At 45.4% G+C, this 55,726-nt stretch carries 57 protein-coding genes and 1 pseudogene (1 of these 58 cut by a window edge); 13 read left to right on the top strand and 45 right to left on the bottom strand.

What is annotated here, in order from left to right:
• Positions 1-413: 413 nt before the first annotated feature.
• The 15 genes and pseudogenes from AC5ELV_RS20525 to uptA form a co-directional block, all read right to left on the bottom strand.
• Positions 414-1,292 (bottom strand): nucleotidyltransferase-like protein, encoded by an 879-nt coding sequence (locus AC5ELV_RS20525; RefSeq protein ID WP_493431639.1) that lies wholly within the window; start codon positions 1,290-1,292, stop codon positions 414-416.
• A gap of 113 nt (positions 1,293-1,405) precedes the next feature.
• Positions 1,406-3,124 carry a glycosyl hydrolase family 18 protein gene (locus tag AC5ELV_RS20520; RefSeq protein WP_493431638.1) on the bottom strand — a complete coding sequence of 573 codons (1,719 nt, stop codon included), beginning with the start codon at positions 3,122-3,124 and terminating at the stop codon, positions 1,406-1,408.
• Positions 3,125-3,312: 188 nt separating this feature from the next.
• Positions 3,313-3,744, bottom strand: a complete 432-nt coding sequence (locus tag AC5ELV_RS20515) for a Fur family transcriptional regulator (protein WP_013311903.1) — start codon at positions 3,742-3,744, stop codon at positions 3,313-3,315.
• A gap of 108 nt (positions 3,745-3,852) precedes the next feature.
• Positions 3,853-5,256 (bottom strand): DUF4097 family beta strand repeat-containing protein, encoded by a 1,404-nt coding sequence (locus AC5ELV_RS20510; RefSeq protein WP_493431637.1) that lies wholly within the window; start codon positions 5,254-5,256, stop codon positions 3,853-3,855.
• Between the two features lie 7 nt (positions 5,257-5,263).
• Positions 5,264-5,916, bottom strand: a pseudogene (locus AC5ELV_RS20505) (hypothetical protein).
• 83 nt (positions 5,917-5,999) lie between these two features.
• The gene (locus AC5ELV_RS20500) at positions 6,000-6,713 is read right to left on the bottom strand and encodes an MgtC/SapB family protein (protein WP_493431636.1); all 714 of its coding nucleotides are present in this window, start codon (positions 6,711-6,713) and stop codon (positions 6,000-6,002) included.
• 98 nt (positions 6,714-6,811) lie between these two features.
• Complete coding sequence (locus AC5ELV_RS20495; protein WP_493431635.1) at positions 6,812-7,273, bottom strand: GNAT family N-acetyltransferase; 462 nt, start codon at positions 7,271-7,273, stop codon at positions 6,812-6,814.
• Positions 7,274-7,402: 129 nt separating this feature from the next.
• Complete coding sequence (gene gatB / locus AC5ELV_RS20490) at positions 7,403-8,848, bottom strand: Asp-tRNA(Asn)/Glu-tRNA(Gln) amidotransferase subunit GatB (protein ID WP_493431634.1); 1,446 nt, start codon at positions 8,846-8,848, stop codon at positions 7,403-7,405.
• A gap of 26 nt (positions 8,849-8,874) precedes the next feature.
• Positions 8,875-10,332: an Asp-tRNA(Asn)/Glu-tRNA(Gln) amidotransferase subunit GatA gene (gene gatA, locus AC5ELV_RS20485; protein WP_023990257.1), complete on the bottom strand. Its 1,458-nt coding sequence runs from the start codon at positions 10,330-10,332 to the stop codon at positions 8,875-8,877.
• Positions 10,333-10,360: 28 nt separating this feature from the next.
• Positions 10,361-10,648: an Asp-tRNA(Asn)/Glu-tRNA(Gln) amidotransferase subunit GatC gene (gatC, locus tag AC5ELV_RS20480; RefSeq protein ID WP_013311910.1), complete on the bottom strand. Its 288-nt coding sequence runs from the start codon at positions 10,646-10,648 to the stop codon at positions 10,361-10,363.
• A gap of 368 nt (positions 10,649-11,016) precedes the next feature.
• Complete coding sequence (locus AC5ELV_RS20475; protein ID WP_493431633.1) at positions 11,017-11,403, bottom strand: ATPase; 387 nt, start codon at positions 11,401-11,403, stop codon at positions 11,017-11,019.
• Between the two features lie 80 nt (positions 11,404-11,483).
• Positions 11,484-11,693, bottom strand: a complete 210-nt coding sequence (locus AC5ELV_RS20470) for a hypothetical protein (RefSeq protein WP_493431632.1) — start codon at positions 11,691-11,693, stop codon at positions 11,484-11,486.
• Positions 11,694-11,936: 243 nt separating this feature from the next.
• Complete coding sequence (locus AC5ELV_RS20465) at positions 11,937-12,566, bottom strand: MBL fold metallo-hydrolase (protein WP_493431631.1); 630 nt, start codon at positions 12,564-12,566, stop codon at positions 11,937-11,939.
• Positions 12,567-12,569: 3 nt separating this feature from the next.
• The gene (locus AC5ELV_RS20460; RefSeq protein WP_493431630.1) at positions 12,570-13,139 is read right to left on the bottom strand and encodes a thioredoxin family protein; all 570 of its coding nucleotides are present in this window, start codon (positions 13,137-13,139) and stop codon (positions 12,570-12,572) included.
• A 1-nt stretch (position 13,140) separates the two neighbouring features.
• Positions 13,141-13,755: an undecaprenyl phosphate transporter UptA gene (gene uptA, locus AC5ELV_RS20455; RefSeq protein ID WP_493431629.1), complete on the bottom strand. Its 615-nt coding sequence runs from the start codon at positions 13,753-13,755 to the stop codon at positions 13,141-13,143.
• Between the two features lie 143 nt (positions 13,756-13,898).
• Here uptA and AC5ELV_RS20450 point away from each other — a divergent pair, with 143 nt between their 5' ends.
• Positions 13,899-14,222, top strand: coding sequence for a hypothetical protein (locus AC5ELV_RS20450; protein WP_013311916.1), 324 nt, complete (start codon positions 13,899-13,901; stop codon positions 14,220-14,222).
• An 81-nt stretch (positions 14,223-14,303) separates the two neighbouring features.
• Here AC5ELV_RS20450 and AC5ELV_RS20445 read toward each other — a convergent pair whose 3' ends face one another.
• Positions 14,304-15,518 carry a class I SAM-dependent methyltransferase gene (locus tag AC5ELV_RS20445; protein ID WP_493431628.1) on the bottom strand — a complete coding sequence of 405 codons (1,215 nt, stop codon included), beginning with the start codon at positions 15,516-15,518 and terminating at the stop codon, positions 14,304-14,306.
• Entirely contained in the window at positions 15,505-16,161 is a 657-nt protein-coding gene (locus AC5ELV_RS20440; protein WP_493431627.1) for a DUF6483 family protein, read from the bottom strand. Before AC5ELV_RS20440 ends, AC5ELV_RS20445 begins: the two co-directional genes overlap by 14 nt.
• Positions 16,162-16,549: 388 nt before the next feature.
• Between AC5ELV_RS20440 and AC5ELV_RS20435 the strand changes: the two genes are divergently transcribed.
• Positions 16,550-17,116 (top strand): pyridoxamine 5'-phosphate oxidase family protein, encoded by a 567-nt coding sequence (locus AC5ELV_RS20435; protein WP_493431626.1) that lies wholly within the window; start codon positions 16,550-16,552, stop codon positions 17,114-17,116.
• Between the two features lie 94 nt (positions 17,117-17,210).
• On the opposite strand, the gene AC5ELV_RS20430 is transcribed toward AC5ELV_RS20435, so the two are convergent.
• On the bottom strand, positions 17,211-18,005 hold the full coding sequence (locus AC5ELV_RS20430; RefSeq protein WP_493431625.1) for an alpha/beta fold hydrolase: 795 nt from the start codon (positions 18,003-18,005) through the stop codon (positions 17,211-17,213).
• Positions 18,006-18,094: 89 nt separating this feature from the next.
• Positions 18,095-18,685, bottom strand: coding sequence for a spore protease YyaC (gene yyaC / locus AC5ELV_RS20425; RefSeq protein ID WP_493431624.1), 591 nt, complete (start codon positions 18,683-18,685; stop codon positions 18,095-18,097).
• 120 nt (positions 18,686-18,805) lie between these two features.
• Here yyaC and AC5ELV_RS20420 point away from each other — a divergent pair, with 120 nt between their 5' ends.
• Positions 18,806-19,033 (top strand): DUF1128 domain-containing protein, encoded by a 228-nt coding sequence (locus AC5ELV_RS20420; RefSeq protein ID WP_013373034.1) that lies wholly within the window; start codon positions 18,806-18,808, stop codon positions 19,031-19,033.
• A gap of 183 nt (positions 19,034-19,216) precedes the next feature.
• On the opposite strand, the gene AC5ELV_RS20415 is transcribed toward AC5ELV_RS20420, so the two are convergent.
• Positions 19,217-19,936: a pirin family protein gene (locus tag AC5ELV_RS20415; RefSeq protein WP_493431623.1), complete on the bottom strand. Its 720-nt coding sequence runs from the start codon at positions 19,934-19,936 to the stop codon at positions 19,217-19,219.
• A 232-nt stretch (positions 19,937-20,168) separates the two neighbouring features.
• Here AC5ELV_RS20415 and AC5ELV_RS20410 point away from each other — a divergent pair, with 232 nt between their 5' ends.
• From AC5ELV_RS20410 to AC5ELV_RS20395, 4 genes are all read left to right on the top strand, one after another.
• Positions 20,169-20,873, top strand: a complete 705-nt coding sequence (locus AC5ELV_RS20410) for a phosphatase PAP2 family protein (protein ID WP_493431622.1) — start codon at positions 20,169-20,171, stop codon at positions 20,871-20,873.
• A 137-nt stretch (positions 20,874-21,010) separates the two neighbouring features.
• Positions 21,011-21,268: a GlsB/YeaQ/YmgE family stress response membrane protein gene (locus AC5ELV_RS20405; RefSeq protein WP_493431621.1), complete on the top strand. Its 258-nt coding sequence runs from the start codon at positions 21,011-21,013 to the stop codon at positions 21,266-21,268.
• Positions 21,269-21,311: 43 nt separating this feature from the next.
• Complete coding sequence (locus AC5ELV_RS20400) at positions 21,312-21,713, top strand: YtxH domain-containing protein (protein ID WP_029517175.1); 402 nt, start codon at positions 21,312-21,314, stop codon at positions 21,711-21,713.
• A gap of 95 nt (positions 21,714-21,808) precedes the next feature.
• Entirely contained in the window at positions 21,809-22,285 is a 477-nt protein-coding gene (locus AC5ELV_RS20395; protein ID WP_307353656.1) for a DUF5665 domain-containing protein, read from the top strand.
• A 114-nt stretch (positions 22,286-22,399) separates the two neighbouring features.
• Here AC5ELV_RS20395 and AC5ELV_RS20390 read toward each other — a convergent pair whose 3' ends face one another.
• The 11 genes from AC5ELV_RS20390 to AC5ELV_RS20340 form a co-directional block, all read right to left on the bottom strand.
• Positions 22,400-23,359: a magnesium transporter CorA family protein gene (locus AC5ELV_RS20390; RefSeq protein WP_493431620.1), complete on the bottom strand. Its 960-nt coding sequence runs from the start codon at positions 23,357-23,359 to the stop codon at positions 22,400-22,402.
• Between the two features lie 120 nt (positions 23,360-23,479).
• Positions 23,480-24,253: a sigma-70 family RNA polymerase sigma factor gene (locus tag AC5ELV_RS20385; protein ID WP_013311929.1), complete on the bottom strand. Its 774-nt coding sequence runs from the start codon at positions 24,251-24,253 to the stop codon at positions 23,480-23,482.
• Positions 24,250-24,702 (bottom strand): anti-sigma B factor RsbW, encoded by a 453-nt coding sequence (gene rsbW, locus AC5ELV_RS20380; RefSeq protein WP_061831463.1) that lies wholly within the window; start codon positions 24,700-24,702, stop codon positions 24,250-24,252. Before rsbW ends, AC5ELV_RS20385 begins: the two co-directional genes overlap by 4 nt.
• Positions 24,703-24,720: 18 nt before the next feature.
• A complete protein-coding gene (locus tag AC5ELV_RS20375) occupies positions 24,721-25,059 on the bottom strand; it encodes an STAS domain-containing protein (RefSeq protein ID WP_023990272.1) in 339 nt (112 codons plus the stop codon).
• A 99-nt stretch (positions 25,060-25,158) separates the two neighbouring features.
• Entirely contained in the window at positions 25,159-26,829 is a 1,671-nt protein-coding gene (locus AC5ELV_RS20370; RefSeq protein WP_493431619.1) for a response regulator, read from the bottom strand.
• Between the two features lie 19 nt (positions 26,830-26,848).
• A complete protein-coding gene (locus tag AC5ELV_RS20365) occupies positions 26,849-27,718 on the bottom strand; it encodes a CheR family methyltransferase (protein ID WP_254350700.1) in 870 nt (289 codons plus the stop codon).
• Positions 27,719-27,797: 79 nt separating this feature from the next.
• Positions 27,798-31,517, bottom strand: coding sequence for a response regulator (locus tag AC5ELV_RS20360; protein ID WP_493431618.1), 3,720 nt, complete (start codon positions 31,515-31,517; stop codon positions 27,798-27,800).
• On the bottom strand, positions 31,501-32,682 hold the full coding sequence (locus AC5ELV_RS20355; RefSeq protein WP_493431617.1) for a PP2C family protein-serine/threonine phosphatase: 1,182 nt from the start codon (positions 32,680-32,682) through the stop codon (positions 31,501-31,503). Before AC5ELV_RS20355 ends, AC5ELV_RS20360 begins: the two co-directional genes overlap by 17 nt.
• A 235-nt stretch (positions 32,683-32,917) precedes the next feature.
• Positions 32,918-33,259 carry a YflT domain-containing protein gene (locus AC5ELV_RS20350; protein WP_348620592.1) on the bottom strand — a complete coding sequence of 114 codons (342 nt, stop codon included), beginning with the start codon at positions 33,257-33,259 and terminating at the stop codon, positions 32,918-32,920.
• A gap of 96 nt (positions 33,260-33,355) precedes the next feature.
• Positions 33,356-33,874, bottom strand: coding sequence for a hypothetical protein (locus AC5ELV_RS20345; RefSeq protein ID WP_493431616.1), 519 nt, complete (start codon positions 33,872-33,874; stop codon positions 33,356-33,358).
• A 51-nt stretch (positions 33,875-33,925) separates the two neighbouring features.
• A complete protein-coding gene (locus tag AC5ELV_RS20340; RefSeq protein WP_069290384.1) occupies positions 33,926-34,447 on the bottom strand; it encodes a DUF948 domain-containing protein in 522 nt (173 codons plus the stop codon).
• A gap of 260 nt (positions 34,448-34,707) precedes the next feature.
• Between AC5ELV_RS20340 and AC5ELV_RS20335 the strand changes: the two genes are divergently transcribed.
• A complete protein-coding gene (locus AC5ELV_RS20335; RefSeq protein ID WP_028541846.1) occupies positions 34,708-34,875 on the top strand; it encodes a DUF1328 domain-containing protein in 168 nt (55 codons plus the stop codon).
• 125 nt (positions 34,876-35,000) lie between these two features.
• Here AC5ELV_RS20335 and AC5ELV_RS20330 read toward each other — a convergent pair whose 3' ends face one another.
• Positions 35,001-36,167, bottom strand: a complete 1,167-nt coding sequence (locus AC5ELV_RS20330; RefSeq protein ID WP_493431615.1) for a C40 family peptidase — start codon at positions 36,165-36,167, stop codon at positions 35,001-35,003.
• A gap of 191 nt (positions 36,168-36,358) precedes the next feature.
• On the bottom strand, positions 36,359-37,228 hold the full coding sequence (locus AC5ELV_RS20325; protein ID WP_493431614.1) for a cation diffusion facilitator family transporter: 870 nt from the start codon (positions 37,226-37,228) through the stop codon (positions 36,359-36,361).
• Positions 37,229-37,683: 455 nt separating this feature from the next.
• Here AC5ELV_RS20325 and AC5ELV_RS20320 point away from each other — a divergent pair, with 455 nt between their 5' ends.
• Positions 37,684-37,869 carry a hypothetical protein gene (locus tag AC5ELV_RS20320; protein WP_029517162.1) on the top strand — a complete coding sequence of 62 codons (186 nt, stop codon included), beginning with the start codon at positions 37,684-37,686 and terminating at the stop codon, positions 37,867-37,869.
• Positions 37,870-38,050: 181 nt separating this feature from the next.
• On the opposite strand, the gene AC5ELV_RS20315 is transcribed toward AC5ELV_RS20320, so the two are convergent.
• The 8 genes from AC5ELV_RS20315 to isdC form a co-directional block, all read right to left on the bottom strand.
• On the bottom strand, positions 38,051-39,679 hold the full coding sequence (locus AC5ELV_RS20315) for an ABC-F family ATP-binding cassette domain-containing protein (protein WP_328800846.1): 1,629 nt from the start codon (positions 39,677-39,679) through the stop codon (positions 38,051-38,053).
• Positions 39,680-39,962: 283 nt separating this feature from the next.
• Positions 39,963-40,742, bottom strand: a complete 780-nt coding sequence (locus AC5ELV_RS20310; RefSeq protein ID WP_493431613.1) for an ABC transporter ATP-binding protein — start codon at positions 40,740-40,742, stop codon at positions 39,963-39,965.
• Positions 40,732-41,715, bottom strand: a complete 984-nt coding sequence (locus AC5ELV_RS20305; protein ID WP_493431612.1) for a FecCD family ABC transporter permease — start codon at positions 41,713-41,715, stop codon at positions 40,732-40,734. Before AC5ELV_RS20305 ends, AC5ELV_RS20310 begins: the two co-directional genes overlap by 11 nt.
• A 14-nt stretch (positions 41,716-41,729) precedes the next feature.
• A complete protein-coding gene (gene isdE / locus AC5ELV_RS20300) occupies positions 41,730-42,689 on the bottom strand; it encodes a heme ABC transporter substrate-binding protein IsdE (RefSeq protein WP_493431611.1) in 960 nt (319 codons plus the stop codon).
• A 280-nt stretch (positions 42,690-42,969) separates the two neighbouring features.
• Positions 42,970-47,322 carry an NEAT domain-containing protein gene (locus AC5ELV_RS20295; protein WP_493431610.1) on the bottom strand — a complete coding sequence of 1,451 codons (4,353 nt, stop codon included), beginning with the start codon at positions 47,320-47,322 and terminating at the stop codon, positions 42,970-42,972.
• A gap of 98 nt (positions 47,323-47,420) precedes the next feature.
• Positions 47,421-47,918: an NEAT domain-containing protein gene (locus AC5ELV_RS20290; RefSeq protein WP_493431609.1), complete on the bottom strand. Its 498-nt coding sequence runs from the start codon at positions 47,916-47,918 to the stop codon at positions 47,421-47,423.
• Positions 47,919-47,950: 32 nt separating this feature from the next.
• On the bottom strand, positions 47,951-48,418 hold the full coding sequence (locus tag AC5ELV_RS20285) for an NEAT domain-containing protein (protein ID WP_493431608.1): 468 nt from the start codon (positions 48,416-48,418) through the stop codon (positions 47,951-47,953).
• 72 nt (positions 48,419-48,490) lie between these two features.
• Entirely contained in the window at positions 48,491-49,006 is a 516-nt protein-coding gene (gene isdC, locus AC5ELV_RS20280) for a heme uptake protein IsdC (protein ID WP_069012154.1), read from the bottom strand.
• A gap of 399 nt (positions 49,007-49,405) precedes the next feature.
• Here isdC and AC5ELV_RS20275 point away from each other — a divergent pair, with 399 nt between their 5' ends.
• From AC5ELV_RS20275 to isdG, 4 genes are read left to right on the top strand one after another with little or no spacing between them, the layout of a single operon-like run.
• Complete coding sequence (locus AC5ELV_RS20275) at positions 49,406-50,386, top strand: ABC transporter substrate-binding protein (RefSeq protein WP_493431607.1); 981 nt, start codon at positions 49,406-49,408, stop codon at positions 50,384-50,386.
• A 9-nt stretch (positions 50,387-50,395) separates the two neighbouring features.
• Positions 50,396-51,394 (top strand): FecCD family ABC transporter permease, encoded by a 999-nt coding sequence (locus AC5ELV_RS20270; RefSeq protein ID WP_493431606.1) that lies wholly within the window; start codon positions 50,396-50,398, stop codon positions 51,392-51,394.
• The gene (locus AC5ELV_RS20265; protein ID WP_493431605.1) at positions 51,391-52,182 is read left to right on the top strand and encodes an ABC transporter ATP-binding protein; all 792 of its coding nucleotides are present in this window, start codon (positions 51,391-51,393) and stop codon (positions 52,180-52,182) included. Before AC5ELV_RS20270 ends, AC5ELV_RS20265 begins: the two co-directional genes overlap by 4 nt.
• Before the next feature lies 1 nt (position 52,183).
• Complete coding sequence (gene isdG, locus AC5ELV_RS20260) at positions 52,184-52,531, top strand: heme oxygenase (RefSeq protein WP_493431604.1); 348 nt, start codon at positions 52,184-52,186, stop codon at positions 52,529-52,531.
• 221 nt (positions 52,532-52,752) lie between these two features.
• Here isdG and AC5ELV_RS20255 read toward each other — a convergent pair whose 3' ends face one another.
• From AC5ELV_RS20255 to AC5ELV_RS20240, 4 genes are all read right to left on the bottom strand, one after another.
• Positions 52,753-53,763: an MBL fold metallo-hydrolase gene (locus AC5ELV_RS20255; RefSeq protein ID WP_493431603.1), complete on the bottom strand. Its 1,011-nt coding sequence runs from the start codon at positions 53,761-53,763 to the stop codon at positions 52,753-52,755.
• A gap of 211 nt (positions 53,764-53,974) precedes the next feature.
• Positions 53,975-54,085 (bottom strand): cytochrome bd oxidase small subunit CydS family protein, encoded by a 111-nt coding sequence (gene cydS, locus AC5ELV_RS20250; RefSeq protein ID WP_007432143.1) that lies wholly within the window; start codon positions 54,083-54,085, stop codon positions 53,975-53,977.
• A gap of 6 nt (positions 54,086-54,091) precedes the next feature.
• Positions 54,092-55,123 carry a cytochrome d ubiquinol oxidase subunit II gene (locus AC5ELV_RS20245; protein WP_493431602.1) on the bottom strand — a complete coding sequence of 344 codons (1,032 nt, stop codon included), beginning with the start codon at positions 55,121-55,123 and terminating at the stop codon, positions 54,092-54,094.
• Positions 55,120-55,726, bottom strand: partial view of a cytochrome ubiquinol oxidase subunit I gene (locus tag AC5ELV_RS20240; RefSeq protein ID WP_493431601.1) — the end only. It continues 740 nt past the right edge of the window; only the last 607 of its 1,347 coding nucleotides appear in the window; its start codon lies beyond the right edge, outside the window; it ends in the stop codon at positions 55,120-55,122. Before AC5ELV_RS20240 ends, AC5ELV_RS20245 begins: the two co-directional genes overlap by 4 nt.

Below are 55,726 nucleotides of genomic sequence, written 5' to 3'. Positions count from 1 at the left end.
TACAGCCTGATGGCTTGTACCAAAATTTCAGCGTTGGATTTTGTAAACAAAATCCGTACTCACTCGTTGTTCAGTTTTCAAAGATCAAACCTGCATTATGTCTTACTTTGTTTCACCACCGCGTCTCAGCGGCGACTTAAATAATGTAACACATAACCTCATTTTCCGTCAAGCTTTTTTTTGAAAATTTATTTTTTTCGCTTGATGCAACACGTTTATCCTGCTTTAAACAGTTCGAAATTATTCATGCTGCTTAATGGGGCGAGTTATAACTTATCACATATTTTATATACTCGTCAACCTAAATAAATAATTTATATTTTTTAACTATCTATAAATACTAAATCACGCAAAAAATAAGGAAGAAAGGTCGGTTTAACAATCTTTCTTCCTGACAAATCAACCCCTGCACATCAAATAAGAGAGTAACGCAGTTCACGATTTTGTCCGCGATCCCTAAAATCCCCGACAGCTGTTTCTCTAATAAGTGAACGAAATACCAGTTTACGGAGCACGACGGTAAGATCCAATTGGAGATTCTTTAGCTCAGGATGATTAATAAGTTCATTTATAGACCAAGGTTCCCGTCTGCTGCCTAATATACGGAATAGCGGAGATGAGCATTCCTCCATTTTTGACATAACTGAAAATTCACAAGCAAGCAGTACTAGTTCAACCCGTTGTTCCAAGGTTTCCGTACTTAATGTGAGTTCGTTATACAGTTTGTCAATCGTTCGATTCAGAGGCTGTACCTGAACCCATAAGTGAATTTTTGGATAAATCCCCCGTTCAATGAGTTCAATAGATGCCCAATGATCCAATGCTTTCAGAACACTTTGATAAGCGTCAATGATCCGCCCTTCTCGCACCGCTCTTTTACCATGAACGTAATTGACCAGAAAGCGGGAGAACTCATGAAATCGCTTCTGCTCCCGCAGTGGATCGTTAAAATCAACAATTTCCTGTCTTAAAAGACGGACCCTGTTATCCCGCTCCCAGACCATACGACCTTCTAGCACATAATCTATAATGTTGGCTTGTTCACCAGCGATAATCCATTCCTTCAGACAACTGAGCGTTGAGTACAACACTTGGCATCTTAAACCATTCATAAATAAGTGTTGAATAGAACGAACTGGCTTGGTGCCTTCTCCAATAATTAGAATGAGTTCATCAAAGTCATACAACATTGAACCGTGAAAATACTCTCCCGGCTTTCTGTACGAAATAATACCTATTGAATCTTCCTGCAACAATTCATCATACATTAGATTTAATTTGGTTAGCTGCACTTCTCCCTCCATACCTGCAAGGCGGCTATGACCGCAAATTGGATATTTGGATTACATGTGATCATTTCTACATAAATAAGAAACTTCCTTCTTCAATTGTATAAATTTTTATCTTATTCACTTATTTTTTTCAGTGTTACCCAAGCGTTTTCATCTGCAAAGGTTCGATTCCACGCACCAATTCCTCCGAGCTTCAGCGATTTGGCAAGATCTACTCTTGCCTTCAGAGATACCTGATCCTCTAGCCAAATCTTTTTGACCACGCCGTCTTCTGTATACTCTACATAATTCTGGCCTTCGGAAGCTCTAAACTTGGGCTTCAACTTAAATTTGGCTATGATATCGGCTGCTGACTCCATGCCAAGTGATTTGGAAGTGACCTTAATCTTCCCTTCTTTGGGAGTCTCGGACCACACGCGAGTATATAACGGAATACCTAAAACCACTTTTTGAGACGGCACTTCATCTTCCTGAATAATTCGCTTAATTGACGCTTCCGTCCATGGTAGCGAGGCGACAGAACCAGCCTTTGGACTAGCAGCCCAATGCTCATCATACGCCATTACCATGAGGTAATCTGTGATGGTGCCCAATGATTTTCGATCCAAAAAAGCTGACCACATCTCACTTTGAGATTTAGGCGTAACATCAATGGACAGTATTAAATCATGTTCCCGAGCCATCGGTTTAAGTTCCCGCAAAAATTGGGTGACATTGGGGCCATCCTTCGTATGAACATTTTCAAAGTCAATATTAATACCGTCCAGATCATTTTCTAGGGCAAGTGAAATCATCTGATCTACAATCGACTTTCGACGTTCAAAGGTAGACAATGCTTCTGTTGTTAATTCAGGATTAAAGCTGTTGCTCAACAAGCCCCAAACCTCCATCCCCTTGCGATGTGCCCAGCTGACATAGGCAGGATCTGCCTTGCTTTCTACAGTGCCCTCATGATCAACGACACTGAACCATGTAGGGCTCACCACATTTACTCCAGGCATAGGATCAAACTTGGATGGATCGGGCTTACGATTATAGACGGCTTCCCAAGCGAGGTTTACCGATCTACCCTCCCAATGTTTTTCCGAGATGGACAAATCGTCCTTAACCGAAGGGATCACCAGCTCTTCTCCTTCAGCGACATGGTCTGACTTAATGTATCCCGCATAGCCATTGTCTAATTGAACAAAATACCAATCGCCCTCTTTGGACCAAATACGTACCTTCGTCCGCTGAGATATATCTGTCAAAATGAAAGATAGGCTAGAGGCTTCTTTACGTAAAGCAATTCTAGCATCCTGTGGGCCATCCTTCTTTTCTACACTCCCCAGCCTGACCTTCTCTCCAGCTTTCATTAGGATGACAGCACCAGTTACAGGGTCTTCGTGTATAGAAACACCGTATACTTCACGCACAGCCTCTAGAGGGATATACACCTCTCCATTGATTACCTGAGGGGCTGCGTTCAGCGCATATGTTTTACCATTCAGCTCCCCTTGTGCCTTCGAAACCTTCATATGGAGCAGGCTTTGTCTCGTCGCCATAATGACGGTTTGGCTGTCATCCTCATAGCGAACCGTAGGATCAATTTGACTTTGCACCAATTTAAGCGGCACCAGCATGTTCTTGCCGGAGCTTTGAGCTTCATACCCAGTCAACTTGCCCTGCATAAAAATAGGACGGACACTGCCCTGCCAATCGGGTTTCTCGTGAAGGGGATTACCAAACCATACGACAGTAATTGCACATATAATCGCTGCAAATAATAGCAGGCTTGCCGCTCCTTTGAATCGTGAACGTTTACGGCGGCGTCTGGAATGATTTCTGGCCAATATTGAACCTCCATTGTATGAACTTTGAGTTTCCGTATTTTGTAACCTCAACAGATTACTACTTAAAACAAAAATAAAGTGATTTAAACAAAAAAACGCGGTAAATCCCCGCTTATGGGGAATTCCTCACGTTTCCAATCCATTACAATATATACATACCGCACAAAAAACTTCTATTCCTTGTTTCGTTACGTTTGTTTGTTACTGCAAGCTTTGCATACTCCGTGTAACTCCATACGATGTCCATGCACCTCGAAGCCTGTTTCCAACGCGGCATGGCGTTCCACATCAGCCAAGTACGGATAACTGAAATCTTCAATCTTTCCGCATTTTTCGCAAATGATGTGATAGTGCTCCGAAATATTGGCATCATAACGACTGGCGTTATCTCCATAGGTCAACTCATGTACCATACCCGCTTCTATAAACATCTTTAAGTTATTATAAACCGTAGCCACACTCATACTTGGAAACTTGGACTCAAGCGCTCGATATATCTCATCTGCAGTCGGGTGCCCCATGGTTTCCATCAAATAGTTTAATATGGCATGACGCTGGGGTGTTATGCGTACACCTGTCTTCTTCAGAAGTTCCAAAGCATGCTGGACGCGTGCTGCCATATATGTCCACCGCCTTATCCCTTACTTACGATCCTATCAATTACCACGCATCTATTTACAACTTACTTCTAAACCTACTCACATTGTACGGTCTACTCAAGTTTCTTGTCAACGCGCCGTATTGTCGCCGGATATTCCTATAGAGGTATCTGTCTCAGGAGCTCCGGGTTCAGTCGGAGAGCTTTCAGATGTATCGGGCGCAGTCGTACCCCCGGAATCATTCAAGTCGGGTAACGACGGCATCAGTAACTTTTTAATGGTTAAATTACTGTTGCCCTCTACGTTGATCGCATACTTGCCTGTCCCATTTTGGCCTGAAATACTTTTACTGTCTATTTTAAATGGAAAATCGGATTGAAGATTTCCATAACTGCTTGAACCCTCTAACTGAAAATCTCCATTCGACGGAAGATCCAATACGATATCACCAACAGCACTGTATATTTTCCAATCTCCGCCTACCTGCTCGCTATGCACTTTGATAGAGCCATTAAGCGAATTTGCATTCAGCTTGGCTGTAGAATTCAGCACATTCATGTCACCATTCTGAGTATCAACGGTGATATCTCCTTCCGAACGAGCGAGCTGAATGTCACCTACCATGGTGTGTAGTGTCACAGCCCCTTCAATATCGCCTGCCTGCATGTCGCCACGGTTCGTGCGCACATCCACATCTCCAGAAATCCGATGCAATTTAACCTGACCGTTCAGCGTGCCTCCCTTGACATTGCCGATAGCGTCATTAACGGTGAGATTTCCATTACCGCTCTCGAGCCGAATGCTGTCAATAGCATCAACTCCATTCAAGGTAATATTCCCGTTGGAGGTTCTAATCTGCATATTGAACCTCCGGTCCTCCGGCACGGTAATCAACATGTTCACACGGGGCTGACGTTTGCTTGATGCTCCGTACGACTTTGCCTCCGGACGAATCTGGATAGTCTTGCCGTCGGTAGAAGTCAGTGAAGAAGCTTGAGCAATCTTGTCCGCTTCGGCAGCAGGCGCTTGATCTACCCATAGAGTCCCACGTACCTCTATATTGGACACAGGCCGTCTGATCAGTGTTATATCACCATTAACCGAATCAACTACTAAATCGGACGTCTGCATAGTTACAGGTACCAGCATACCACCCATATCATACCGATTCTCTTTAGCCTGGCTAAAATCCATAGAAGCTGACGTCAGATTGAGACTGACCCGGTTCCACAGATACATATAATGATTTTGCTGAGTCACGATAAAAACCGAAGCAGCCACTACCAAAGCGGACAGAATCCCCTTTAGGTCAGGTCGGAACCGTCGTCCGTTGTCAGACTTGCCTTCTTTACGATAATACACGGCAAAAAAAATCAGATACTCCAGTCCCCAAAGCACGAAGATTACGGGCCACCAAACGAGGAGCTGAAGCATATATTCAGTATTTTGAAACACATCTATAATAAGCAAAACGCCTACAGCCATCAACAGAAGCGAAGAGGTGTAGCGCCCGACTCTTATTTTGCGGTGCACGCCAGCTTCACCCTCTTTCTTTCAACTTTTACGCTTAAAGGTCAGAAAGGCTTCCCTTAGAAAAAGGAATAGACCGATCATCATTAATAAAATGGCCAGCGTAAGGAATCCGTAATCCTCAAAGAAATTGCTCAACCAGCGAGGTTTCATGCGAAACAAAATCATAAGCCCACCGCCTGCCACCATTAGCACAGCAAAAGCAAAGCCTCTCTCCCATGCATAAAAAGGACTACTTTGCTGGCCTTTAGCATCCATTCGTGCATAACGATCTGGCTTACGCCGATAACGAACCATGTAATCTGCAGACTGTAAGACATCATATACATTATAAAAATATAAAACGGGTATAAACAATCCAAGCAAAATAAGTAATGGAATGTTGATCCTCAGACCGTCAGAGGAAACATACAGCATCGCAAAAATATCTAGCAGGAGCAATACAATAAAACTAAGCCCCCTAATAAACAGCCCTAAAAAAAGATGTCCCAGTCCGGGTAACAATGCCGCCATGATAATAGCAATCACTTTGCGAAATTTAGCGTACCTTAGACGCTTCCCCTGTCTGGGTTGTTCCCGCTGTTCCGATGCTTGTAGCTGTCCAGCCTCTCCAGACGGTAAAGGTTGTTCCGAGTTCATGCCATCCTCCCCTTTGAATCCCATACGTGGCTCCGCTGAAAAATACTTCGATGCTTACATAGTACCCCAATCGGATTTACGAGTAACTGTTAAAAAAAGGTATCCTATCACTCAACAGAGACTGCAGCTATATCTTCCCATTGTCGTAAATCAGCTGCAATACGTACGGGATTAAAATCATGGCGGGCCAGCACCTCTAGGGAAACCTCCATACTCTGCCGATCTGGATGTAATTCGTGAAATGGGACATTTTCATGTTCCTTAATCGTTATTTTACGTATTTCCACTTTTTCTTGCTCTAAATAAGTCGAAATCTGCTCCAGCAATCCGTGAGAGGACAATCCGTACAATGTAATAAGATGACGCTTGCGTCCACGCATATACCGAAGTTCAACTTTGTTAAACACCCATAAATTTAAAAATACGAGTACTGTCGCCGCTATAGACGGGAAATAAAAACCTGCTCCGACCCCAAGGCCAATAGCAGCAACGACCCAAATGGAAGCCGCAGTCGTTAGTCCGGTAATGGATTTACCTGTGAACATAATCGTCCCTGCACCCAAAAAGCCTACGCCAGTGATTACAGCCGTAGCCAAACGAGCGGGATCTATGCGTACATTAGCTTCTTTAATAAAATCGGCAAAGCCGTAAATGGAGAGTAGCATAATCAGCGTCGAACCAAGACTGACCATAATATGAGTCCTCAAACCAGCTGCGTGATTGGAACGTTCGCGTTCAAAGCCAATGAATCCACCGAGAAGCATGGACAGTAACAGCCGTAAAATGATATGTGAATCGTCTATAATCCACGGATTATCCATTCAAGTCACTCCTCCCGGTTATGTCGTGCTTCCCACTCCGGGTGCGCGGTTTGTGGGCTTATGTGCATTTTTAATGCCAATTTAATGATATCTCAATGCTATTCCAACTTATGCAGATGGTAGGTGGTTAATTCCACGCCTGGGGCGACCTCCACCGCAGATACGGGGCGAAAGCCATGTTTTCGATATAATGTCACCGCAGGAGTATTTAAAGTTCCTGTAGAGACGATGAACAACGGCATATTTTGATATTCATTCAAAACATGCTTCATTAAGGAGTCTGCAATGCCTTTACGAAAATGATCTGGGTGAACCATCATACGTGTAAGAGTAAGTGAATCGGGCGACTCAGACTGCACAGCCAGCGCCCCAATCAATTCACCGTCCTCCAGCCACCCATAAAAAGACTCTCCACAGCTTCTCAGCGTATCCAATGTATCCATCAGTGGAGGAATCTCATCAAACCCAATCAGCTCAGCTTCCAGCCTATAGGCAACGTGTTGTAAACGCCATATCTGACTGACGATATCATCATCTTCCAATGAACATAGGGTAACCATGCTGTTTTCCCTCCTAAGGAAACTCATAAAATGCCATCTGGATTTTAAAGCTTGTTCGCGCCAATCGTTCTCAGCGTCTATGCAAAAGGGCCTGTCCCTAAAAGACAAGCCCCTGTCAAATCTATGCCATTAGCGGTTCAGTACTTCCGTCAGCAACTTATTAGCAAGGCCAGGGTTTGCCTTTCCCTTGCTCTCCTTCATCACTTGACCGACTAGGAAGCCGATGGCCTTTTGCTTGCCGGCTTTGTAATCTTCGACCGATTGCGGGTTAGCTGCTACAACTTGTTCGACAATTGTCAGGATTGCACCCTCATCACTGATCTGTACAAGCCCTTTTTCTTCAACAATTTGCTGTGGCAGTTTATCACTTTCCAGCATTTCCTTGAAGACCGTTTTAGCAATTTTGCTATTGATCGTTCCCTTCTCCAGCAGTCCGATCATTTCACCCAAGCCCCGACCGGTCAATTTAACCTGCGACAGCTCTACACCGGCACTGTTCAAATAACCGAGTAGATCCCCCATAATCCAGTTGGATACTGCTTTGGCATCCTTGGTGAATTGAAGGCTATCCTCGAACAAATCGGCCAATGGCTTGGAGGACGTAATCACCTGCGCATCATACTCAGGTAGTCCAAATTCTGAAGTGTAGCGTGCTTTACGCTGGTCAGGCAATTCAGGAATCGAAACACGGATGCGCTCTTTCCATTCCTCATCTATATGCAGAGTAACGAGATCCGGGTCTGGGAAATAACGATAGTCATGGGCCTGTTCCTTACCACGCATGGACAAGGTTTTACCTTGTGCCTCATCCCAACGACGTGTCTCCTGTACAATCGTCCCGCCTTCGTCCAGCGTCTGCTCCTGCCGGAACTGCTCATATTCCAGTCCGCGCTGTACACCACGGAAAGAGTTCATGTTTTTCAGTTCCGCTTTAGTTCCCAGCTCTTTTTGTCCATGCGGACGAAGACTGATATTCGCGTCGCAGCGAAGTGATCCTTCCTCCATCTTCACATCGGATACGTCACAATACTGCATAATGGCACGTATTTTTTCCAGATAGGCCTTGGCTTCTTCTGGCGAAGATATTTCCGGCTCCGAAACGATCTCGACCAATGGTGTGCCGACCCGGTTAAAATCGACCAAAGATGCGTAGCCACCATCAACATGTGTTAATTTCCCTGCGTCCTCTTCCAGATGCAGTCGGGTAATACCGATACGCTTTGTCTCACCATTCACTTCAATATCAATCCAGCCATTTTCGCCAATGGGTTGATCGTATTGTGAGATTTGGTAAGCCTTAGGTGAATCGGGGTAAAAATAGTTCTTGCGGTCAAACTTGCTCACATCAGCAATGGTGCAATTCAGCGCCATCGCTGCTTTCATTGCATAATCAACGGCCTGACGGTTCAATACCGGCAGCACCCCTGGATGACCGAGACAGACCGGACATGTATGAGAGTTGGGTGGTGCTCCGAAGGATGTCGAGCATCCACAGAATATTTTAGACTTCGTATGCAATTCCACGTGCACTTCAAGTCCGATGACTGTCTCATATTTGGATGTAGTTGTAGACATGAATAGGTTCCCTCCTTTTTAGCAAATTACAGCTGCGGACGCTGCTTGTGAAATTCGGTATTTTGTTCAAAAGCATGGGCTACGCGAAGCACGGAAGACTCGTCAAAGGCCTTTCCAATAATTTGTAGTCCGACTGGCATTCCATCCGCAAGACCACACGGAATGCTGATGGCTGGCACACCAGCCAAGCTCACCGGAATCGTCAAAATGTCGTTCAAATACATCGTCAATGGATCGTCCACTTGTGAGCCGATTTTGAAAGCTGTTGTCGGCGCAGTAGGTCCGATAATCACATCATATTGTTCAAATACACGATCAAAATCCTGTTTGATCAGTGTGCGCACTTTTTGAGCTTTCAAATAATAGGCATCGTAGTAACCAGAGCTGAGTGCATAGGTACCCAACATAATCCGACGCTTCACCTCGGGACCAAAACCCTGCGTGCGGGACTGATGGTATAGATCAAGCAGGTTGTCCGGATTGTCAGAACGCACACCATAGCGCACGCCGTCAAAACGGGCCAGATTGGATGACGCTTCGGATGAAGCCAGCAGGTAATATGTAGCTACCGCATATTCTGTGTGAGGGAGAGACACTTCTTCCCAAACAGCACCCAGTCCTTCCAGCGTTTTCAGTGCATCCAGCACCTTCTCCTTGACCTGAGGATCGACGCCCTCACCAAGATACTCTTTAGGCACAGCGATACGTAGTCCTTTTACATCCCCGGTTAAAGCGTTCAAATAATCAGGAATATCTACCTTTGCAGAAGTGGAGTCCTTCTGGTCATAGCCTGCAATGGCTTGTAGGACATAGGCCGAATCCTGAACATTTTTAGTAATGGGTCCAATTTGGTCTAAAGAGGAGGCAAAAGCCACCAGTCCAAAACGGGATACTAGACCATAAGTTGGTTTCAGGCCAACTACACCGCAGTAAGAAGCGGGCTGGCGAATGGAACCACCTGTATCCGAACCGAGCGTGAAATAAGCCTCACCCGCTGCAACAGCCGCAGCCGAGCCGCCACTGGAACCGCCAGGAACACGTTCTAAATCCCAAGGGTTACGTGCAGGGAAAAAGCTGGAGTTCTCGTTAGAGCCGCCCATGGCGAATTCGTCCATGTTCATTTTACCGAGTGTCACGGTTTGCGCTGCGCGTAACTTGCTAACAACTGTTGCATCATAAACGGGATCAAAATTTTTCAAAAACTGACTGCCACATGTTGTACGCAGCCCTTCTGTCACGATATTATCCTTAATGCCAACTGGCAGGCCAAACAACAACCCTCTTTCCTCTCCGGAAATCAGTTGATCATCCAGCTGACGTGCGGATGCACGGGCCTGTTCCTCGTCAACGGTAATATAGGCTCTGATCTTGTCTTCCCGCGCACCAATCGTCTCCAGAGCGTGTCCCACCAGATCACTCACGGAAATTTCCTTTTGATGCAGCTTGTTATGTATCTCGGGCAATGTGTTATTGAACAAGCTCAATTTGCATCCTCCTTTCAATATATGAGATCTATTCCAGAACAGCAGGAACCTTAAACTGTCCGTCTTCTTCTTCAGGTGCATTGCGCATCACTTGCTCATGTGTCAAACTTTCGCGAACTTCGTCGTCTCGCATGACATTGCTGACGTGCAGCACATGAGTGGTCGGTTTTACCTGCTCCGTATCCAGCTCATTCAGCTTCTCCGCATAATGGAGAATGGCGTTTAATTGTCCTGTCATCGTTTCTTCCTCAGCCGCGGTCAGATTCAACCTGGACAGCTTGGCTACGTGACGGACATCTTCCGTGGAAATGTTCATACAAAACCCTCCTCATGTATATGAGGATTTTGCAAAAAATCCAATAAGCGACTTCCAATGAGCAAGGTATAGATCAAAATGATTTAGTTCGTCTACATATTGCACTTCGGAGCGACTGGAATCGAATTTTGCAAAATCCTGATATTAAAAAATGCTGCACCGAACTTTGAAATAACGTTTTTAATTATAGGATAGAACCCTTTACAATTCAATCTTTGACGCGGTACAGAAGCAAACTGCACTTCGATGAGGTAAATGTTGTTAAAAGAATATAAAAAAAGCACCTTTCGGTGCTCTTTCGAGAAAACTATAGGAGCTGAGACTGTGCCCTTTATATATTCTTAAAAAGAGTCGGCAGTAGCCAACTCCTATATCCAAGCACGCAAATTGACTTGTCTGATAAAATCAGCCTCTGACAACAACTCTGCCGCGGTTTCTTCTTCTTCAGTCTCTACCGAATCAATACCACCGTTCATCACATGCATGAACAGTTTCTCATTATGGGTAGCAAGGGCGTAATCTATCAGCGCTTCACGCTCAATCCGCTCGGCTTCCAGCTTGAGAATACTCTCTTCCAGCTCGATGTCTCCGGATGGTACAAAAAAATTGCGGTTCACCTTCGGTACGCGAATGACATAGTCAAAAGCATTGTCCGCATTACGGTCGTAAGCAATGATATAACCATGTTCGCCCACAGGAAGATTCTGCTCAAAAGCATCCGCGACGATCATAATTCTAGCTCCTAAATGATGCATCGTTAGCCCCCCCGTTTGTCTGAACTTATCTGCTAAGTCTACTAAAAAAAAAGTAGCTTGTCTATATCATCTATGTATCTTCATAGTCGACCGTCTCCACGTCCCAGCCTGTGTTCATTCAGTCTTACATGCCAGTTTTGTGAAGGGTTTCCGTCCCGTCGTTTCACCTTTTTCCAAGTTATGATCTTCGGCTCGGAACCTATCACAGAATCTTCAATATCTATTATATTGGGAACACGGAAACTACCTCCAATCTCACGTTGTACCCCATATATATGTTTTCTTTTCATTCTTGCTCCCCCTTGTGATCTGACGGCCTCATGCCTCTTTATCCTCTTAATGGGCAAAAAAAAGAACGCAAACCGGGATTCATCCACAGCTTGCGTGCTTCGCGAGTTTAGTATGTAACTTTAATAAATTCATGTTAACAAAAATAAAAACCTTTGTCTATACATAATTTATAATTTGTTGTCGAAATGGTGCAAAACCTGTCACACCTTTGATTTTGCCCCTCCTGAAAACGTTCACCATATTCACCGGATATACGGATTATTAGCTTTCTCATAACCGATGGACGTTTTGGGACCGTGACCGGAATAGACTGTAACGTCATCTCCGAGCGGGAACAATTTGTTCTGAATAGAATCATATAAATCCCGTTCTCGGCCACCAGTTAGGTCCGTGCGTCCGACGCCCTGACGGAATAGCACATCCCCGGAAAAAAGATCTTTGCCGCACAAAAAGCTGACACTTCCGGGTGAATGGCCCGGTGTATGGTAAACCCGAAACGTATGCCCGATCAGGTTCAATTGCTGACCTTCAGCCAAATCATATTCGGCAGGTTCCGTCGAGATCGGAGGAGATGCCTCTGGCCACATCAGGGAGCCATTCAGCTTAGGAGATGTGAGCCAGTCTTGCTCCAAGGCGTGCAGATACACCGGACATCCTTTCGCATTGCGAATCTCCTCCACTCCTCCAATATGGTCGAAATGGGCATGGGTCAGCAGGATAGCTTCAATGGTCAGGGATTCAATCGCTCTCAGCAAAGGTCCCGGATTCATTCCAGGATCAATAATAACGGCGCGCTGTGGATCATCTCCTTGAAGCAAATAAGCATTCGTCTGGAGCGGGCCGAGATTAAAGCTGCGAATAGATAATGTCATAAGTTAAAATCCCGAGATCAGCTCGCGTAATTCCTGAACAATTACAGGATGGACCTCGGTTCCCTCCCCATATTTTTCAGCCATTTCTTTACGAGCAACTGCGATTTTTTCTTGATAATCATCGGCTTCACGATCTGGATTTTCACGTTTGAATCCGATCATGATTTGTTGGACATGTGCAGGGCGTGGCCCCCAGTGGCCAAGTACGTGACCTCCTGTATCCGCAAAAATCACAATCGGCACAGCACGTCCGCCCATTGTCAGAAAGTCATCCATCAGCGCCTGATGGTTTTCCAAGATTAATACTTCGGTCGGAATCCCGCTATTCTCCAGCGCGCGGAACACAACTGGCACATTGCGCACCACGTCTCCACACCAGTCGGCAGCCAAAATAAGCACGCGCAGATCATCCCGATGGTTCAGGCTTTCAAAATACTCTTGATCCTCTTCGCGATTCCACACAAACTGATCGTACCCAGAGCGGAAGGCTTCTTTGTTCTTTTCCATGCCCTCCATAAACTGTTCAGGGCTTAAGCCCTTTCCGAAGTATTGCGATACATTAGTACGGCTCATGTTATACACTTCCTTTTTTGTTTTTGGATACAATCCATTTGATAACAAAATAAATGATCAAGAGCGCAAGGGCAACTAGCAAAATAGGTTTGATGTAAGGTGCTGCCACTTCGTCAATTTGCTCCCACTTGTCTCCTAGCAGCATACCTAAATATATAAACAAAACAGACCAAGGTATAATCGCTAGCGTCGTCAAAATAATAAAGCGCCATACGTTCATTCGAGCCAACCCGGCAGGGATTGAGATGGCATGACGCACAACAGGGATAAAGCGAGCTGTGAAAATGACCCCTGTGCCGTATTTATTAAACCAGGCTTCGGCGTGGTCAACATGACTTTTTTTGATAAGTATGTATTTCCCATACTTATCTAATACCGGTCTGCCGCCATAGCGCCCAATCCAGTAAATGAACAACTGGGCCAGCACTCCGCCAATCGTTCCAAAAACGACTGCGCCAAAAAAATTAATATGACCTGAGTGCACTAAAAAACCGCCATAAGCGAGGACAATTTCACTTGGAATGACCTCCACCATCAAGCCTAGCATAATACCAAAATACCCAAGACTACGGATGATCTCAAACAAATTATTAATGATACTAGATATTTGGTCCACTTCTCTTCCCACTCCCTGCCTGTTTCTCTATTTTCATTAGTGTATCACAGCGGCAGAACAAGTCGCCACTTCACACAAATAGGGGGGCAGTGACCCCGGCTCCTCTGCCCGCATAAGTTGTGAGAGAGAGGAGGGGGTACAATATGCCTCCCGGCAAATTCCCCAAACATGACAATTCACAATCCCGTTTACCCACGGCTCGTGGTATCCGCCGCGCATGTACCAAAGAGTTGTATCGAACCTGCAAACGTCTACCTGTTCACATTGCTCCTGATCTGGTCAAGCAGGGCGAGGAGCTATACTGCCGCAAGGTCGTCGGACACCTTATCTGGATTGCGGAAAACCATAGTAATCGCAAACTACTGTGCGACTGGTGGGACGAAGATGTCAGCGAGGAGCTCGCGGCATTGTGGAAGGTGGATCGCGATGTCTTGTGCACCGCTTTTAGAAGTGCCTATGGCGGATAGATGTTTGTGTACTGCAACCATGAACTGTGAACTACAAAAAAAGTGGAGCCACCCCGCAGTGGCTCCACTTTTACGATATTCCTAGCTACGTGTCTGCTTTTTCCCCGCTCCTTCGGGAAGCAAATCCGCACAAGCGCGTTCCAAATAAGGATCTGCATGAATAAAATCCCTAAATGCTGTGTATTCACGCCACAGAACGGATTGTTCTCCCGCTTGCCCTTTGACGGCACGAATCAGAATATTTTTAGGTGTATGCTCCATGTCGATAAATTCCAACAGCTGTGTCCGATATCCCATCATATCAAGCAGTTTGGCCCGAATTCCATCCGTAGCGAGTGCAGAAAAACGCTCCTTCAAAATGCCGTGGGAAAGCAACGGCTCCAATACCGGATTTTCCAGTTGGCTAAACAGCTCATGCTGGCAACACGGAACTGACAAAATGACGGAAGCTCCCCAGCGGACGGCCTTTTCCAGCGCCGCATCTGTTGCAGTATCACAAGCGTGCAAGGTAACAACCATATCCACCTGTTCCAGTTCGTTATAGTCTGCAATATCACCGACCAGAAACTCCAACTGTCGATATTGCAGCTTTTGAGCCAGAACATTACAGGTTTCAATGACATCTGCCTTCAAGTCTAAACCAACGATCTGCAATGGTCGCTTTTGCTGTACAGCCAAATAGTGATACAGCGCAAAGGTCAAATACGATTTGCCACAGCCAAAATCCACAATCGTCAATGGGCGACCTACCGGAAGGCTAGGCAATACATCCTGCACCATTTCGAGAAACCGGTTAATTTGACGAAACTTATCATACTTACGGGCCAGTACCTTTCCATCCTCATTCATAATCCCCAGCTCAATCAGGAAAGGAATTCGTTCCCCTTCTTCGAGCACATATTGCTTTTTGCGATTATGAGACAGGTCGGCTTTACTTTTGCTCGGTGACTTTGTCAGAATGGATACTTTATATTTTTTACTGATCAGCACTTGGTAGTCTGCATCCTTGGCGCATAGAAGTCCTTGGCGGAACGTGTCCTCAAACAAGGCAGTCATACGCTCATTAGCTTCGTCAGGGGTCAGATTTTCATGAATGACTTTGTTGCTGTAATGAAAAGCAAACTGGTAATGCAGCTTGTTTTTCAGTTCTACAGGTTTAATTTGCACTTTAGTAAAAGAAGCATCCTCCCGTTTGCGAAGCTGACTCAGCGTCGCTGTTATGAGGGATCCTCCCGTGGTCAATTGGTATATAAGTTCGCGCAGTGAATCCAAAAGGTACATCTCACTTTCTTTCATGTAATTGGGTGATCTCGGTCAAACCCTCGGTGACTTCCTGGCGTGAAATTCCACCCAGCTCCAGTTCTGCATTGGTCTTATCCAGTAATTGACTATAAAACGTCTCCGCTTCCGCTAGCAGCTCTGGCTGCTCCCATGCCAATCCAAACCAGACATCGGCGGCTTCGTCCAACCTGTTTTCTTGCTCATAATGAACAGCCAGCAGCTTGCTGGTTTCAGGGGGGAGCTCATATTCGCGCACCAGCTTCACGATACACGCTATTCGTTCAGGCAGAACCTGCAGATCACGAGTCGCGCCATTCGTATCGCTGTACAAATATAAATGAAGAGATTTCATCAAGATTCGTATACCTTCGTCTGTTCTGCTGGTTTCCAGGTAAATCACGGCTTCTTCCTCCAAAATGCGAGCCACCTGCTGAAGCTTATCCGCTTCAATGCCAGGCCCCAATCGGAAAAGTTCAATAATTTGTTCCGGCGGCAATCGTCTGAGCAAATCTGAACGAAGACGAAACTGCTTGTTGAGCAGGTCATCTAGCTGTTTCAGCGCTTCGATGTGTTTATTTTCACGCCTTAGACCGAGCACCGATGCTACTGCGGATGTCAATTCTTCCATCATACTGAGCAAATAGTCTTTTCTAAGCAAGCCGTTCCCTTCCTTTCATCCCGATGCCTAGACAACCAGGAACCCTGTCTTCTGATTGTATGACATCCTTGTCTAAAAGCCAAATGCCCCACTAATGCACAAATACCACTTATAACATTCACACTCAGTTTATAACATCAATGATCAGGTGGTCAGAATGCTCACGTATGAGTGACATTCCTACGGTACTCTGTAGCTGATCATCGACTAGCGAATGACGATTTTTTCAAAAATAAATATTGCTTCTTCGTTAGTATCGTGATATTTTTGTTTCATACGAAACAAAAATAAAATCAGTATATTTAAACATCCCATAAAACAATTCATATTAATTATTTTCTTTAGAAACAAAAAAATCGAATGTTTTTGTGAGAAAGGATGATGGAGTTTGGGTAAACAATTTAGCTCGATATTACCAGAACATCAAGAGTTTATACAGCGGCAGCATATTTTCTTTGTAGGATCAGCACCGCTATCCAAGACAGGCCACGTTAACCTTTCCCCCAAGGGATATGATTCCTTTCGTATTCTATCGGGCCAAAGGGTAGCCTATCTCGACTTGGCGGGAAGCGGCAACGAGACAAGCGCCCACATTATAGAGAACGGACGGGTAACAATCATGTTTTGTGCATTTGAGGGCGCTCCCAGTGTACTAAAGCTCTATGGTACTGGTACCGTCGCACTGCCCGATACTAAGCAATGGAATGAGCTGTACCCACTCTTCAACCCGCTTCCCGGTGCAAGACAAATCATTGTTGTGGACGTTCACATGGTGCAGAATTCATGTGGTTTTGCGGTTCCATCTATGACATACACGAGCGAACGGGAAAAGCTGAAGGAAGTCGCGATTCAGATGGGAGAAGAAGCACTTAAAAAATATGCCTATGAGAAAAATTTGGAGAGTATTGACGGTTTGCCGACAGCGTTTGCCTTTAACAAAAGCAATATAAATTAGACACCTTACACACCTAAAAATAATTGACTACACAAAAACCGGAACCTTCTGATTATCACATCAGAAGGTTCCGGTTTTTTGGGCTTACCTCAGTCTACTTTTTCAAGTCCTGCTCCAAAAACGCCAAGATAGCATTAGCTAATAGCTCCGGTGCCTCAAACAGGCTCATGTGACCTGCTTCCGGTAGGGTAACCTGAGTTACTCCGGCCCGATCTGTTGTAAACGTTCGCGCGGGAGGAACCGCCTGATCCTGCTCACCCGCTACTAAAAGGGCTGGCAATGCAGAAGCCGACAACACATCCCGCCGATCAGTACGCTCGCGCATAGCCAGCGATGCTCCTACGGCTCCTTGTGGTGGTGTTTTGTAGCCAATTTCTTTGACTTTAAGTAATTGGCTGGACATCGACTCCACATGATCTGGAGCAAACAGTCCCGGTACGAGTCCATCTACAAAAGTGGTAATCCCCTCCGTTTGGATGGTAGATACAGCCTTGTTACGTTTTTCTTTCCCTTCGTCCGTATCTGCATAAGCTGTCGAATGAATCAGTCCAAAGGCTGTAAGGCGCTCTGCATGTCTCTGCACTGCCGAAAGGGCTAAATAGCCTCCTAGAGAGTGACCAAACCAAGCAGCCTGAGGGATGTCCAATTGTTCTTGAAGTTTAAGCACATCATCTGCCATTTGATCAATAGTATAGGCTCCTAGTGGAGCATCGCTGCGTCCGTGTCCACGCAGGTCTGGAACAATACAACGATAGCTTTGGGACAGCAAGGGAACAACCTCATCCCAATAGGAGGAGCTTCCGCAAAACCCGTGCAATAGAATGATCGGTTCTCCTTTTCCCTGTTCGGCATAGCAGATCGTCGTTCCTTCGCATAATACCTTTTCCATGTGGAACCCTTCCTTCTCTGTATATAATCTATTGAAGCTGAATATATTATTAAGTAGAACAATGCTGATGTATATTATTAAGCAGACCATCAATATCTGAAACGGTAACCCTCTGGAAAATCTTGCGAAGCTGTTTTCAAACCAAATTCATAAGCCGCCGCATTAGCAATATGCGCAGCCATGGTCATGACCAAGTGAAGCGACGTCATTTGGAGTGTCCAATAGGGTTTGGGACTGCGCTCATTCACAATCGCTGCAACACTATAATGACCAACTGACGGAAGAGACAGCCCCACTGATCGCGCAGGAGTTAGCGGTTCACGCGCAATAAGAAACATTCCCGTTGAGCCGTGCTGTCCAAGACAAGCATCTATGGCGATCACATAATGATCTTGTGGAATGCACTCCAAGTATGAAACCAGATGATCCGCATCACAGGGCTCCGTCATTGTGCCGATCACATGCTGAAAGCCTTGCTCCTTGAGCATGGTGCCTACCAATGGCCCGAGTGAATCACCCGACGAGCGATCCGTACCGATGCAAACAAAAGTCAACTTATCTATAGCATGTTGATGATGAATTTCTCGGAAAAACGGCGCGAGTCCATCTCGATCTGTTTTCTTTACATTATGTTCTAAGGACGAGCGACCGGGCGCGGAAGCTCGATTATACAAAGACAACTTTGTCCATCCTCCTTGATTCGGTTGTATATCGATAATCTGGCTTTCAGTACATTCTACAACAAAAACATGATACAATACAGGCAACTTCCCCTGTTATGAAAGGATGGAAAATTAACGATGGATTTGTCTGTACCGTCTCATGCCAACATTGAGTATATGATTGAGGGTATTAAAACCAAGCTCCGTATGGCGAGTGGTGCTGCTATGCAGGCTTCCGCTTTCTCGCTGGAGCAATACGAGGACATCCATGATGTCTATGATATGGTGATAAGCAAGCCTAACCTGAGCATTTCCGAGGTTGAAGCTATTGTTTCTGAACTGGGCAGATTGCGCAAGTCCTCCTGAATTAGCTTATAGGAAGACAGCTTAGCTGTATTACAACCTATCATCATGAGCAACAGCCTTCATGCCAGTGGCCCTGTCACCGTAAATAAAGCTCGTACCTCCGCTCGTCTCAACAGACGCGCAACGGGGATACGAGCTTTATTTTTCGATTACATATACATTTTCATTTCACTCAAGGATACTTCAAGGTAAATCTGCTAACACCAGTTCAGATATATCCTCATTACCTGTAGCTAGTATCTTTAATGTACAGCTTTTTTGAATTCGCGCGGCATCACCAGGCCCTAACTGAAAATCTCCATCCTGGCACATAACTTCCACATGACCGCTAATTACATAAATGTGGGTGCGGCGCTCCTCTTGCTGCGGATATTCAAGCTGCTGGCCTTTTTCCAATCTGCTCAGATACAGATTTATATCCTGCGCGATGGATAACGCTCCCTCCACTTCTGAACCAGACACAACAGGCTGAAGCCGATTTAGACGTTCACTGTGCTTAAATCTTTGCACCTGATAAGAAGGCTGAATGTCAGGGCTCTCAGGTAAAAACCACATTTGCAAAAAGCGAACCGGTCTTTCATCCCCAGTATTTCGCTCTTCATGTTCAATTCCGGTGCCTGCACTCAGAACCTGGATCGAGCCGCTTTTCAAATCCTGCTCATGTCCCAAGCTGTCGCTATGATGCAATTGGCCTTCAATTACATAGGTGACGATTTCCAAATCGTGATGCGGATGTCTTTTGAAGCCTTGCTGCGGTTCAAGCTCGTTATCATTATGGGCTAGCATACAGCCAAAATGCGCATTGCTCGGATCTTCATAATCGGCAAACGAAAAGCTAAACTCACTATGAATCCATCCTTTATTCGAGGTATGTCTTTCCGCCGATGTCACTATCTTAATCATCCTTAACACCTCCATGGATTCCAGTTCCGTAAAGCAGCCTTGCTTTGTAATTACTATTCCACTTCCGGCCCTGGCATTAACAAACGCTGTGATACGATCCCTTTACCCCGGGCTTAAATGCCTCAATCAGCCTGTCGTCTCCGTCGGGTTTTGCTCTTAAGTTCATTATTAGTTAAGTTAATAGTACGAAAAAATGAATCTATCATAGCCATAAGGAGGAGATTTATTACATATGCTATCCCATGAACCCCAACCATCCCGGTTCCTACCAAGCTATTTGCGTCGTAGTCTGTATGCATCTATTATCATGATCGCTGTGTTGCTTCTCATCGCCTACTCTGTGAAGTGGATTGGCACAGCGCCTTTTCTATATTGGGATAAACGTATACAGAATATCGTTTTTCCAGACACAGCAGCTGCTCATGACCAACTGCTAACCGTCGCTATATTCATTACATCTTTCGGTTCATTCCGCATATCGTTACTCATTGCTCTCGGTGCTGCCACCTTGTGCTGGGTCTATCTTCGTTCAAAAGCTTATTCCTTTGCGATCCTAAGCAGCTTTACGGCGATGTGGGTGCTGAATACGCTCATTAAAGGGATTTTGCAACGAGAACGCCCGTCACTTCAACATTTGGTTGAAGCTGGAGGCTACAGTTTTCCCAGCGGTCATGCGATGATTTCCATGGGATTTTACGGCATGATATTTGCCATCTGGGCTATAGAACGAAAGATTCGTGAGCGTTCGCTCTTCCTCCCGTGCGTTCTTGGTGCACTGCTCATTCTATTGATTGGACTAAGCCGTATATATTTAGGAGTTCACTTTCCTACTGACATTGTGGGTGGTTATATTGCAGGCATCATTTGGCTGGCGTTTACCGTTCCTATGATCTATTGGCAAGCGCGCATGCGGCTTTCTTCCACTCCCCGCCCGTAAATGTCCGAGACAGCTTTTTGTTTCACTCTGGGCCACGGCGTTTATATACGAAGTAAGCAAGGCACAGCAATATCGAAGCTCAGCATTCATCAAAAACGTTATGGTTTTGTGAACTTAGGATAAGGGGGGCGATCCTTGTGTGGGGAATTGTACTAAGTATTGTAATGGCTATTATTATCGGATTGATTGGCGATGCACTAGCTGGACATGAAATGCCTGGAGGCATTGCGGGCTCTATGATTGCTGGATTTGTAGGAGCTTGGCTAGGTGTCATGCTATTGGGAGACTGGGGCCCAGTCATCGGAGAATTTGCAGTCATTCCAGCCATACTTGGAACCGCATTGTTCGTATTCTTGCTCGGACTTGTGTCCAGGCTGTTAAGAAGGGCTACCTAATATTTATATATATTTTTTTATTCTATAAAAGGAGTGATATATCATGAGTAACATTGACAATCAAAATATGGCAAGCACTTCAGGTTTTGCAAAGGGTTTATTTATTGGAGGTTTGATTGGTGCTGCGGCAGCCCTGCTGTTCGCTCCAAAGCCGGGTCGCGATTTACGTAGTGATCTGTCCGAAAAAATGACTGTTGTCTCCGATAAAACGAAGGATGTCGCATCTGTAGTTAGCAGCAAAGCGACAGATTTGGCCAAAACCGTTTCCACTAAAACAGCAGATGTAGCCAAAACGGTATCCGAGAGTAAAGACAACATCGTATCCAGCGTAACCAAAGCTTCTGCCGATGTCGCTAATGAAGCGGCCAAAGCGGATAAAGAAGTTATGGATGCAACCGCTCAAGCAGCCAAGGACACTCAAAAACAATTAAATGCAAATTCCTAAGAGGAACACATTCCGATTACAACCAAAATAAGCTCCAAACACTGAACAGCCAGCATGCAAGAAGCTGGCTGTTTTTAAATGATAGAAAGGCTGGGATGACCATGAACAAACCAAACTCCTATGGAGATGATCTTGCTCGGAACAACAAGAGAACCTTTCACCCCCTCCAGGCTCAAGATCAGCCAGATGAGGTTTCATCCAAGCAGACCTCTTCTACTCATCATCATGTTAAAACACATGATCCGGAGAGAGACTTTGATGTAAATGAGCATCCTTTTGAACTTCGCCATGAGGTCAAGCGGCTTAACAAACGCCTAGATCAAATCGCAGATACATTGGAAAAAGCAGAATTCAAAGATATTATAGAAAACTACTCTAGCACGAAAAGAAGAATTATGAGCAATCTGACTGCAGGGATTGCACGTGGTCTCGGCCTTACGCTGGGTACAGTGGTCATACTCGCCTTGCTCGCTTGGTTGCTCAGTTTCCTGGTACAGTTAAATCTTCCGGTCATCGGAGATTTCATCGCCGAATTATTAGGATATATCAAAATGAGCCAAGGTACTAAGTAATTGTCCTACCTCATTTAAAAACGATCCATCGTAACCGGTAATAGACTCCTCAAAGAGCCTCCAGTTACGATGGATCGTTTTTTATTTGTAAATTGTAACAGCTGTAAGCAGCCGCTACAATTTGTTGCGCTTGTTAGTTTTCAATAAATCTCCTGTCCATCCCTTCATCATTAGCCAGCCGTACATTCCCGCCATACTTAGCAATGTGGCAATAATCACGGCGGTAAAACCCCAGCCAGTTTTAATCCAAGGCAGATTTTCAAAGTTCATACCCCATATAGCACCCACTACGGTTGCTGGAGTAAATACGGCGGTTACAATGGTGAGCGTCTTCGTAATCTCATTCCCCCTAAATGCGGAAATGGCGTCGTCAATAGAGATCAGGGTGTCGATTTCCTTTTCATAATGCAGAAAAAGTCCTTCCATCCGAGTAACACGGTAAAGTAATTGCTTAAAAAAGCGATTCTCCTCCAGTTTATCCAGATATGCCTCCCGCGAAGCCGTTACCAGCTCTGAAAAAGGAATGAACATATTGCTCCAATACAACAGCTCGAAACGTGCGTTCAATATAGAATCCATCAGGGTACGGGCATTTCTTTTCTCCATGTCCTCTTCCAGTCTTCTCAGGTTGATCTCGAACTTATCCATACCTGTATGAAAATAATGAAGCACAGCTCTCGCCAATACAAACATGCCGTCAGCTGCATCCTCACACTGTTCCAGCATTTTTTGGCGTTCCGCGGTATGCATAATTTCACGGGTATTTTGATCCAAATTTAACGTCACCAACTTCTGGTTTAGAACCAAAAAATAAAACTTATTGCAATTGCGCTGACTGTCGATCTCCTCCTGAACGGAGTAGATCAGCGACCCGTACATTAAGGGCTGATTGCCATCTGGAAAGCGCACAGATATAAAGCTGGATGGAATGTCCTCTACCTTGTCCAGCCATTCTGCGGCTTCTGGGAGCTTTTCCTTCAAGTGCTGTATGACCGAATCTTGCCATTTCTCGGCACTGATGTCCCACCATTCCCATCCTCCACGAAAGGAAGAAATCTGTTCAAATGCTGTCATGGATTCCAACCTTCTTCCCAACCTTTTTCGCTTTATAAAAAGGACACGCTTCCCATATCGGAATAACGTGTCCTTACGATGTGATGTCAAATATGTTAAGCCAAGAATTCCGCGTTTTTCTCATGAAATAGAGGAATTAGACATAATCTGCTTCAGCTTTTCCGTCGCCCGCTTCTGAATACGGGAAACGCTCATCTGAGATACGCCCAACGTCTGTGCAATCGCACGTTGAGATTGACCGTCCTGAAATGCCAGAAGAAGCACCTTTTGTTCCTGCTCCTTCAGTTGGCTTAAAGCCTGCTGCAAATCCATTCGTTTTTCCACAGTGTCATAATCGTTAGCATCCGAGCTAATGAGCTCGCCTAACGTAGCTGCACTCTCTTCCTGGGATAAAGGCGAGTCCAGTGAAACATAGTGATAGCACTCACGGCCAGCAAGCACCTCGATCGTTTCTTCCACGGTAAGATCCAAATAGGTCGCAATCTCGTCCACATTGGGTGAGCGTTCCAATTTAACGGTCAGTTCATCAATAGCATGTTGAACAAGCGCACCCTTTTCCTTAATGCGGCGAGGAACCTGGATGTACCAGGATTTGTCGCGCAAATAATTTTTCATATGTCCCAGCATACTTTTCATAGCGTACGGTTCAAATGGGATACCCAAGCTGATATCGTATTGCTGAAGCAGACGTATCAAAGCCATCTGACCGGTCTGATATAAATCCTCGTATAAATCCGGACGGTTGCGGGAGATTTTCCCGGCAGCCATCTTGACCATCGGCTCATACTTACGGATCAGCACGGTAGCAATCTCGTTATCTTTGGTTTGCTGGTACTCCCAGATTAGACCAACGGCTTCATCCATCGACTCCGGGGGAGTTACCTTTTCATTCATACTCTTTCCTCACTTCTGGTCAAGCGCTTTACCAGCACCACTTCGGTGCCTTTTCCTGTCTCATTCAAGATATGGACATCGTCCATAAGCGCCTGCATGAGATAAAAGCCTAATCCGCCTATCTGCGCATCATTCAACTCCTTGTCATGCAAGGATGCGATACGGGACGGGTCCTCCACGCGTTCAAAGCTCTCCCCTTCATCTTTGACACGAATGGACAACGAAGCTTCATCAAATTCGAATGTCACTTCCACGACTCCCCCCTCATGACCATATGCATAAAGGACAGAGTTATTACAGGCTTCCGATACAGCCACTTTCATGTCTTCAATATCCTCATAAGAGAATCCCATTTTCGCGGCAATACCGTATAAATTTAATCTTACAATATCAACAAAGTCAGCAGTTGCCGGCAAATTAAGAACTACTTTTTGAATTTGAGCGTTCATTTCTTTTTCTTTCCTTTCCTATTGGGAATTCTCCTGGGGGACAAAGAATTTGGCAATACCGGTCATATCAAACAGCTTTTGAATTTGAGGCGGTACTTCTTGAACAGCAAAGCGAGATTCCATCCCATGTCTTGCTTTTAAAATGGATAACAAGATACCAATACCCGTGCTGTCAATGTATTTAAGGTCTCTCAAGTTAATAATCAAATCTTGGCTGGACTCCCCCACCAAAGGCTCCATCACCAGACGAAAATCAGGTGCTACCGAAAGATCCAACTCTCCACTCAGATAAACGGTATTTACGCCATCGGTTGTTTCTGTAATTGCATTAAACTTCTCATTTTTATTTGTATTCATAGGCCTACTCTCCCGAAAAAAGATTTCCCTACATACTAACCCATTATACGAGCGTTTGAATCACGGTATAACTTTTTAAACACTACCAAATGCCACCATCTAGGCTTCATTGATTTGATCTTTGCCCGGCTGCATTGGAAAATGGTCTGGAGAATGCCGTAGCAACGCTTGTTTTACACTGCTGATTTTAACGGGCTTACTAATATAATCGTTCATCCCCGCTTCAATACATCGAGGCTGAATGCCCTCCATGACGTTAGCCGTCATGGCGATAATGGCAGGTTGGGATCTTCCCGCCAATTGTTCACGCACTCTACCCGTACACTCCAGACCGTCCATCACAGGCATTTGCAAGTCCATAAAGATATAGTCATAGTCCTGATTCGCCATGACCATATCAAGCGCCTGTTGCCCATCTGCTGCCACATCTGAAGCCAAACCGAGCTTATCCAGTATATTAACCATTAGCTTCTGGTTAATCGGATGATCATCTACGATCAGTACAGGTTTACGGCTTGGAGATTCCTGATGTGGAATTTCCCAATCGTAGCTGGACTCCCCCTCCAGTTCATTTTCCTGAGCAAAGCCAAGCTTCATTGTAAAATGAAACGTCACGCCCTGTTCTCCGCTCGTATCTACACGGATATCTCCGCCCATCATATTCACTAAGGTTTTACAAATGGCGAGTCCTAACCCGGTTCCACCATATTTACGCGTCATTGAAGAATCCAGTTGGGAAAAGGGCTGAAACAGCCTTCCAACCTTAGCGGGATCAATACCAATGCCTGTATCCTTCACAGAAAACTCAACGGTAAGTCCATTGTCGTTTTGCTCTTTGACAGATGCGAAGACATACACCCCGCCCTGGTCTGTAAATTTCACAGCATTGGATACCAGGTTAATCAGTACTTGACGCAATCTTCCCATATCTCCATATAACACAGGAGGCATCTGTTCATCGAGAAAATAAACCAGTTCCAAGTTCTTTCGGTTCACTTCTACCGTAAATAGGCTGAAAACTTCCTTGATACAGGAAACCAGATCAAAAGGATATTCCTCTACCTCCATTTTCCCTGATTCCAGCTTAGTGAAGTCCAGAATATCATTAATGACTGCTACCAGCGCGTCTGCACTGCGACGGATGATATCGGCATATTCCTGTTGGTCACTTTGCAGCTCCGTCTCCATCAGCAAATCAATCATGCCAATGACGCCGTTCATAGGTGTGCGGATCTCATGGCTCATCATGGCCAGAAATTCCGTTTTGGCATTGGCAGCAATCTCTGCCGCCTCCTTGGCGGTAATCAGTTCACTATTCATCTTCTCGAGCTGCTGCGTCTTCTGGTGAAGCAGCATGGACTGTGTTTTCAAACGCTTGTTTGTTAGGTACATTTGCACGAAGCCTTCAATTTTGGACTTGAGAATTTGAGGGATGAACGGCTTCACCATATAATCAATACCGCCCGCTGAATACCCCGCAAATAAATGCTCCGCTTCCTTGCTGTTAGCTGAAATGAAGATAATCGGAATATCCTTCGTTTTCTCTCTGGCCTTGATTAGCTTTGCGGTCTCAATACCATCCATACCCGGCATCTGCACATCCAGGACTACGAGTGCAAATTCATCTTTTAATAGACATCGCAGCGCTTGTTCCCCGGATGTGGCCTTTACCAAATTATATTGTTCACTCTCCAGCACCGCCTCAAGAGCGAGCAGGTTCTCAGGTCTGTCATCTACCAGCAATATATGAATCGGTTCATGAAGCCCCATGGAATCCTCCTAAGCATCTCTATTTAATCTTCCGGTATATTTTTTCTATCCGGTCCAGCGGCTCGTAGGAATCACTATAATCGGTAAAATGTATGGATTCCTTGGCCCCAAGCACCAACACACCAAAATGACTCAAGCTATCATAAAACAACCCATGTACATGGTTGCGAAGTTCATCGTTAAAATAGATCATGACATTCCGGCAGAAAATAACATTGAATTCGTTAAAGGACCGGTCTGTTGCTAAGTTGTGCTCCGCAAAAATAATGTTTTTCCGTAAAAAAGGATGAAACATCACTGAATCATACTTGGCTGTATAATATTCAGAGAACGAATGTGTACCCCCCGACTCCAAATAATTTTTGGTATACAGCTTCATTCGATCGATCCCGTATACGCCTTCCTTCGCCTGCTGTAAAGACAGGTTATTCATATCCGTCGCATAAATGCGAGCCTTATCATATAAGCCTTCCTCATGAAGCAAGATTGCCATAGAATATACTTCTTCACCAGTGGAACAACCTGCATGCCATATGCGGATATACGGATACGTCCGTAAAATAGGAATGATTTTCTGCCTGAAATTCAGAAACAGCTCCGGATCACGGAACATCTCGGTCACCGGAATGGAAAGGCTTTGTACCAGTCTATCGAAGGCGCTGCGATCATGCAGCACCTTCTCCTGAAGTCCTGATATCGTGCTTACATTCTCGGACTGCGCATGATAATAAACACGCCGCTTAATCGATGGCAGAGCGTAGTTACGAAAATCGTAGCCGTACAGCCGATGTATACCTTCCAGCAACAGCTCAATCTCAATCAATTCCCGCTCAGTATCATTCGATTTCACTTCATTAGCAGCATTATCCGCCATATCCTTAGATGTCATAATCTCTCTCCAATTCCTAAATAGGTTTTGCCTGTGCCGCTCCAATCATGTGTCGATTTATATTACCCATTTTTTTGGGTTACGAATACAACCACACCCGCATTAATGATAAAAGCTGTTCGGTTTGAATCGGTTTTTTCACATAATCGGAAGCGCCTGCCTCAATACACTTGGAACGATCATCTTTCATCGCCTTGGCTGTCAGCGCAATAATAGGCAACTTCTCGAATTGTGGCATTAGCCGGATACGCCGCATTGCTTCATATCCATCCATTTCCGGCATCATCATATCCATCAGCACCAGATCAAAATCAGGTGTCTGTTCCAGCAGTTCCAGTGCTTCTCTTCCATTTTCCGCAAAGGTAACCTCCATACGATAGCTTTCCAGCACACTGGACAGAGCAAATACATTGCGAATATCATCGTCTACCAGCAATATTTTTTTACCTTCAAACAGCTCTTCCTTGTTGTATAGCTTCTGCAAAATTTTGCGTTTGTCCTCAGGAAGATTCGCCTCTACACGATGCAAGAACAACGTTGTTTCGTCCAAAAGCCGTTCCGGCGATTTAACATCCTTAATAATAATAGACTCTGCATACTTGCGAAGTTGCGTTTCTTCTTTGCTATCCAGATCTTTGCCTGTATAAATAATGATCGGCAGATCAGCTAGCTGCTCGTTCTCTCGAATACGATCCAGCAGTTCAAAACCAGTCATGTCGCTCAGCATCAGATCCAGTACCATGCAGTCATACCGCTGGGTAGCCAGCTCATTCAGTGCTTCCTGACCTGTCGATACCGCCGTAATGGCAACATCATCATGATCGATCAGCTCAATAATGGATTTACGCTGATTATCATCATCTTCAACCACAAGGAGACGTTTGACCATTTGGTCTGTATACGATTTGATATGTGAAAATGCCTTATCCAGACTTTCCTTCGAAGAAGGCTTTTTGAGATAGGCAATCGCGCCCATCATCAAGCCTTGCTTTACATCATCTATGACCGAAATAACATGCACTGGAATATGACGTGTCGATGAATTTCCTTTTAGCTCGCCCAAAATCGACCAGCCATCCATCACAGGTAATTGAATATCTAATATAATAGCGTCCGGCAAATAAGACTGAGCCATATTGAGCCCATCGTCTCCTTGGAGAGCGATCAGCGCCTTAAAGCCCCGACTACGGGCCATATCGTACAAAATATTAGCAAAATTAATATCATCCTCAATAATCAGCAGCACTTTATCCTGTGAGGTAATCTCGTTTCGGTCGTCCCCCGGATGTATAATGTCCTCCGCTTTGTTTTTCGAAAGCATCTGATATAATGGCAACCGTTTAGCAGGCATAATCATGGGAAGATCCGTTTCTGCCGATGCTGCGACATTCTCAAAATCCGAATTCACATTTGCACCGTTAAATTCCTCTATTGAATGAGAACCCATATCCTCCGCCGTAGGCGTTTGTTCCGGCAAATACAATGTGAAGCAACTGCCCTGCCCCTGCTCGGATTCCACCGTAATAACGCCGCCCAACAATCTGGAAAGCTCGCGGCTGATCGACAGGCCTAGTCCTGTCCCCCCGTATTTCCGGCTGGTTGTACCGTCTACCTGCTGGAAGGCTTCGAAGATCAGATCCGTTTTATCAGAAGCAATCCCAATGCCCGTATCGCGCACAGATAGAGCCAAATAGGATCTCCGTGGATTTAGCAGACTAGGAAGTTGCTCTCCGTTTGCCCGAGATACACTGAAACGAATAGATCCTTCCGTGGTGAACTTGAACGCATTGGACAGCAAATTACGTAAAATTTGTTTGAGACGATAACCGTCACTGATAATGGCATCTGGCAAGTTCTCTTCGATTTCGGTATGCAGTTGAAGCTCACGTTTGGCTGCGACCGGAGCAAAATTCTGCTCCACAAACAGTTCCAGTTCCTTCAAGTGGACCGCTTCATGGTTAATATCCATTTTTCCAGCATCCACTTTGGATAAATCCAGAATTTCATCAATCATTTTCAACAAATCCGCACCTGACATATAAATGGTTTGTGCATATTCCACCTGCTTTGGCTTGAGATTGCCTTCCTTGTTCTCAGACAAGAGCTGAGAAAGAATAAGCAAGCTATTTAGCGGAGTGCGCAACTCATGAGACATATTGGCCAAAAACTCGGATTTGTATTTGCTTGTGATTCCTAGCTGCATGGCCTGTTGTTCCAACTGAGCTCGTGCATGTTCAATCTCGTCGTTCTTTTCTTCCACTTCTCGTACCTGTTCTTCTAGCGCTCTGGTTTTGGCAATCAGTTCAGTATTAAAATGCTCCAATTCTTCCTGTTGACGCTGTAACAATTCCTCTGAACGCTTGAGCTCCTCTGTTTGCTCCTCCAAATTTTCGTTGGAGCGCTTGAGTTCCTCTTGCTGAGTTTGCAGCTCCTCGGACTGGCATTGCAATTCCTCAGTAAGGGCCTGGGATTCGCGCAGCAATTGCTCTACACGCATCCGTCCCTTGATATTGTTCAGAATGATCCCCATACTCTCTACTAATTGAGCAAACAGCTTCGTTTCCAGATCACTGAAGCGATCCAGTGACGCTATTTCTACAGCACCGATGCACTCATCCTCGAACAAAATAGGGAAAATCATAATTCCCACTGGCTTACTTTCTCCTAAGGCAGAGCCTATGGACAAATATCCGTCAGGAGCCTCTGTAATCAAGATCGGCTTACGATCCAGAACACATTGTCCGAGCAACCCTTCGCCTACCTGGATAACGTCTCTAATCGAATTTTCGCCAGTCACCTTTGCATAGGAGCCGTATAACTTAAATTGGTTGTCTTCTACATCTTTTCCTTGCAAATAGATGGCCCCATAACTGCCTCCCAAGATGGGCGTAAACTCACTAATGAACATCTGAGCAACCTGCTCCAGTGAATTTACGCCACGGAACAGCTCAGTCACCCGAGCAGTATTGGCATTAAGCCAAGTTTGGTCCTTCTGCGTTTGAAGGACGGAATGCTCGAATTTCCGCTTTTCTTCCAAATCCCCGGCCATTTGTTGAAATACACGAGCAACCTCACCGATTTCATCTTTGGAGGCAACACTCATTCGACTGATGGCCCTGTACTTTCCCTTGCCAAAACCATTAATCATGAGATTCACGACATTTAGACCTTTGGCAATGCTTGGGAGCACCCACAAAATAACCAGTAAGCCCATGATCAGGCCGGCGGCCATCAGAATTGTGGTAATCTGCACAGATTCTTCATACGCCAAATTGGCTTGCTTCATGTCGCTATCAATTTCCCGATCCTGAAAAACGGCAAGGGCATTAATACTATCCATCGCCTCCTCTTGGGCAGGCAAACCCGTGCTATTGCGGAAAGCGTTAGCCTCATCAATACGATCTTGCCCCAACAAAGAAACCAGTCTTTGTTCGTAACTTAAAAATTCATTCCACGCGACGGATACCCGATCAACCTGCTGTTGCTCTTCACTGGTGCCGGAATTCGTTTGCAGACTAGCCAGCACTTTCGTTCCAGTAGCGGAAATATCGTCCAGCTCGCGTTTGGCCTCACTAACGGAGGAACCTGGATTCAAGATCAGATTGGCCATCACTTTGGCCATATCGTTCACCTGCCCGCGAATAGCTGTTGTTTTCCGGACCTTCATATATCGATCCTGATAAACCTGATTCAGCTGCTCATTCAGGCTCCCCATCCGGTCATAGCTGATTAGCGTCAGCACAAGGAGGATCGCCATAAGCGATCCAAAGCCAATCAGCAGTTTATTTCTGATTTTCATGCAAGCTCTCTCCCTCTTTCAACGAAATCCAGATCAGGCATTTATCATCATCACGATCCTGTGGTGCCTCATTACGAAAAAAAGCATCCAGCATCGCTTCTTCATTCCATTCCTCATATTTACGCAGACACTCAGTCAGATACTCCAACTGCTCCTCATATTCACCTTCCACCGCTTCCAGCAAGCCATCCGTATACAAAGCGATATGTCCAGTTCCTTCATAATGAATCGTATGCATTTCTGCATCAATCTTATCAAACAAACCAACCGGGCTACATGCACGGTCAAATTTGGTAATGCTGCCATCCTGGTTGAACAACAAACCGGGAGGATGTCCCGCATTTACATAGTCAATTCGCCGTGAACGGGTGTCAATCACCATATAAATCGCCGTAAAATAATACTGTACCAGCTGCTTGCCCAGATCCAGTTGATTAAAACGACGATTCAGCTCTTGTATGACCTTCTCAGGCTCCACATATGTGGTCACCGTGTCCTTAAGTACAGACGCAATGAACATGCAGAACAGCGAAGAAGAAATGCCATGCCCCATCATATCAAGCAAAATGATGGCATATCGCCCCTCCCCTAACGGATACCATGAATATAAATCCCCTGCCAGTTCAAAGGAAGGCTGATAGAGCGCATTCACTTGCAACACCGGGTCCTGAATGGCAGGACTAAGCACCGCCTGCTGCACCATCGCAGCCAGCTTCAGCTCATCCTGAATTCGCTGATCCCGATCCTTATGCCAGTCCTTCTCCTGTTTGAGACGCAAGGCAGACCGGATTCGTGCCATTAGCTCTACCTTGTTGATCGGCTTCGTGACATAATCGACGGCTCCCACATCCAGAGCTTCGGCTAATTTTTTGGAGTCGCCTACCGCCGTTACCATAATAATCGGGATATCTTTTAAATGCTCATATTCCTGCACAATACTGCAAGCTTCAATGCCGTCCATTTCAGGCATCATCATATCCAGCAGCACCAGATCAATATCTGATGGACGAGGTCGAAGACTAATGGTACGGTCGCCGATTCCCAGATGCTCCAACATTTCTGCGGCCGAGCTAGCAGAGATCACATCCCGATAATTTTCTTTTTTCAGTATTTCACGAATAATAATGACATTCGTCGGGTTATCGTCAACAATTAGAATTCTCATTGGCCTCTCCTTATCTGTAACTCATGTATTATACTATACCTGCTTAAACGGCAACACCCTTGTTGATTAGAAGTAGTGTTTCCGTAAGAAGGCATTCCAAAAACATAGATAAGGAATGAGGCTGGAACCCCATTCCTTATCTATGTTTTTGGAGGACCCGCGAAACACTTGTGCTGCGGTCAACATCCTCTTTTTCGAATCTAATGCCACTCTGCTTTTATGGTGAACAGCAATATCACACTTTTTTAGCAATGACCAGTACTTTACCCTGATCCAGTTCTTTTTCATAAAAGTCAGCTTCCGTATCTGTAAATCCCAAGGAAGTAATTTTAGCGCGAAGCTCATCGCCGCGGGAACGGAACAAGTTGGCTAATGAATCGAAAACGCCCTCTTCCTTAATCCCGATTTCCTTGGCATCCACCGTATCGGCAATACGATCTGTCCGATCCTGATCATGAGCGAGCACGAACACATCCTCATAACGATAGCCTGTGTTACGCAACTCATTTACTGCTTCAACGGCTTGTACACCGTTATCTACCACTTTGGCATAAGATTTATGATTGGTCTGATTCATGTTTCTCACGCTCCTTTAAGGATTGACTTCTCTGACTATTACACTTCACATATTCATTTGAAACTTCCATGTTATGTCACGCCTCAAAAAAATCGATTACCATTCCGTTTCATCAAAAAACTCAACATACTTAGGTTTATCAGACGTCTCATCCATAAACACTTTGATGGCACGTTGTCCGCGTACATAGACCTCTCCGTCTTCCGCCGTGAACTGAGAGCCACCCAGCGCCTGATCCAGCGTTTTCCGTTGCAGCGGCAACCACTCATCATTTACCTTGATTCGACCGGCAGCAGGATCTACATGCACATAAGAAACGACGTCCTCACGCATACCTACCACAACATCGGGATATTGGTATTCTGTAGAAAGCAGCAACTTATCCTTTTTGACTCGCTGTGGCTTGCCCAGCTTTTTCAATACATCGGCACGTGTATCATCCAAAGATATGCCATTTAAGGTATGAAAATCTGCTGGTACAGCATGTGGAGCGGGTATCGTCTGCACAGTCCTAACCACATGCCCCGCTGTTTGCGGGGAAACGGTTTGCTGAACCGTATCCTGTCCGGAAAAGGGAGTGAGCAAACCAGCAGCTAGTAATAACGTCTTCATCATAAATCTCACCCTTTCAATGAATTTCCTGTAGTTTACGGTTCAGCCACTATGCTACTGACGCATTTTCTGCCACACCCCAGCAGCGATGTCTACATAACCCAACCAGTTTTTACCCGGCTTGGCCGCAGGCTCCTCATAGGTCGCATTGTAGCTCTGAACCGTCCGCTCCGTTGCGGTCAAAGGTCTATTCGGTGTCGTTGCCTTGATCGCGTGATCCGTTCTGGAAGTATTACTCGCAGCGCTATGCGATTTCTGAAACCGTGTCATTAACGCTGTTGAAGCCTGCTTGGCAGCCAGCGTCACTTCGCTTAGTACCTCTCCCAAGTTTCTAACCGATTCCATCACTGGCTCCACTTGCTTCAATTTATGATCAACGTCTGCGGTGATGTCATTCGCATGTCGAACCGTTTGTTTTACTTCATAACTCAGTTCATCTATCGTTTTTTGTACATCCTGCAAGGTTTGAGTCACCTTATCCAGAGAGCCTTGTGCTGCTTTTAACGTTTTGATGAGGAAAATAACGAGAACTGCAAATGCGATAGCAATAATAAAAATGCTGACCTGTGTTAACATAGCGTAACCTCTCTTTCGTCTTTCACGATGATGTTTATGATTACTGCATAGTTACCCTTTAGATTCAGACCCGAAACAACGTCCAGGCTGGCTTCTTCTCCGCTCTAAACGTTATGATTCACGGACTCTTGCACCGTTTAAAACACCATATAACGATGGCACAGCCACGAATAATCTATAGAAGTCACTGTCATCTGCAACCATGCTCTATCGGAGCGTGAGTATGCCACATTATATACAATTAAAGGAGGATACAGAACATGCTAAAATGGTCCGCTTTATTCTTAATTTTTGCTGTGATCGCCGGGATCTTAGGTTTTTTTGGTATCGTCGTGTCCATAGCTGCTACAATCGCTAAAATATTATTTGTGATATTTCTGGTGTTGTTCGTCATTTCACTCTTTACCGGAAGAAAACGGGTTTCATAGTTATCGGATGCTAGCTGCACAAAAGCAATATTCTAAATGTTTATAAAAAAAGGATGTTCCCACCCTGGTTAACAGGGCTGTGGAACATCCTTTTTTGATGCAGCTTTTTAACAGTTAGCCGCGCTTTATTGAATCACGCTGCCCCCAAACAGGAAACGATCCTGCCAAGGCTTGCTGAAATCCGTAACTTTTACACCGCCACCCGCTACAGAAAACGTATGGAGAAGCTTGTTGTCTCCCAAATATACAGCTACGTGTGTAATCGTTTGGGAGGAATTATCCAAGGACGTGTACGCCCCGGACGATGCATTATAATTTGTAAAGAAGAGCAAATCGCCACGCTTCAGCGTAGTTATGTCCGTATTCGGCTGACTGTTTTGCTTGATCCACTCACCCTGTGAACGAGAATCTGCCGGAAGCTGGATTCCTACAGCCTGACGGAAAATTTGACGGGTAAATGCCGAGCAATCAAAAGTAGCCGTACTATTACGATCCGAACCATATTCATATGGAGTTCCGAGATAAGTCATCCCCGTGTTAATAACCTGCTCTATTGCAGCCGCTGCATCACCGGAAAACATGTTCATAGTTGACGCAGGAGATGCTGTCGCAGGTATTGCGGTAGTATCAGGAGTGGTTGTCACCGGAGCAGACACAGGCTGCTGCACAACAACACCCTCACCAATACGAATATACTGTGGAGACGAGCTGACGTAGCCCACCGTACCATCAGCATTGGTAACCTTGAACCAATAAGCATTACTTGGATCGGTAATCGTAACGACATCCCCTGCATTCAAATAGCCCAAAACCTCGGAAGAAGTGGATGCCTCCGCCCGCAAACGAACGGACGTTTGAATCGTGGCTTTCGTTTGACCGGCAGAACTATTCACTGAGGCCACTGCCTCTTTAGCTGAAACATTTTTAACTGACGCTGTGGCTTCCGATTTACGGCTGGTAGACGGGGTGACAGCAGCAGCGACGCTGGTAGCGCCAATTTTTATGTACTTGTCGGAGCTGCTAGTGTATCCGGTTACTCCATCAGAAGTCTTGATCTTATACCAATAGCTGTTTGTTTTCTCCAATACCGTTACGGCCTCTCCCTGCTTCATAAAGCTGACTACATCCCCTGTAGTCGAAGGACCGGATCTAAGCTTTACAGCCGCCTGAATAACCGCCTTCTGTCCTGTGGATGCTGTTGATGCCGCTGCGTCAACCTGACCCGGCGCCACATGAATTGCTGCCAACAGCGCGGCTGACGTCATGAGCATTCCCATCACGCGTCTTCTCAATGTTGCACCTCCTGGCTGTTTTTACGAATTTGAAGAGCATATCCAATTCCGACGAATATAGCCGGACATGCCTTCATTATAGTAAAAGCAGCAGGAAGAGAGATATAATCCAAACGTCACAAAAGGAAGCGTATACGCCTTTTAGATATAGGTCTAAAGTCACTTTTAATACTAACTATTTAATAATTAATCTATAATTTGGGTTCTACATGGACATGGACATGCATCGTATTATGAACCTCTTGTAGGCGTTCCTCAATCCGGTCGCTGATCCGATGCCCTTCAATCAAGCTGAGTTGCGGATTCACCTCAATGACCACATCCACCAGCGCATGATTGCCGTGTACACGTGCCTTAACGTCCCGAATCCCCTCTACTCCAGGTATACAGGCAATCGTACTCCGTAAGTCAGACAGTTCTTGCTCATCAAATCCATCGGTCAAACTGTGTGTGGAATCCTTAAAAATATCCCACGCTGTTTTACAAATGATGAATCCTACCGCGATCGCAGCTACAGTATCCAACCAGGGTAGCCCGAACTGTGCACCGACGATGCCAACTGCTGCCCCAACACTGACAAGTGCATCCGATAAATTATCCTTGGCCGCTGCCAGCAAAGCCTTATTGTTAATTTGCCGTGCCAGTCTGTTATTGTAAAGGTACACTCCCAGCATAATTACTGCACAAACCACAGCTACACCCGCGGAGGTAATATCCGGTATTTGCTTTCCGCCCTTGAAAATACTCCCGATCCCATCAATAAGCACTTGCAAACCGACGACGGCCATAATAAAGGACGCCAGCAGCGCCGCGATCGTTTCTGCCCGAAAATGTCCATAGGCATGGTCAGAGTCCGGTGGCTTTTGGGAAATTCTCAGTCCAACCAGTACAGCAACCGACACTACAATATCGGTGACATTATTGAAGCCATCTGCCCGCAATGCGCTAGAAGCAAATATATACCCGCTAATCAGCTTAAAGGCGGACAACAAGAGATAAGCAACAATGCTTACCCACGCCCCACGCTCACCTTTTCGGATTTCATCATAGACATTTACCACAACGTAGGACACTCCTTCAAATATATAGTTCCCAGCAGAACAATCTCACCAGGCCCAAAAATAAAAATAGCAGCATCGCTGCCTTGAACCCTCAACATTAACTTTTCAAACAAAGCAGCGTAGCTACCCTGAAAATAACAATTTGCCTTTGGGTAACTGTTATTTTCAGGATAGCAGACGAACTTTGTGTGGGTCTAGAGAAACAGTCTTTCCGCTCTGCATCGCTGTAGGAACAACGAAAAAGTATTGCCAGGCCCCATTCCTGTAGGTTACACAAAACATTTTTTCCTTCATACAAAAAACAGACGTTTTCTCTTCCACCCCACCCCAGATGTGTGTTATCATTGTTGCCCTTGTCCCTTCTTTTAAAAACGTATAAAATGAGGACACAGCCGCGTTTTTCTTCAATCCAGCATGATTGACATGAATCTGGCGGCAACAGGAGGAATTTATTCATGAGCGATGCCAATGAACCACGTAAAGTTAATCTCGCAGATGCCATTCGGGAAAAGCTGGCACAAAAAAAACAGCAGTCCGGCGCTTCACAGCAGGGCGGCTTTCAAGGCGGTTCCACCAAAACACTGAAAAGCCAAAATACGAAGAAGCCGAACAACCAACGCCGTCGTACAGGCGGATCATAAGCCACCTCATAACCTTTATAGGGTACCAAAGGTCTGGCGAGGTCTGTCTTACCTCACTGCCAGAACCAAGTAAGCTATGGGCATGGCACAAAAACGAAAAAGAGGAGTCTCCCCGCCATCTAAATGGCCTAAGGAGCTCCTCTTTCGTTTATCTAGTGGTTGAAGTTAGCCGGTTTGGATTTTAGCCGATTTCTACCGGATACATACGTTCACGCAATTTTGTGATTTCTTCATTTTCCAAGTATTCATCATAACTCATCGTACGATCGATTACGCCGTTTGGTGTAATTTCCACGATGCGGTTTGCGATCGTTTGAATAAACTGGTGGTCATGCGATGTGAACAATATAGTACCGTCAAAATCAATCAGACCATTGTTCAGCGCTGTGATGGACTCCAGATCCAAGTGGTTGGTCGGTTCCTCCAGCAACAGCACATTGGCACCGTTCAGCATCATTTTCGCCAGCATACAGCGAACCTTTTCGCCCCCGGACAGCACACTTGCTTTCTTAAGCGCTTCTTCACCAGAGAAAAGCATACGTCCCAAGAAGCCGCGCAGGAACGTTTCGTCCTGATCCTTGGAATATTGACGGAGCCATTCCACAAGATTCATGTCCACACCTTCAAAATAGGTGGAATTATCTTTAGGGAAATAAGCTTGACTAGTTGTAATCCCCCAAGAAAATTCTCCGCTGTCTGCTTCAATCTCGTTCATCAACACTTGGAAGAGCGTCGATTTAGGCAAACCGTTCGGCCCAACAAACGCGATTTTATCGCCTTTGTTCACAACCAGACTGAACTCATTCAGCACTTGCTCGCCTTCAACGGTTTTACTGAGGCGGTCTACTGTCAAGAGTTGTTTGCCTGCTTCGCGTTCAGGCTTGAAGTTCAGGAAAGGATATTTACGGTTCGATGGACGGATGTCGTCCAGCGTAATTTTATCCAGTTGTTTTTTACGTGAAGTAGCTTGTTTGGACTTGGAAGCATTCGCGGAAAAGCGCTGAATAAAGGCTTGCAGTTCCTTGATCTTCTCTTCCTTTTTCTTGTTGGCATCACGAGTCAAGGCAAGCGCAAGCTGGCTGGACTCATACCAGAAGTCGTAGTTGCCGACATACATCTGGATTTTGCCAAAATCGATATCCGCAATATGCGTACATACCTTGTTCAGGAAGTGACGATCATGGGATACGACGATGACGGTGCCTTCATAGTCCATCAAGAAATTTTCCAGCCATTGAATGGATTCGAGATCCAAATGGTTGGTAGGCTCATCAAGCAGCAAATTGTTCGGACGGCCAAACAACGCTTGAGCCAGGAGAACACGTACCTTGTCATTACCACTCAGCTCAGACATGTTCTTGTCATGCAGGTCGCGGGGAATACCAAGACCGATCAGCAAGGAAGCAGCATCCGGCTCAGCATCCCAACCGTTCAGCTCCGCAAATTCGCCTTCCAGTTCACCGGCACGCAGGCCGTCTGCTTCAGTAAATTCTGTTTTGGCATACAGCGCATCTTTTTCCTTCATGATTTCATACAGACGCGTATGACCCATAATAACGGTTTCCAGAACCGGGAATTCATCGTATTCATAATGGTTCTGCTTGAGCACTGCCATCCGTTCGCCCGGTGTCATGTGAACCTCGCCTGAATTGGCCTCGATTTCACCGGAAAGAATTTTCAAAAAGGTGGATTTGCCCGCGCCATTCGCCCCAATCAGGCCGTAGCAGTTCCCAGGAGTAAATTTGATATTTACGTCTTCAAAAAGTGGGCGTTTCCCATAACGAAGCGTTACGCCGCTTGTACTGATCATATAAGCATACCATCCTTATCATTAGTAAAGTGCTAAACACAAAATTACCGACGGCAATAGTATAACACACAAAAGATCGGATTCGAACCGTAGTATAAGCATAACCGTCCCTGAATCTCATCCAATATCTTATAAATAAAATAAAAAATGCTTCTGTCTCCACGGTTGTCACCTGACAAAACACATGGACCAGAACCATTTTCATGTTTTAAATTCGTTGAAATTCCGTGAGGACAAACGCGTTATTCAGTCGCAGCATTGATGTTCCGTATGCTTGTAAATGTCAGGAAGCCCCGACTCCTATCGGAATGAGATACATGCCGGCTTCATCATCCTGTTTGATTACGACCTCCACATCATAAACCGCCTGGATCAGTTCAGATGTAACGACCTCTGTAGGTGGGCCGTTCGCTATAATACGCCCTTCCTTCATGGCAATCATTACATCGCTATACCGAATAGCCTGATTGATATCATGCAGCACCATCACGATTGTCAGTCCATGTTCTTGGTTTAACTGCCGAATGAGCTCTAAAATTTCAAGCTGGTAGTACATATCCAAATAGGTGGTCGGCTCATCCAAAAATAAAATTGGCGTCCGCTGTGCCAAGGCCATTGCAATCCATACACGCTGCCGTTCTCCTCCTGAGAGCTGATCCAACGTGCGAGTTCTACGTTCGTTCAGGTTAGTACAGGCTATCGCCCACTCGATCGCCTCCTCATCCTCATCACGTTTCGCTGTGAACATGTTCTTGTGCGGCAACCTGCCGAAGCTGACGAGCTTTTCTACAGTCAGGTCGGAAGGTGCCTCATTCTGCTGATGAACTACCGCCAATTGACGGGCCAGCTCCTTGGGCTTGTAGCGGGCTATCTCCTTGCCGTCCAGAACCACCTGACCCAAGCGGGGAGCAGCATTGTTGGACATCACGCTGAGCAGCGTCGATTTGCCGCATCCGTTGGGACCAATTATGGTCGTAATCCGTCCCGACTCAATAACAGCATTAATAGCATGTAGACGATCTGTTTTCCGATCATACGAGAAGGTTATATCCTTAATGTCCATAGGTGCGATCCGCCTTTCTGATCAGGAATATCAGGAACGGTCCGCCAATGACGGCCATAATAATAGAAGCCGGGATTTCATTGGGAGCAAGCACCGTCCGCCCCAGTGTATCCGCGAGCAGCAGCAGCAAACCGCCGCATAAGGCGGAAAATGGAATCAACCACTTATGATCCGAGCCAACTAGGTAGCGGGCACAATGCGGAACGAGCAGGCCGATAAAGGCAATCACTCCTGCGATGGCTGTAGCGGTTGCTGCAAGCAGCACTGCAATCACAGAAATCAAAAGTCGTGCGCGCGTTACATTGAATCCCAGGTTTTTAGCCGTTTTATCTTGAAGGGACAAGAAATTGCACCAAGAGAACACAAGCATGGCCAAAATTAGTCCAATCCCGCCATAGGTCACAATAACCTCGACATCTACCCATTTTTTCATAGACAAGGTTGAAGTGGTAACCTGGTTAATGCTGGTGACCGCATAACTGCCTCGATAATTAAACGACTGACCTAAACCAGAAAAAATGGCATTCACAGCCACCCCAATCAGAATGAGCCGAATCGGATGCAAGCCAGATTTCCATGAAAATCCATAAACCATTAAACAAGCTATCGCACCGCCAATAAATGAAAAGAACGGCATCCAGAAATAAAGCATTGGAAAGACCGTCACCGCAATCAGCGAGATCAATGCCGCTCCCGAAGAAATGCCGATAACTCCGGCATCTGCCAGTGGGTTTTTCATAACAGCTTGCAGCAAGACACCCGCCACTGCAAGTGCTGCACCTGCCATCACGGCTACGATAATTCTCGGTAGTCTCAGGTCCTTGACCACATTCACCTGATCGTCAGTACCTGTCCACAATCCGGACACCAACTGACTCAAATCCACCTTGAGACTGCCTGTCATCGCCGAATACAGCATGACGCCGACGAGCAAGACAATTACAACAATAAGGCTCCAACCTTTTTTGGACATGTCATCAGCTTCCTTTAATTCGAAGGATACAGCATTTTCATCAGCTCATCCAGCGCTGAGCTTGCCGCTAAATTCCCTGTTGTGCCAAACAACGGTTCAGGCAGATCATAGACATGCCCATTTTTCACAGCGTTAAAATGCTTCCAGATATCGTTAGTTTTGAACTCTTCATCGAACATTTTCACTACTTCATCAGGCATCCCGTGTGCAGCGCGCAAAATGATATCGGGGTTGGATTGCTGCAAGGCTTCGGTATTGTGGGCAATGAACTCCACTTTCTCGCCCTGAACCACATTGGTTCCGCCTGCAATTTTAACCAGATCCCCAATATAGGAATGCTCTGTAGCCACCAGATAGCTTCCCGGTACTCCCAGCAAAATCAATACTTTAGGGGATTTCTTCCCTTTGATCTTTTGTTGAATTTCGGCTACTTTGGCATCCAAAGCTCCATTAATCTCTTTGGCCTTATCGGCTTTGCCAAACGTGTCTCCCAGCTTTTGAATTTCTTTTTGCATATTCGCGAGACTTTCAAAATTCAAAAATTCGGCATTGATTTTTAAATCTTTAAATTTAGGCTCCAGATCATATTTCAATGTCGTCACTGACAGTACGTCCGTCGGCTTCAGAGACATCACTTTTTCCATATCAGGACTCATCGGATTACCCACATCAGGCACATCCTTGTAACGATCAGGCAGTACTTTCGTGCTTGTCGGCTTGCCTGCCAAATCCAGGCCCAGCGCATCCGTGATTTCCGCAATGGCTACCGTAGTCGCCACAATACGAGGAGCTTGAGCTTTACCGTCAGACGACTTTCCGGTTGCATTAGATGTTGCCGCTGATTTCGAACCATCGCTCTGGTTCTGTCCAGCCTGTGCGCCTCCCGAACATCCGGCCAGCAACAAGATCACGATGCCGATTAACATATACAAACAAAACGATCTTCCTTGAGCCCATGCTATATATCGTTTCATGAAAATCCAGTCACCTCAATTCAAAATATAGAACAACATTAGGAACCCCAACTTTTCGGGTATCAGGATTTTGCAAATTCGATCCCAGTCGCTCCAAAGTGCAATATATAGACGAACTAGACCATTTCGATCTACATATTGTTCATTAGAAGTCGCTTATTGGATTTTTGCAAATTACTCGGGTATGTAAATGCTGACAAGTCTTGACGCCGGGGCACCAAGACTTGCTCACATACAAACTTTGCTGTTATTCGGGCTTCATGGATGTCACAGCCTGAGGCTACTTCGCTTTCAGGCTTGCTTCATCAAATTGGAACTGAACTGTATACCAGTGATCATACGGTACTCCGCCAAGGACCAAACCAGGCACAATGACGTGTGTATAAGCGCTGATCTTCTGGGACAAGTCCCCTACCTCGAATTGAACGACACGTGTATCGCCGGATGTCGAGATCACTTCTACGTCTTTCAGGCTGCCATTTTGCTCTACTTGTAGAGTCGGCATCCAAGAGCTGTTTTTCAAAGTGACTTGGATATAGCGCTTGTCTCCCTTTTCAATTAGTATGGCTGGCTTGTCGAGATAACCGTCCATAACGGAAGCTTCACTCGTTTTGTCTTTAAATACATTGTAATTAATCGTATATTGCTTCTCGGAAGCCGTTTGAACCGGTTGCTCAACTACTGGTTTTGTTTCAGCCACAGATACAGTTGTTTCTACTGCCTTGTCCGTAGAAGCTGCTGTCGGTTCAGTTGCGGTTGCAATGGTAGCTGCATGGACTCCCTCACCTTTAAGCGATGCACGGTCAAATTGAATCTGTCCGCCGAATTTCTCATTTAGAATGTATTTCTCAGGCAGATATACCTCTGTGTACACACTCAACTTCTTATCCAGATCAGGTACTTCGAACGCAATCGTGTGCGTGTTATCTTTGCTGTCCGAACCCATAATCATCGGATTGGCATAACGGCCTTCAAAATCCGTCTGGAATAGCTTCAAAGCCTGGTTGTCCGTAACGGTTACATGGGCCTGAACCTTACCATTTTTCACAATCAACTTCGCTAGACTCTGTACAAAAGGAGCCACCAGAGAATCCTTGTCCGTTCCGTTCGCCAGCACACGGAAGTTCGCACTGTACTCTCCATCCGCTAAGTTATTTTTCCCCTGTTCTACTTCGTCTGCTTTGGTTTCGTTGTGATAAGATACATTACTGGTATCGAATTTTAATTCAAAATCATATACCTTTTCTACTCGATCCTCCGCCTTGAAAACCATCGGAGCGCTACTTGCCACTTTAGGAGCTTCATAGACAACCAGTTGACCTTTTACATTATTCTTAAAGTCACTTACGCCAAAACGAACGTCCTTCGTATTGCTTGCTGCATCTTCCTGGGTCACTTCTGCATCTCGATAACCTCCACTTGCATTATCCCAAATGCGCAGCGCCTTAACTTCATTGCTGTTTTGCAGCTTCAGACCTACAAACCGTTTGTCGCCTTCCACGACCAATTGCGCTGGTTCATTGGTGATGAAACGTTGAGCCGGAGATTCAGAACCTGTAATACCATCTGGCAGCACAATGCTGAATTTCAATGCATATTTACCATTGGCAAGCTTGTCGAAATCCAATTTAACGATAGGATCAGCCGCCCCTGAAGAGGTAGGCTCAACAAAGCTGCGAATGGTAGCAGGCTCGAATTGGAACTGCACATCATATACGTGGTCGTAAGGGATGCCACCCAAATCCAATCCAGGTACGATGACATGCGTATTCACTGTCACTTTATCCGACAGATTTGGCACTTCAAATTGTACTGTTCTTGTATCTGCAGAGGTGGACTGTTCAACCACCTGAGCTTCAGAACCATTTACTTTAAACGTTTTAATCCAGCTGCTCTTGTCCATTTTAATCTGAATCACATTTTTTCCGGACTGTCTTAACAACGTGGCTGGTTTCTGCATATAGCCATCCATCACAGATATTTCATTACTTCCATTTTTTAGTACGGAGAAATCAATGCTGTATCTGCCGTTTTCAGTCACGGGAGTTGTGCCGCCGTCTGTTCCTTTTACCGCAATGCTGCTGCGGTCAAATTGCAGACGAAGCTTATGATCCATCTCATAAACCCCACCTGGATAGGTCGTGCTCACATGTACCTGTGCATTCAGAATAGCGTCCAAATCCGCCACTTTGAATTTCACAACACGCGTATCTGCTTTCTTGTCCACGCTTACGATATCTGCATCTGTTAACGTTCCGTTTTGTTCTGTTTTGAACTCCGTCACCGTTGCGCTATCTTTAATGGTAAAGGAGGCTTCATACTTGCCTTTCAATGCCGTCAGTGTCGCTGGAGATAATAAGTATTGCGCCATGGCTGATTTTTGATCCTTTGTTGCGTGCAATGCATCGAATTGGATTGAATACGTTCCATCAGCTAAAACCTTTCCTGGCGTCCCAGGATCAACCGGGGATGGAGTATTAGTAATGCTGCTCTTGTCAAATTGCAGACGAAGCTTATGATCCATTTCATAAACCCCACCTGGATAGGTCGTGCTTACATGTACTTGTGCATTCAAAATCGCGTCCAAATCCGCTACTTTAAATTTCACAACACGCGTATTGGCTGTCTTGTCTTCACTTACAATATCCGCATCTGTTAACGTTCCGTTTTGTTCTGTTTTGAACTCCGTTACTGTGGTGCTGTCTTTAATGGTAAAGGAAACTTCTTTTTGCCCCTTCGATACCGTCAAAGTCGCTGGAGACAACAGATATTGTGCCATGGCTGACGCTTGATCTTTTGTGGCATGCAGTGCGTTAAAGTTAATCGAGTACGTTCCATCCGCCAAATCTGAGGGTGCGGGTACAGAAGCCAGCTGAAGATCTACATTATAAGTATGCACGTAGCCTAGCTCAGGCCAGTTGATGCTTACCCATGCGCTTAACTTAGCTGGTATTTCTTTAACCTCGAATTCAATAACTCGTGTATTCGCAGCTTTGTCTTCACTTACTGTAGCAACATTAGTTAATACTCCATTTTGTTCTACTTTAAAGCCGTCAATTTGTTTGCTGTTTTTTAAAGTGAACTGTACATATTTCTTGCCCTTACGTTCAACCAGAGTACCCGGTTTTTCTGTATATCCATCCATCATGGACTTTTCACTTGAACCGTCTTTTAACAGCGTGAAGTCCAGATTTGACGTTACTGGAGATGGGCCATTGTCTGATCCCGAGATACTGTTTTTATCGAACTGAAGACGAAGCTTATGATCCATCTCATAAACCCCACCTGGATAGGTCGTGCTCACATGTACTTGTGCATTCAAAATCGCGTCCAAATCCGCTACTTTAAATTTCACAACACGCGTATTGGCTGTCTTGTCCTCACTTACAATATCCGCATCTGTTAACGTTCCGTTTTGTTCTGTTTTGAACTCCGTTACTGTGGTGCTGTCTTTAATGGTAAAGGAGACTTCTTTTTGCCCCTTCGATACCGTCAGAGTCGCTGGAGACAACAGATATTGTGCCATGGCTGACGCTTGATCTTTTGTGGCATGCAGCGCGTTAAAGTTAATCGAGTACGTTCCATCCGCCAAATCTGAGGGTACGGGTACAGAGGCCAGCTGAAGATCTACATTATAAGTATTCACGTAGCCCAGCTCAGGCCAATTGATGCTTACCCATGCGTTCAGCTTGGCAGGCAGATCTTTTACTTCAAACTCGATCATTCGTGTATTCGCAGTTTGATCTTCACTTACAACAGAGGTGTCGGTTAACACTCCATTTTGCTCTACCTTGAAACCATCAATCTGCTTACTGTTCTTTAATGTAAATTGGACATATCGTTTACCACCACGCTCAATTAGAGAGCCTGGTTTCTCCGTATACCCATCCATCATTGACTTTTCATTGCTTTCATCTTTCAAAAGGGTAAAATCCAAATCAGCGAGTTTCTCTCCTGTATTAGGAGGCGTTACCGGTGGTGTTACAGGTGGAACCGTTGGATTCTCGGTTGAGTTTTTAAGTCTCAAACTGGAAGGATCAAACTCAATCCATTCCTTCACTGAACGGTCTGGATCGGTATCTACATACCATGGAGAACTGCTATTAAATCCAAACTCCGTATTTACATTTTGATGAAAATCATAAACATCGAAGCTTACAGTCCCGGAAGTTTTTCCAGAATCCACCTCTATTTTTGCGGGAACCGTTTCCCCGTTTTGTTCTACTAAAAATTTCGATAGACCTTGAGTTTCCGCAAACTTAAATGAAAAATGGAATTTTCCATCCTTAATGATCAAATCTCCAGGATAGGTATAGTTTGTTTTGAAGCTCGAATCTCTGGTGCTACCGCTGACTGTCTTTCTTAAAGGTTTGTAATCAATCAGGTATTCTCCATCTGCATAAGTCGCATCAGTAGTGGTTATAGCGTTGGTAGGCTCAGCATATGTGCTAGGCCCTTCTACCGGAATCTCATAAGTAGCATAAGTAGCACTAGTCACTGTAGTGCTTGAATCGGGCAAATTCGACGTAGTTGACTCACCCTCTGGTGTTGCTCCTACGTATGGTGAAAATAAAGAAAACAACATTAGAACAGCAGCAAATGTCGTTATAAATTTGTTAAATCGGCTTTTCAAGGTGATGTATCCCCCTACTTAAAATATACTCATTTGGAGCTTTAAAACTAAGTTCCAAATGAGTATTCAATTCAGAATTATATTTTCAAAAAGAAGTCTTAGATATCGCTGTCGTCGAATTGGAATTGAACAACATAGTCGTGATCGTACGGAATACCACCAGTGTATTCTGCCGGCACACTTACATGCAGTTTAACGTTCAATTTTTGAGACGGGCTAGTTACAGGGAATTCGACTATTCTTGTATCTCCTGATGTGCTTACCACAGTCGCATTCACATACTGACCGCTTTGTTGAGTTTTGAATTCAGTAACCCAAGCACTTTTGGTAATAGCTACTCTCACTTTATATTGACCATTCGTAACAATCAGTGTGGCTGGTTTTTTCACATAACCATTTGTATCCATATAAGATGGCTGAGTGGTTCCATCTTTATAAACGGTATAAGGCAATTGATACGTTCCATTAGGCAAAGCCGCATTCACCTTATTGGCAGAAAATGGAGCTAGTACCACAAAAACAAGCGCTGCCATCAATACAGTAAGCATTACTTTTTTCAAAGACAATTTTTCCATACGATTCATAATCATGTTCATGTTCTTAATCTCCTTTTACGTTTTATTTTGGATTAGATTTCGTCGAATTGCAGTTGTACATCATACTTGCCTGTGTAGCCGATTACTGGAATGGTGATCTCAGCGTAAGCATTCACTTTTGCATTCAGATCAGCAACTTCGAATTCCACTACACGAGTGTTGTTCGCAGTATCTGTGCTTACTACAGTTGCATCTTGCAGTACGCCATTTTGCTCTACTTTGAACGTTGTAATCAGATTGCTGCTTTTCACAGTCAGACGAACGACATTTTTGCCGTTAGCTACCGTAACCTGAGCAGGCTTCGTCAGGTAGCTATCCAATCGAGAAGTCTCATTGGTTTGATCCTTCAGAACGGTGTAGTCTACGTTGTACGTGCCGTCTACTGCTGCCGCTTTAGCTGAGAATGGAGCAACAAGTGCAAAAACAAGCGCTGTCATGATCAATGCTACGAATACCTTCTTAAAAGAAAATTGCTCAAAGCGATTCATTACCATATTCATATCTACACACACTCCTCCATTTTTTATGCTTGAATTTATGTTGATTTTATGAACGATAGAGATGGCTTGAATTTACTTCTTGGAAGATTTAGTTGATTTTGCTGACTGTACGGCTGCTACTTTTTTGACACTTTTGGAATCAAAAGCGAAGCGGATCGTATAGTCATGATCGTAGTTATACGCAGGGACAGTAACATGGATTTTAGAGATTAGCGGGCTGTTCACACTCGTAATTGGAAATTGTACGGTGCGGGTATCGGTTTTGGCATCCTTATGGATGACCTTGGTATCGATGATTTTGCCTTTGTAATCTACTTTAAACCCGGTTGTCCATTCGCTATGATTCAGTTTAATTTGCATGGTCATTTGACCTTTTTTCACATACAACTTAGCTGGTTTTTCAAAATAATCATTAGCCATGGACACCGAATCATTTTCTGCCTTGAGGATATTGTATTTGAGCGTGTATGTACCATCCGCCAATTTTGGAGAAGCCGCAGCGGCTCCTACAGATGACGAAGTTGGCCAAAAGCTCAGCACACTCACCAGCAGAAACACAGCAATAATTGCAGAATACCCCTTCTTCATTTTGACAGCAGTCCCTCCCCACGAGAATATAAGTAATTGATTATCATTCTCAATTGATAATTAAAAAAAATAGCTCTTTTTGAGCTGTGTCTTCCCACCTTTCCATTCCAGAATTTCGCAAAATAAAGTAAACCCATCACCAATATATCTTACACTTTTCGAAAATGTCAATATGTATTTGCATGTACATAACCCCTTGATATATGCTATTTTTTAAGAAAAATTTGTGGTTCCTTCTTCTATAAGTAGAATAGCTACCTCTTATTTTTAGTTCAAAATTTATTTAAAAATTTGCTTTTTTCAATTGACAATCCCCAGTGATATTCATTATCATTCTCTTATACATAAATGAAAATGATTATCATTATTGTTTAACTTAAAAATTGCAGGAGGAATAACATGAAATCTTATGTGTTGTGGTCGTCCGCAGCGCTTTTATTGGCAGTTACCGGATGTAGTAATGGTGCCTCGACCGCAGATCACAAACCAACCAGTGCATCCGTATCTGCCACTTCTGGCGCGACAAGCAGTGCGGCGATTCAAGTTACTGATTTTTCAAAACGGACGTTGGCGTTTCAAAAGGTCCCTCAACATATCATTGCGCTTAGTAATGGCGATCTGGATATTATATACGCATTGGGTGGAACTGCTGTGGGCAAGCCCACCTCCAATGGACCTTCCGTCGTACCTGCTGCTGAGAACGTTCAGCAAGTAGGCTCCACTCATGAAGTCGATTTGGAGAAAATTACGATGCTCAAACCGGATGTCGTGCTAGGCAACTATCCTATGAATGAAAAAGACATTCCAGCTATTGAAGGAGTCGGTTCACAGTTATTGCTGACGGGAGCCAATTCAGTTCACGATATTCAGTCGCAAATTACGCTGTTCGGACAATTACTGCAAAAGCAGGCTCAGGCCGTGAAGCTAAACCAGCAAATTGACCAACAAGTAGCCAAGTTGCAAAAGGAAACCGCTTCTGCCTCTAAACCGAAGGTGTTGCTGGTCTACGGAGCCCCGGCCACGTACATGGCGGCACTGCCGAATTCACTAAGCGGAAACATTCTGGAAGCTGCGGGTGGCTCTAACATCGCCGCTGATTTCCCGGGCCTGCAAAACTTCCCGCAATATGCGCAGCTGAACACAGAACGCATCATACAGGCTGACCCTGACTACATCTTCATCATGACTCATGGCAATACGGAAGATGTTAAAGCTGCATTTATAAAAGAAATGCAGGAAAATGCAGCCTGGAACGGAATCCGAGCAGTCAAAAACAATCAGGTCGAGGTTTTACCTTCAGATCTGTTCGGTACGAATCCGGGGACACGGGTCACTAAAGCGCTGGATTTGATGCATCAAAAGCTGTATCCGGCGAAATAGGCGATGGAGATGAACAAACTACAGCGCGCCAGAAGACGCACCATCGCCTGGATTACCCTCCCGATTCTACTGCTGGCCGTCTCTGTGTACGGTCTGGCCTACGGTTCGGTGTCGATTCCACTTCAAGAAATCAATCATGTTTTGCTACATAATGATGAATCTACCTATCGCACGATCCTGATGGATCTCCGGCTACCTAGAGTATTAGTAGGTTTACTGGTGGGAGCTTGTCTCGCAGCTTCTGGAGCACTTCTTCAAGGTGTCATGAAAAATCCATTGGCTGACCCTGGCATTATTGGTGTATCGGCTGGAGGTGGACTTGCCGCCGTCATTACGATGGTGATGCTTCCACAGCTCAGCTACCTCCTTCCGATAACCGCCTTTTTGGGAGCCTTTCTGAGTGCAATCGTCATTTATCTGCTGGCTTGGGACCGAGGGGCTTCTCCTGTCAAAATTGTGCTGGCTGGCGTTGCGATCAACGCGCTTCTGGGCGCACTCACCAACGGCGTAATGGTCATGTACAGCGACCGCGTACAGGCCGTACTTCCTTGGCTATCCGGCGGGTTAAACGGACGAAGCTGGCATCATCTAGAGTTTATGGCGCCTTACGCCATCATTGGATTAATCGCCTCTCTGTTTGCGATTAAACCTGCTAATTTACTGCTGCTGGGCGACGATTCAGCACAGCTGCTTGGCCAGCGAGTAGAGCTTCAACGTATGCTCATTATCCTGCTGTCTGCCCTGCTCGCCGGTACGGCGGTCAGTGTAGCCGGACTGATCGGCTTTGTAGGACTGGTCGTCCCCCATGTCATACGGCTGCTAATCGGGGAAGATTATCGTTTCCTCCTCCCCCTTTCCATTGTGGGCGGCGGAACGCTGGTTGTCCTGGCAGATACGGTGGCACGATCCTGGTTTGACCCGATTGAACTGCCTGTAGGTATTTTGCTGGCCGTCATCGGGGCACCGTTCTTCTTAATCCTGCTCAAGAAACGGGGGAGTTTCGGATGACGGCCATTCAGGGGGAGCATATCTCCTTAAAACGTGGGTATTTCCAGCTGGATGATGTGAATATCACCTTGCCCGCTGGTCAGCTCACCGCGATCGTCGGACCAAACGGTTCGGGCAAGTCCACGCTTTTGCGGATTATGACCCGGCTGCTCAAGCAGGATCAGGGTCAGGTTTCCGTACTGGGCAAGCCTGTGCAGGAATACAAGCGGCGTGATTTTGCCCAGACGATTACAATGCTACCGCAAATGAAGGATATGCTGCCGTTATTGACGGTCCGCGAGCTGGTCGCTTACGGAAGATCTCCTCATGCCAAGGGCTTGAGGGTACGCCATACCGGACAGGACCAGCAAATCGTAGACCATGTCATGAAGATCACGGGCATCAAGCCCTATGCAGATCGAATGTTCCATACTCTATCAGGAGGTGAACAACAAAAAGCGCGTATTGCAATGGCTTTGGCCCAACAAACAGGTATTCTTTTGCTCGATGAACCGACTACTTTTCTGGATATCGCCCACCAATTTGAAGTTATGGATATGCTGCGGCGTATCAATCACGAGTCCGGCTTGACGATTGTTATGGTACTGCATGATTTGCAGCAAGCTGCGGCCTATTGTCATCATATGATTGCGCTTAAAAAGGGACGAATCGCCGTTGTCGGCGAACCCCGTGAGATTTTGACGCCTGCCTTTCTTCGCGACATTTATGAAATGAACGCTACCATCAAATTTGAGGATGGCTATCCGGTTATTATACCGACCATACCACATCATTCAGGAGGAATTTAATATGGTTATCGTTACAAACACATCTAAAATCACACCGGGCAATGCACATCTACTCATCGAAAGATTTAACAAAGAAGGAAAAGTTGAAAAAATGGAGGGATTTCTCGGTCTGGAAGTGCTGCTGACTGAAAACACGGAGGATTATGAGGAAGTAACGATCAGTACACGCTGGAAAGAAAAAGAGAATTTCCAAGGCTGGACGAAAAGCGAAGCTTTCCGCGAATCCCATAGCCACCGTCAAATTCCGGACTATATTATTGAAAATAAAATCACGTTCTATGAAGTTAAAATCGTTCGTCATCCCATCGCAATCGACTCCTCTTTGGCGAGTGATACGGAAGCCGTTTAATCTTTTGCATCACAGCCTAAAAACAAACAAAGCGACTCCGCAGACAACATCAATTGTCCGCAGAGTCGCTTTGTTTATCAGGATTTTGCAAAATTCGATTCCAGTCGCTCCGAAGTGCAAGATATAGACGAACTAAACCATTTCGATCTATATCTTATTCATTGGAAGTCACTTATTGGATTTTTGCAAAATCCTCTTATATAAGGATTATGTCGAATCCCTCAGACTGTAGTTGAGCAGCGGCGCCTAATTTTCAGCGTCTCTCCGTGCCCTAGTACATGAATGCGTTCCTTCGCAATACCCATGCGCTCCCGCTCCGCTTCGAGACGATCCAGCGCCTCTCTTGGCGTATCATCCGCCAGCTTGAAAGCTCCGTAGTGCATCGGAATCATCTGATCTGCACCGCAATCTACAAACCCTTGCAATGCCTCCTCCGGTGTCACGTGCTGCGAGGTCATGAACCATTCCGGTTCATATGCGCCAATCGGCATAAAGGTCAGGTCAATGGCAAAGCGCTCGCCAATCTCCTTAAACCCACGAAAATATCCAGTGTCCCCCACAAAATACAACGTCGGTGTATGCTCTGAATCTGTATTCGAATCAGGATGAGATTTCGTGACGGACGTGGCAGAGCCAATCACCTGCTGCTCATTTTGCAGAACGTATCCACCCCAATGCGAAGTGTTGGTATCAAACGGCGTGCGTCGTGTCCAATGCTGGGCTGGAACAAACGTAAACCGTACCCCTCCTACCGTAAAATGCTCCCACCATTGCAGCTCATGACAGTTACGAAAACCTTTGCGGATCATTTTCGCCTTTAACCCCGAGGGTACAAGCATCAGCGTATCTGCACGATATAATTTCCGTAAGGATTCTAAATGTAAATGATCATAGTGTGAATGAGACAGCAGAATGATGTCCAGTGGTGGTACATCCTGGATGCGAATGCCGGGCGGGGCCAACCTTTTATCAAAAGCCATACGCTCTGCCCACACCGGATCGGTGACGATATTCAGCCCAAGATACTGGATGAAAAAGGTGGAATGTCCCACCCAGGTGGCTGTCGCCATCTCCCGATTGCTATGCAGAAACTCCAGCTCCGGGGGATGGTTGGGCACAACGAACGTATAATCCTTTATTTTGCTGCGTCGCTCTTGCCGCCATTGTCTGAATTGCTTAATGGTTTTATCAGTATTTACATGATCCATATTGTTAAAACGAACTTTGGGCATGATGCAGCTCCCTCCCTGATGAACCCGTTCTCCGAAAAACGCAGCGGTTCAATTTAACTATATATTGTCATTCGAGTGTGAACATAAAATGATGCAACATCCTGATCTATGTAAAGTATAATTCAATCACGTCTGTAAAGGAAATTCTGCGATAATACAGCAAAAACAGCCCTCCCGGATCAATCAGGAAGGCCTGTTCCACCTGTTGTTGTCAGTCTTGTGGATTTTTAAAGCGTGCCGAATAAATAAACAAAAACACAATCGCCACGACAATAATGATAGGTGACTCGTACATAATCGTAAAATGCTCGAAAGCAGCCACTCTAACTCACCCTTTCTTCCCTTCATGTCCGCGCACATATTTTGCATCGAACAGAAACAATCTTAATATCAGGATCAGCGAAGGGATCAGCACCAGCAGACCCGCAACAAACGCCGTAATCAACGCATACGCCATCGTAGAATTTGTAAAGCTGTCGTAGACATTAATGTAGGGATACAGAACATACGGGAGATGCGAGCGGCCGTAGCCATACCAGGCAAATGCAAATTGCAGCATCACCAATATGAATGCCCCCCCCAGATGCCGCCGCTGCCATAGCAGATAAACTGCTCCCGCAAAGCATATGAAGGATGCAACAAACATCCAGGCTATGTTCAGCATATTGGTAAAATGATCTGGATTTTGTTTGTTAATCTGAAAAAATGCGAGCAGACTCGCAACAATCGTTGGGCCGCTCCAAAGCAGTGCATATCCCCGTACGATTTCAAAAGCGACCTTATCTCCCGCCCTCTTGGCATAAAAGGACAGAAACATCGCCGAGATATACAACACACTCACCAGCGCCAGTAAAATAACCGCCCACGTATAGGGATTACTTAATAGCTGCCCCCATTGCAGATGAACACCTGTGCTGTTCTCCACAATAATGCCGCCTTCCGATATAGCGAGGACCGTCGACAGTGCCGCTGGAATCAGCAACCCTGTCGCACCGTACAGCGCCATGTAGACGATATTATTTGTACCGGAATGCCCATACGTATTGTATGCATAATACACTCCCCGGATGGCAAGAAGTACAATCGCAATGCTGCCGGGAACGAGTAACGCCGTACCATAGTAATATGCCGCATCCGGGAAGAACCCGTTTAATCCCACCACAAAAAAGATGAGAAATACGTTTGTTACCTCCCACACCGGGGATAGATACCGTTGAATGATATTGTGGATTTTGTTCTGGTGGCCTGTTAACACACTGTAAAAGCTGAAAAAACCTGCACCAAAATCAATGGATGCCACAAGCAAATATCCGAACAGGAACGTCCACAAAATGGCGATACCTACAATTTCATAGCTCACTTGCCATCAGCCCCTTCCAGGCCGAGTTGTCTTATCTCTTCCACCGCATCCTTATTGCGGAATAGCTTGCTAAGTACCTTAATGGCCGAGAAACACAACACCAGATACAAAATAACAAACAACACCAGCATCCACCCGACACTCGTAGAAGTGGTTGCTGCTTCGGACACCTTCATATATCCGCGTAAAATCCACGGCTGTCTACCGACCTCAGCGAACATCCATCCGAGCTCAATAGCTACCATCGCCATCGGCCCCACCAGAATGAGCGCCAACAGCAGCCATCTGGGGTATGGTTTGCGACCTGGCAAACGCTTACGGATCAGATACAGCAGTGGGATGACGAGAATCAGCACCCCTGTGGTGATTTTGAGGTCAAACATATAATGAATAGACAGCGGCGGACGCTCCTCCACCGGATAGTCATTTAACCCCTTAACCTCCGTACTGGGCAAATTACCAGCCAACACACTAAGTGCATAAGGCACTTTCAGCGCATACTTGATTTCACCGTTCTTATCCATGTATCCGCCATATACGAAGGGCGCGTGCGTCATCGTATCAAAATGCCATTCGGCGGCGGCCAGCTTCTCTGGCTGATAT

This window comes from Paenibacillus sp. NMA1017 (assembly GCF_058895805.1).
Note: the sequence above shows the minus strand (reverse complement) of the source record. Positions and strands in the feature narration are given on the sequence as shown.

Coding starts and splice junctions, on each gene's coding strand:
- AC5ELV_RS20515 (WP_013311903.1), bottom strand. CDS start 3,744: ATGGCAGCACGCGTCCAGCATGCTTTGGAACTTCTGAAGAAGACAGGT.
- AC5ELV_RS20500 (WP_493431636.1), bottom strand. CDS start 6,713: ATGGATAATCCGTGGATTATAGACGATTCACATATCATTTTACGGCTG.
- AC5ELV_RS20495 (WP_493431635.1), bottom strand. CDS start 7,273: ATGGTTACCCTATGTTCATTGGAAGATGATGATATCGTCAGTCAGATA.
- gatB (WP_493431634.1), bottom strand. CDS start 8,848: ATGTCTACAACTACATCCAAATATGAGACAGTCATCGGACTTGAAGTG.
- gatC (WP_013311910.1), bottom strand. CDS start 10,648: ATGAACATTTCCACGGAAGATGTCCGTCACGTAGCCAAGCTGTCCAGG.
- AC5ELV_RS20475 (WP_493431633.1), bottom strand. CDS start 11,403: ATGCATCATTTAGGAGCTAGAATTATGATCGTCGCGGATGCTTTTGAG.
- AC5ELV_RS20470 (WP_493431632.1), bottom strand. CDS start 11,693: ATGAAAAGAAAACATATATATGGGGTACAACGTGAGATTGGAGGTAGT.
- AC5ELV_RS20465 (WP_493431631.1), bottom strand. CDS start 12,566: ATGACATTATCTATTCGCAGCTTTAATCTCGGCCCGCTCCAGACGAAT.
- AC5ELV_RS20460 (WP_493431630.1), bottom strand. CDS start 13,139: ATGAGCCGTACTAATGTATCGCAATACTTCGGAAAGGGCTTAAGCCCT.
- AC5ELV_RS20450 (WP_013311916.1), top strand. CDS start 13,899: ATGCCTCCCGGCAAATTCCCCAAACATGACAATTCACAATCCCGTTTA.
- AC5ELV_RS20445 (WP_493431628.1), bottom strand. CDS start 15,518: ATGAAAGAAAGTGAGATGTACCTTTTGGATTCACTGCGCGAACTTATA.
- AC5ELV_RS20430 (WP_493431625.1), bottom strand. CDS start 18,005: ATGGAAAAGGTATTATGCGAAGGAACGACGATCTGCTATGCCGAACAG.
- AC5ELV_RS20420 (WP_013373034.1), top strand. CDS start 18,806: ATGGATTTGTCTGTACCGTCTCATGCCAACATTGAGTATATGATTGAG.
- AC5ELV_RS20415 (WP_493431623.1), bottom strand. CDS start 19,936: ATGATTAAGATAGTGACATCGGCGGAAAGACATACCTCGAATAAAGGA.
- AC5ELV_RS20410 (WP_493431622.1), top strand. CDS start 20,169: ATGCTATCCCATGAACCCCAACCATCCCGGTTCCTACCAAGCTATTTG.
- AC5ELV_RS20400 (WP_029517175.1), top strand. CDS start 21,312: ATGAGTAACATTGACAATCAAAATATGGCAAGCACTTCAGGTTTTGCA.
- AC5ELV_RS20395 (WP_307353656.1), top strand. CDS start 21,809: ATGACCATGAACAAACCAAACTCCTATGGAGATGATCTTGCTCGGAAC.
- AC5ELV_RS20390 (WP_493431620.1), bottom strand. CDS start 23,359: ATGACAGCATTTGAACAGATTTCTTCCTTTCGTGGAGGATGGGAATGG.
- AC5ELV_RS20385 (WP_013311929.1), bottom strand. CDS start 24,253: ATGAATGAAAAGGTAACTCCCCCGGAGTCGATGGATGAAGCCGTTGGT.
- rsbW (WP_061831463.1), bottom strand. CDS start 24,702: ATGAACGCTCAAATTCAAAAAGTAGTTCTTAATTTGCCGGCAACTGCT.
- AC5ELV_RS20375 (WP_023990272.1), bottom strand. CDS start 25,059: ATGAATACAAATAAAAATGAGAAGTTTAATGCAATTACAGAAACAACC.
- AC5ELV_RS20370 (WP_493431619.1), bottom strand. CDS start 26,829: ATGGGGCTTCATGAACCGATTCATATATTGCTGGTAGATGACAGACCT.
- AC5ELV_RS20365 (WP_254350700.1), bottom strand. CDS start 27,718: ATGACATCTAAGGATATGGCGGATAATGCTGCTAATGAAGTGAAATCG.
- AC5ELV_RS20360 (WP_493431618.1), bottom strand. CDS start 31,517: ATGAAAATCAGAAATAAACTGCTGATTGGCTTTGGATCGCTTATGGCG.
- AC5ELV_RS20355 (WP_493431617.1), bottom strand. CDS start 32,682: ATGAGAATTCTAATTGTTGACGATAACCCGACGAATGTCATTATTATT.
- AC5ELV_RS20350 (WP_348620592.1), bottom strand. CDS start 33,259: ATGAATCAGACCAATCATAAATCTTATGCCAAAGTGGTAGATAACGGT.
- AC5ELV_RS20345 (WP_493431616.1), bottom strand. CDS start 33,874: ATGATGAAGACGTTATTACTAGCTGCTGGTTTGCTCACTCCCTTTTCC.
- AC5ELV_RS20340 (WP_069290384.1), bottom strand. CDS start 34,447: ATGTTAACACAGGTCAGCATTTTTATTATTGCTATCGCATTTGCAGTT.
- AC5ELV_RS20335 (WP_028541846.1), top strand. CDS start 34,708: ATGCTAAAATGGTCCGCTTTATTCTTAATTTTTGCTGTGATCGCCGGG.
- AC5ELV_RS20320 (WP_029517162.1), top strand. CDS start 37,684: ATGAGCGATGCCAATGAACCACGTAAAGTTAATCTCGCAGATGCCATT.
- AC5ELV_RS20315 (WP_328800846.1), bottom strand. CDS start 39,679: ATGATCAGTACAAGCGGCGTAACGCTTCGTTATGGGAAACGCCCACTT.
- AC5ELV_RS20310 (WP_493431613.1), bottom strand. CDS start 40,742: ATGGACATTAAGGATATAACCTTCTCGTATGATCGGAAAACAGATCGT.
- AC5ELV_RS20305 (WP_493431612.1), bottom strand. CDS start 41,715: ATGTCCAAAAAAGGTTGGAGCCTTATTGTTGTAATTGTCTTGCTCGTC.
- isdE (WP_493431611.1), bottom strand. CDS start 42,689: ATGAAACGATATATAGCATGGGCTCAAGGAAGATCGTTTTGTTTGTAT.
- AC5ELV_RS20290 (WP_493431609.1), bottom strand. CDS start 47,918: ATGAACATGATTATGAATCGTATGGAAAAATTGTCTTTGAAAAAAGTA.
- AC5ELV_RS20285 (WP_493431608.1), bottom strand. CDS start 48,418: ATGAATATGGTAATGAATCGCTTTGAGCAATTTTCTTTTAAGAAGGTA.
- isdC (WP_069012154.1), bottom strand. CDS start 49,006: ATGAAGAAGGGGTATTCTGCAATTATTGCTGTGTTTCTGCTGGTGAGT.
- AC5ELV_RS20275 (WP_493431607.1), top strand. CDS start 49,406: ATGAAATCTTATGTGTTGTGGTCGTCCGCAGCGCTTTTATTGGCAGTT.
- AC5ELV_RS20270 (WP_493431606.1), top strand. CDS start 50,396: ATGAACAAACTACAGCGCGCCAGAAGACGCACCATCGCCTGGATTACC.
- AC5ELV_RS20265 (WP_493431605.1), top strand. CDS start 51,391: ATGACGGCCATTCAGGGGGAGCATATCTCCTTAAAACGTGGGTATTTC.
- isdG (WP_493431604.1), top strand. CDS start 52,184: ATGGTTATCGTTACAAACACATCTAAAATCACACCGGGCAATGCACAT.
- AC5ELV_RS20255 (WP_493431603.1), bottom strand. CDS start 53,763: ATGCCCAAAGTTCGTTTTAACAATATGGATCATGTAAATACTGATAAA.